This is a genomic window from Coprobacter tertius (genome assembly GCF_024330105.1).
GTDB classification, from domain to species: domain Bacteria; phylum Bacteroidota; class Bacteroidia; order Bacteroidales; family Coprobacteraceae; genus Coprobacter; species Coprobacter tertius.
The window spans coordinates 1-52,599 of record NZ_JANDHW010000016.1; the positions used below are offsets into that span (position 1 = coordinate 1).

The 52,599-nt window shown below is 39.1% G+C and carries 45 protein-coding genes and 1 pseudogene; 24 read left to right on the forward strand and 22 right to left on the reverse strand.

Features of this window, described 5'->3' with window-relative positions; all coding sequences use genetic code 11:
• Window positions 1-116: 116 nt before the first annotated feature.
• From NMU02_RS12410 to surE, 11 genes are all read right to left on the reverse strand, one after another.
• Window positions 117-752, reverse strand: coding sequence for a 4'-phosphopantetheinyl transferase family protein (locus NMU02_RS12410; protein WP_255028269.1), 636 nt, complete (start codon window positions 750-752; stop codon window positions 117-119).
• 6 nt (window positions 753-758) lie between these two features.
• Window positions 759-1,361: a gliding motility lipoprotein GldD gene (gene gldD, locus NMU02_RS12415; protein ID WP_255028270.1), complete on the reverse strand. Its 603-nt coding sequence runs from the start codon at window positions 1,359-1,361 to the stop codon at window positions 759-761.
• 28 nt (window positions 1,362-1,389) lie between these two features.
• Window positions 1,390-2,736: a gliding motility-associated protein GldE gene (gene gldE / locus NMU02_RS12420; protein ID WP_255028271.1), complete on the reverse strand. Its 1,347-nt coding sequence runs from the start codon at window positions 2,734-2,736 to the stop codon at window positions 1,390-1,392.
• A gap of 139 nt (window positions 2,737-2,875) precedes the next feature.
• Window positions 2,876-3,325 (reverse strand): single-stranded DNA-binding protein, encoded by a 450-nt coding sequence (locus tag NMU02_RS12425; RefSeq protein ID WP_255028272.1) that lies wholly within the window; start codon window positions 3,323-3,325, stop codon window positions 2,876-2,878.
• 96 nt (window positions 3,326-3,421) lie between these two features.
• Window positions 3,422-4,210, reverse strand: a complete 789-nt coding sequence (gene proC, locus NMU02_RS12430; protein ID WP_255028273.1) for a pyrroline-5-carboxylate reductase — start codon at window positions 4,208-4,210, stop codon at window positions 3,422-3,424.
• A 223-nt stretch (window positions 4,211-4,433) separates the two neighbouring features.
• Window positions 4,434-5,561 carry an aspartate aminotransferase family protein gene (locus NMU02_RS12435; RefSeq protein ID WP_255028274.1) on the reverse strand — a complete coding sequence of 376 codons (1,128 nt, stop codon included), beginning with the start codon at window positions 5,559-5,561 and terminating at the stop codon, window positions 4,434-4,436.
• 57 nt (window positions 5,562-5,618) lie between these two features.
• Window positions 5,619-6,587 (reverse strand): N-acetyl-gamma-glutamyl-phosphate reductase, encoded by a 969-nt coding sequence (gene argC / locus NMU02_RS12440; RefSeq protein ID WP_255028275.1) that lies wholly within the window; start codon window positions 6,585-6,587, stop codon window positions 5,619-5,621.
• Window positions 6,588-6,715: 128 nt separating this feature from the next.
• Complete coding sequence (locus NMU02_RS12445) at window positions 6,716-7,918, reverse strand: argininosuccinate synthase (protein WP_255028277.1); 1,203 nt, start codon at window positions 7,916-7,918, stop codon at window positions 6,716-6,718.
• 30 nt (window positions 7,919-7,948) lie between these two features.
• On the reverse strand, window positions 7,949-8,506 hold the full coding sequence (locus tag NMU02_RS12450; RefSeq protein WP_255028278.1) for a GNAT family N-acetyltransferase: 558 nt from the start codon (window positions 8,504-8,506) through the stop codon (window positions 7,949-7,951).
• Between the two features lie 66 nt (window positions 8,507-8,572).
• A complete protein-coding gene (locus NMU02_RS12455) occupies window positions 8,573-9,052 on the reverse strand; it encodes an arginine repressor (protein WP_255028280.1) in 480 nt (159 codons plus the stop codon).
• A 265-nt stretch (window positions 9,053-9,317) separates the two neighbouring features.
• Window positions 9,318-10,103 carry a 5'/3'-nucleotidase SurE gene (surE, locus tag NMU02_RS12460; protein ID WP_255028281.1) on the reverse strand — a complete coding sequence of 262 codons (786 nt, stop codon included), beginning with the start codon at window positions 10,101-10,103 and terminating at the stop codon, window positions 9,318-9,320.
• Between the two features lie 290 nt (window positions 10,104-10,393).
• On the opposite strand from surE, the gene NMU02_RS12465 reads away from it, so the two are divergent.
• From NMU02_RS12465 to NMU02_RS12515, 11 genes are all read left to right on the forward strand, one after another.
• Window positions 10,394-11,164 (forward strand): ParA family protein, encoded by a 771-nt coding sequence (locus tag NMU02_RS12465; RefSeq protein WP_255028282.1) that lies wholly within the window; start codon window positions 10,394-10,396, stop codon window positions 11,162-11,164.
• Between the two features lie 26 nt (window positions 11,165-11,190).
• Window positions 11,191-12,069, forward strand: coding sequence for a ParB/RepB/Spo0J family partition protein (locus NMU02_RS12470; RefSeq protein WP_255028283.1), 879 nt, complete (start codon window positions 11,191-11,193; stop codon window positions 12,067-12,069).
• Window positions 12,070-12,078: 9 nt separating this feature from the next.
• Window positions 12,079-12,846 (forward strand): DUF5683 domain-containing protein, encoded by a 768-nt coding sequence (locus NMU02_RS12475; protein WP_255028284.1) that lies wholly within the window; start codon window positions 12,079-12,081, stop codon window positions 12,844-12,846.
• A 10-nt stretch (window positions 12,847-12,856) separates the two neighbouring features.
• Window positions 12,857-14,761 carry a LysM peptidoglycan-binding domain-containing protein gene (locus NMU02_RS12480; protein WP_255028285.1) on the forward strand — a complete coding sequence of 635 codons (1,905 nt, stop codon included), beginning with the start codon at window positions 12,857-12,859 and terminating at the stop codon, window positions 14,759-14,761.
• A gap of 341 nt (window positions 14,762-15,102) precedes the next feature.
• Window positions 15,103-15,303 carry a winged helix-turn-helix domain-containing protein gene (locus NMU02_RS12485; RefSeq protein WP_255028314.1) on the forward strand — a complete coding sequence of 67 codons (201 nt, stop codon included), beginning with the start codon at window positions 15,103-15,105 and terminating at the stop codon, window positions 15,301-15,303.
• Window positions 15,304-15,487: 184 nt separating this feature from the next.
• Window positions 15,488-16,633, forward strand: coding sequence for a T9SS type A sorting domain-containing protein (locus NMU02_RS12490; protein ID WP_255028286.1), 1,146 nt, complete (start codon window positions 15,488-15,490; stop codon window positions 16,631-16,633).
• Window positions 16,634-16,651: 18 nt separating this feature from the next.
• Window positions 16,652-22,993 (forward strand): RHS repeat domain-containing protein, encoded by a 6,342-nt coding sequence (locus NMU02_RS12495; RefSeq protein ID WP_255028287.1) that lies wholly within the window; start codon window positions 16,652-16,654, stop codon window positions 22,991-22,993.
• A complete protein-coding gene (locus NMU02_RS12500; protein WP_255028288.1) occupies window positions 22,990-23,616 on the forward strand; it encodes a hypothetical protein in 627 nt (208 codons plus the stop codon). Before NMU02_RS12495 ends, NMU02_RS12500 begins: the two co-directional genes overlap by 4 nt.
• Window positions 23,617-23,928: 312 nt before the next feature.
• Window positions 23,929-24,615, forward strand: coding sequence for a hypothetical protein (locus NMU02_RS12505; RefSeq protein ID WP_255028289.1), 687 nt, complete (start codon window positions 23,929-23,931; stop codon window positions 24,613-24,615).
• Between the two features lie 113 nt (window positions 24,616-24,728).
• Entirely contained in the window at window positions 24,729-25,247 is a 519-nt protein-coding gene (locus NMU02_RS12510; RefSeq protein ID WP_255028290.1) for a hypothetical protein, read from the forward strand.
• Window positions 25,248-26,486: 1,239 nt separating this feature from the next.
• Complete coding sequence (locus NMU02_RS12515) at window positions 26,487-27,671, forward strand: OmpA family protein (RefSeq protein WP_255028291.1); 1,185 nt, start codon at window positions 26,487-26,489, stop codon at window positions 27,669-27,671.
• Window positions 27,672-27,840: 169 nt separating this feature from the next.
• Here NMU02_RS12515 and trpA read toward each other — a convergent pair whose 3' ends face one another.
• From trpA to NMU02_RS12555, 8 genes and pseudogenes are all read right to left on the reverse strand, one after another.
• On the reverse strand, window positions 27,841-28,617 hold the full coding sequence (trpA, locus tag NMU02_RS12520; protein WP_255028315.1) for a tryptophan synthase subunit alpha: 777 nt from the start codon (window positions 28,615-28,617) through the stop codon (window positions 27,841-27,843).
• A 33-nt stretch (window positions 28,618-28,650) separates the two neighbouring features.
• A pseudogene (locus tag NMU02_RS12525) lies at window positions 28,651-29,232 on the reverse strand (phosphoribosylanthranilate isomerase); the annotation flags it as partial.
• On the reverse strand, window positions 29,229-30,020 hold the full coding sequence (trpC, locus tag NMU02_RS12530) for an indole-3-glycerol phosphate synthase TrpC (protein WP_255028292.1): 792 nt from the start codon (window positions 30,018-30,020) through the stop codon (window positions 29,229-29,231). The pseudogene NMU02_RS12525 and the gene trpC, both read right to left, overlap by 4 nt.
• 27 nt (window positions 30,021-30,047) lie before the next feature.
• Window positions 30,048-31,043, reverse strand: coding sequence for an anthranilate phosphoribosyltransferase (gene trpD / locus NMU02_RS12535; protein ID WP_255028293.1), 996 nt, complete (start codon window positions 31,041-31,043; stop codon window positions 30,048-30,050).
• Between the two features lie 40 nt (window positions 31,044-31,083).
• A complete protein-coding gene (locus NMU02_RS12540) occupies window positions 31,084-31,653 on the reverse strand; it encodes an anthranilate synthase component II (RefSeq protein ID WP_255028294.1) in 570 nt (189 codons plus the stop codon).
• 27 nt (window positions 31,654-31,680) lie between these two features.
• Window positions 31,681-33,087: an anthranilate synthase component I family protein gene (locus tag NMU02_RS12545; protein WP_255028295.1), complete on the reverse strand. Its 1,407-nt coding sequence runs from the start codon at window positions 33,085-33,087 to the stop codon at window positions 31,681-31,683.
• A gap of 5 nt (window positions 33,088-33,092) precedes the next feature.
• On the reverse strand, window positions 33,093-34,286 hold the full coding sequence (trpB, locus tag NMU02_RS12550; RefSeq protein ID WP_255028296.1) for a tryptophan synthase subunit beta: 1,194 nt from the start codon (window positions 34,284-34,286) through the stop codon (window positions 33,093-33,095).
• A gap of 355 nt (window positions 34,287-34,641) precedes the next feature.
• On the reverse strand, window positions 34,642-35,121 hold the full coding sequence (locus NMU02_RS12555; RefSeq protein ID WP_255028297.1) for an SPOR domain-containing protein: 480 nt from the start codon (window positions 35,119-35,121) through the stop codon (window positions 34,642-34,644).
• 255 nt (window positions 35,122-35,376) lie between these two features.
• Here NMU02_RS12555 and NMU02_RS12560 point away from each other — a divergent pair, with 255 nt between their 5' ends.
• The 12 genes from NMU02_RS12560 (at window position 35,377) to ettA (ending at window position 48,420) form a co-directional block, all read left to right on the forward strand.
• Complete coding sequence (locus NMU02_RS12560) at window positions 35,377-35,880, forward strand: YbhB/YbcL family Raf kinase inhibitor-like protein (protein ID WP_255028298.1); 504 nt, start codon at window positions 35,377-35,379, stop codon at window positions 35,878-35,880.
• Between the two features lie 138 nt (window positions 35,881-36,018).
• A complete protein-coding gene (locus NMU02_RS12565) occupies window positions 36,019-36,231 on the forward strand; it encodes a multicopper oxidase domain-containing protein (RefSeq protein WP_255028300.1) in 213 nt (70 codons plus the stop codon).
• Between the two features lie 349 nt (window positions 36,232-36,580).
• Window positions 36,581-36,820 (forward strand): cupredoxin domain-containing protein, encoded by a 240-nt coding sequence (locus NMU02_RS12570; protein WP_255028301.1) that lies wholly within the window; start codon window positions 36,581-36,583, stop codon window positions 36,818-36,820.
• Between the two features lie 329 nt (window positions 36,821-37,149).
• Window positions 37,150-39,558, forward strand: a complete 2,409-nt coding sequence (locus NMU02_RS12575) for a TonB-dependent receptor (protein WP_255028302.1) — start codon at window positions 37,150-37,152, stop codon at window positions 39,556-39,558.
• 11 nt (window positions 39,559-39,569) lie between these two features.
• The gene (locus NMU02_RS12580; RefSeq protein ID WP_290427148.1) at window positions 39,570-40,793 is read left to right on the forward strand and encodes a DUF4374 domain-containing protein; all 1,224 of its coding nucleotides are present in this window, start codon (window positions 39,570-39,572) and stop codon (window positions 40,791-40,793) included.
• A gap of 10 nt (window positions 40,794-40,803) precedes the next feature.
• Window positions 40,804-41,937 (forward strand): PepSY-associated TM helix domain-containing protein, encoded by a 1,134-nt coding sequence (locus NMU02_RS12585; protein WP_255028303.1) that lies wholly within the window; start codon window positions 40,804-40,806, stop codon window positions 41,935-41,937.
• A gap of 1,240 nt (window positions 41,938-43,177) precedes the next feature.
• On the forward strand, window positions 43,178-43,606 hold the full coding sequence (gene ruvX, locus NMU02_RS12590; RefSeq protein WP_255028304.1) for a Holliday junction resolvase RuvX: 429 nt from the start codon (window positions 43,178-43,180) through the stop codon (window positions 43,604-43,606).
• Complete coding sequence (gene def, locus NMU02_RS12595; protein ID WP_255028305.1) at window positions 43,603-44,157, forward strand: peptide deformylase; 555 nt, start codon at window positions 43,603-43,605, stop codon at window positions 44,155-44,157. The genes ruvX and def overlap by 4 nt, the downstream gene beginning before the upstream one ends.
• Before the next feature lie 45 nt (window positions 44,158-44,202).
• A complete protein-coding gene (locus NMU02_RS12600) occupies window positions 44,203-45,750 on the forward strand; it encodes an acyl-CoA carboxylase subunit beta (RefSeq protein WP_255028306.1) in 1,548 nt (515 codons plus the stop codon).
• Window positions 45,751-45,783: 33 nt separating this feature from the next.
• A complete protein-coding gene (locus NMU02_RS12605) occupies window positions 45,784-46,110 on the forward strand; it encodes an acyl-CoA carboxylase biotin carboxyl carrier protein subunit (protein ID WP_255028307.1) in 327 nt (108 codons plus the stop codon).
• Between the two features lie 224 nt (window positions 46,111-46,334).
• On the forward strand, window positions 46,335-46,565 hold the full coding sequence (locus NMU02_RS12610; protein WP_255028308.1) for a hypothetical protein: 231 nt from the start codon (window positions 46,335-46,337) through the stop codon (window positions 46,563-46,565).
• 166 nt (window positions 46,566-46,731) lie between these two features.
• Window positions 46,732-48,420, forward strand: a complete 1,689-nt coding sequence (gene ettA, locus NMU02_RS12615) for an energy-dependent translational throttle protein EttA (RefSeq protein WP_255028309.1) — start codon at window positions 46,732-46,734, stop codon at window positions 48,418-48,420.
• 102 nt (window positions 48,421-48,522) lie between these two features.
• On the opposite strand, the gene NMU02_RS12620 is transcribed toward ettA, so the two are convergent.
• From NMU02_RS12620 to rsfS, 3 genes are all read right to left on the reverse strand, one after another.
• Window positions 48,523-49,341, reverse strand: a complete 819-nt coding sequence (locus tag NMU02_RS12620; RefSeq protein ID WP_255028310.1) for a phosphatidate cytidylyltransferase — start codon at window positions 49,339-49,341, stop codon at window positions 48,523-48,525.
• A 166-nt stretch (window positions 49,342-49,507) separates the two neighbouring features.
• The gene (gene ftsH / locus NMU02_RS12625; protein WP_255028311.1) at window positions 49,508-51,556 is read right to left on the reverse strand and encodes an ATP-dependent zinc metalloprotease FtsH; all 2,049 of its coding nucleotides are present in this window, start codon (window positions 51,554-51,556) and stop codon (window positions 49,508-49,510) included.
• Between the two features lie 36 nt (window positions 51,557-51,592).
• Window positions 51,593-51,952, reverse strand: coding sequence for a ribosome silencing factor (gene rsfS, locus NMU02_RS12630; RefSeq protein WP_255028312.1), 360 nt, complete (start codon window positions 51,950-51,952; stop codon window positions 51,593-51,595).
• A gap of 219 nt (window positions 51,953-52,171) precedes the next feature.
• Here rsfS and NMU02_RS12635 point away from each other — a divergent pair, with 219 nt between their 5' ends.
• On the forward strand, window positions 52,172-52,537 hold the full coding sequence (locus NMU02_RS12635) for a DUF3127 domain-containing protein (RefSeq protein ID WP_255028313.1): 366 nt from the start codon (window positions 52,172-52,174) through the stop codon (window positions 52,535-52,537).
• Window positions 52,538-52,599: the final 62 nt, after the last annotated feature.

The window sequence follows — 52,599 nt, forward strand, 5'->3', positions numbered from 1 at the left end:
GCAAAAAATCCTGATTATGCCTTTTAATAGTCTCGGGGAGAATTAGTACACTTTTACGATAAGTATGCAACAGATTTATAAAAATGAATATATGAAGAAATAGAATAAAAGTATTCTTATAAAGGATAACAGAGGGTAAAAACAAATTCGGGATAAATCGTATAAAAGATCTTGAAACGTTTGTAAAGTTTCGGATGTTTTATTTCAGCATCGAAAATACCTTTGGTTTCGGGAATAAAAAAAGATAAGCAGATGTTATCTTTAAAGTCGACATCTGTTACATCGGATGCTTTAAATATAGCTTCTTTAGCAGACCAAAGTAATGTACTATGTATAAGTTCATTCTCAGGTTGTATAGAATGTATTTCGTCTGTGTTTAAAACACGGGATTGAATGTTTTTTATTCTGGGCTGTATTGTTTCTACATCAACCCCTATTTTTTCTTTGGTGTGCATGGCAACTGCGATGCAATGACGGGTATGTGATATGGAAATTTCGCAAGTTTCATTCTCGAGGTAAGGTCTTCCTGTTCCGCTGTATTTTATATTTATGTCGTAACCGAAAATCCGTTTTAATAATAAATTTACAGTTAATTTTTCTATTTTTCTTTTTTCATTTGAAAAGTCCTTTATTAAGGTGGTATAGACCGGTCTATTTCCTAATAAGGACAACAGTGTATCGGTATTTTCTTCGGGTTTCCAAAGTTCTACATGGATTTCGGGACCTATATTCCCGGAAAAAAGAAGGGACATTTCTGTTTAGTTTTTATTTATAGACTCGATCAGGTGTACTACATCCTGGGTAATATAATCGACAACCGGCGCAACGGAATCGTTTTTTACTTGATTGTCGAAATAAAGCGCCCCTCTAAGCATATAATTCGAACTGTCAGTAACTACAAACTGAAGTGGGGTAGCGCTATTCCCGGTTAAATGGTATAAGGTCGCAAATAATTTGGAGTCGGGGGCTTCATACTCTTTTGCTTCTATTGCATCAGCTCTGACAGTATGGCGATAAACCAATTCTTTATTTTCTTGAAGTATTTTTATCAATTCTTTTTTGTTCCGGACCTTTTCGAAACTGCAGTAAAGTGTGGCTTTGTAAGCCGGATATAAAATATTGAACCAGTTACTGTTTTTATGTATAGAGTCTTGTATTATTTGTGTATAAACCGAAGTTTCGAAGCTCACCGGTAGGTCGATGTCTGCGATCTGATATTCGGGTGCTGGTATTTCTATTCGGTAATAAGCATCCGGTTTCGGTGTATAATCGGGTTTACAACTTATAAATGAAATCAATAATAAGATTGTCCCGTATATCCACAATAATATATGAAAATGATATTTCTGTTTATATTTCATTGCTGTAAATTTCGTGACGTATCTATATTTATGATGACTGTTTCTGATCACTCTCTTCAGAATGATCGATCTTTATTTTTACCTTTACGATTCGATGTTTATCCATTTCGAGGATGACAAATGTATATTTACCGTAAACGATTTTTTCTTTTGCGCATGGGAAATCTTGCTTTATTTCGAGGATTAATCCGGCTATTGTTTCTGCTTCTTCCGATATCTTGTCGAAATCATTTTCGTCGACACCTGTGATTTTGAAGAAATCGTTTAATTGGGTTTTTCCTTCGAATATATAAGTGTCGTTGTCTATTTTTACATAATGACGTTCTTCTTCGTCATATTCATCGCTGATTTCCCCTACGATTTCTTCAAGGATGTCTTCCATTGTAACGATACCGGAGGTTCCCCCGAATTCGTCGACGACGATTGCCATGTGTATCTTTTTAGTCCTGAACTCTTCCAGTAGATCATCTATCATTTTTGTCTCTGGTACGAAATAGGGCGTTCGCATCAGATTTTGCCAGCGAAAGCTTTTATCTCGATTAATATAAGGTAATAGGTCTTTTATATAAATGATTCCTTTTATATTATCTTCGTTACCATCATATACAGGTAGTCGAGAGTAGCCATTTTCGATAATAAGATTTATGAGAGTGGTAAAATCGGTGCGTATATCGATGTCGGTCATGTCAATACGAGAAGTCATGATCTCTTCGACTTTTTTCCCTCCGAATTTAATAATACCTTCCAGCATCGCTTTTTCTTCATGAGCATCGACCTTGGTCATTTCAAGCGCTTGAGAAAGTTCGTTCATCGAGATATTCAGATTCTTTTTTGCGACATGTTTATTTATCAGTTTTGTCGATTTTACCATAAAGTTCCCCAGCGGATAAAATACTTTTTCCAGAAATACCAAAGTGGAAACCGCATTTCGGGCCAGTTTAAGTGAATTATGAGTTGCGTATATTTTGGGCATTATTTCTCCAAAAAGTAGCAAAAGAAATGTTAGAATGACTGTTTGTATTAAGAAACCGATAATGGGTGCTTCTGTAAAATCGACGATGGAATTGATAAAGAAAGTGCATAGCATAACAACGGCAACGTTTACCAGATTATTAGCAATAAGTATCGTCGCAAGCAGATATTCCGATTTCTTGAGTTGTTTTTTTATTACAGTGTCTTTGGGGTGTCCATTTTCTTCTATTTCTGATAAATCTTGAGGAGAAAGCGAGAAAAATGCAATTTCAGAAGCCGAAACGAAACCTGAAAAGCCTAAACATATTAGGGCCAATATAAGTGCAACGATTGCGCTTGTTGTTACAGGCAAAAATTCGATAGTTGAGAAAAGTAACGGTAAAGGATAACTGTCAGGGTCCAAAATATATATATTAGTTAAACAATAAGGTATTACATCGGTAAGATGAAGATACCTGTTCTCTGTAAAATACTCAGTTTTTGTCTGTAAGAAAAACTATGCTATACAGAGCAAATTGCGAATGCAAAATTATAATATAAAATTAAAACGGCAAATCATCAGATGAATTATTTCCACCGAAAGGATTATTCTCAGGCTGAGTTTGTTGCGGTTGCATCTGATGTGTAGGATTTACCGTCGGAGTTGCCGTCATATCGCTTTTACGCCCAAGAAGTTCCATATTATCAGCATAAATTTCGGTTGTATATCTGCGTACGCCACTTTTATCATCCCATGAACGAGTTCTTATTTTTCCTTCGATATAAAGAGGAGATCCTTTGCGTACGTATTTTTCTGCAATTTCTGCTAATCCACGCCATAGTACGATATTGTGCCATTCTGTACGGTCGGGTATCTGAGCACCCGATGCGGTTGTATAACCTCTTTCGGTTGTGGCTAATGTAAAAGAGGCTACACATACATTATTATCGAGATAACGTATATCGGGGTCTTTTCCGACATTTCCGATAAGGATCACTTTGTTAACTGACATGGTAATTTTTATTGGTTATTTTTCAAATTTACGAGATTTTTCTGAAGCCCGTATATTATTGATAATAATTAACAGGCGATATTTTGTGTTTATTTGTTATTTTGCAGCTTTCAATCCTTTTATAACAGCTGTGGTAAATCCGGCTTCTTCCATTTCATTTAATCCTTTTATAGTGATACCGCCCGGTGTTGTGACTTTATCGATTTCGGCTTCGGGGTGTGTTTTGTTTTGCAATAATAAACCGGCAGCCCCTTTTACAGTTTGAGCCACAATTTCTCGAGCTTGTTCTGCATAAAGTCCCAACTCTATGCCTCCTTCCATCGCTGCTCGAATATAGCGTAATGCAAATGCGGTACCGCAGGAACAAAGGGCGGTTGCTGCCGTCATAAGTCTTTCTTCGATAAGTACCGATTTCCCTAGTTCATTGAAAATGTCAATTATAAGTTTATCTTGTTCTTCAGTAGTATTGAATGCTGCAATAGCCGTCATACTTTCTCTAATGGAGATAGCCGTATTCGGGATAACACGGTACAAAGACGGAGTTGTATTTTTATCTTTAAAAAGGTCTGTAAGGTGTGAAAAAGGAACTCCAGCTACGATAGAAACGATAATTTGTTTACGGATATCTATTACTGGCTTCAATTCTCCGGCAATATGGTCGATCAGCCATGGTTTCACAGCTATCATAATAATATCGGCATCTTTTATGGCTTGTCGATTATCGGTTGTCGTATGTATTGCCGGATTGAATTCTTTCATTATATCTAATGACTTGGAAGTTGCGGCGGTTACAGTAATATTTTCTGCCTTTATCATATTGCCGTAAGTTAAGCCTCGTGCAATAGCGCCACCCATATTACCGGCTCCTATTATCGTTATTTTCATATTATTTTGTTTTATCGGTTTCAGTTGCAATCGAATTTGAAAATTTGTGTTTCTTCATCGGATTTTATTTACTACTGATACCGTTATAATTTGTTTTAATTTAAATGTTCCATCAATTATTTTCTCAAAGATAAGATTTTTTTAAGTGTCACAAAGAGATAGAATTATAAAAAATACGGCAAAAAGAGAATCCTTTTGCCGTATTCACGATTATGAAAAAGAACTATCCGTTTAGTACCTTTTTAAGTTTGCCGATAAATATGTCGGCTTGTTCTTTGCTTAGGCATAACGGTGGAAGAAGTCTTATCACGTTTGTTCCCGATACACCAGTAAAAACTTTTTCTTCGAATAATAATTTTTGTCGTAGTTCTTTTACAGGACAATCGAATTCGAGACCTATCATAAGCCCGAGTCCGCGTACTTCTTTAATAGCCGGTATTTTTTTCAATTCTTTTATCAGATATTCACCGACTTTTGCCGCATTATCTACTAACTTTTCGCTTTCCATGATTTCGAGAACAGCAATAGCTGCAGAACAACCCAAGTGGTTTCCTCCAAAAGTCGTTCCAAGCATTCCGTAAACGGGAGAAAATATGGGGCTTATTAATACCCCGCCTATGGGAAAACCGTTACCCATTCCTTTTGCGATCGTGATGATGTCGGGGCGTATACCGCTGTATTGGTGAGCAAAGAATTTCCCGCTACGACCATATCCCGATTGTATCTCATCGAGAATAAGAATTACACCGTTTTGTGTGCATAATCCTCGTAATTGTCGCATAAAATCTACATCGGGAACTTGTATTCCTCCAATTCCCTGTATACCTTCGATGATTACTGCACATACATCTCCTCGTGATATTTCTTTTTGTACGGCGGTTATATCATTCAGCGATAGATAACTGACTTCAAACGTGCTATTGATAGGAGCTATAATCTTAGGATTATCGGTTACGTTTACAGCAGCCGACGTGCGTCCGTGAAACGATTTTTTAAAAGCAATCACTTTTTTCTTTCCGGTGTGGAAAGAGGCCAGTTTCAGTGCATTTTCGTTTGCTTCGGCTCCCGAATTGATAAGAAATAACGAGTAGTCTTCATACCCCGATTGTTTACCCAGCATTTCTGCCAATTGAGTTTGCAAAGAGTTTATGACCGAATTAGAGTAAAAGATTAATTTGGCAGCCTGTTCGGTAATTTTTTGTGTATAATAGGGGTGTGTATGTCCCACCGAGATAACGGCGTGCCCTCCGTATAAATCGAGGTATTCGTTTCCTTTGGTATCGTAAGTATAACATCCTTTTCCTTTTACGATTTCGATATCGAAAAGAGGATAAACATCGAATAGTTTCATTTTAAATGATATGCTTAAAGTTATATTCGGCTGATCGAAGCCGGATGAATTTTAAAATCAGAATGCCGAAGGTTTTAGTTTTAAACCTACCGTTTCTTCGAGCCCGAATAGCAGATTCATATTATGTACGGCTTGCCCCGAAGCACCTTTCAACAGGTTGTCGATTATTGAAACAATCAGTAATTTGTCATCGTGTTTTTCGAGATAAAGCAGGCATTTATTTGTATTCACTACTTGCTTCAGATCGGGATTTTTATCGACAACGAATGTAAAAGAATGATCGTCGTAATAATCGTTGTAAATGCGTTTTATTTCGTCCAGATCTGTATTGCAAGTTAGATATAATGTAGCGAAAATACCTCTTGAGAAATTGCCGCGCACAGGGATGAAATCGATATCGCTTTTAAAGCTGTTTTGTAATTGTGACAAACTTTGGCGTATTTCTTCCAAATGTTGATGGGTAAACGGTTTGTATATAGAAATATTATCGTTACGCCAACTAAAATGCGAGGTAGCACCCGGCTTTTGCCCTGCTCCAGTAGATCCGGTGATGGCATTTACATGTATCGTATTGTTGAGCATCAGATTTTTTGCCAAAGGTAGCAATGCCAATTGTATTGCTGTGGCAAAACACCCAGGATTGGCTATGCGTTTGCATCGTATAATGCGTTTACGGTTCAACTCGGGAAGACCGTAAACGAACTCATGTTCGGGTGATTCGATTCTGTAATCGGTAGATAGGTCGATAATTTTCAAGTCTTCGGGAATCGTATGCGATTCGACAAATTTCTTCGTATCGCCATGTGCTGTACAAAAGAAAAGTACATCGATTTGGTCGAAGGGTAGTTCGTCAGTAAAAGTTAGATCGGTTTCTCCATATAACCCAGTATGTATGTCGGTAATTTTATTACCGGCATTACTGTTACTGTTAACGAAAACGATTTCTACATCGGGATGATTTATCAGTAATCTGATGAGTTCCCCGGCCGTATATCCGGCTCCTCCGACAATTCCAGCTCGTATCATTCTGATAATAATATTTAAGTTTGAAATTTACAGACTATTGTCTGTTCGTACAAAGATAAGATTAAAAATGCGGGCGACAAATTACGGTTTTCGTCGCCCGCAAATTCATCTTCTTCGTTTCACGAATTTTATTTTTTATTTTTGTTTTGTACCGAATGATAAATTTTCATCTGGTTCCCCAATATTTTAGTAAATCCTTTTACGTCGTCTGCCGACCAGGCTTTATTTACTTCGCCATATTCTCCGAAATCTGATTTCATAAGGTCGAAATCACTTTCGATGCCGACAAGTATGTAGTGATAAGGTTTGAGGTCGATTATTACACGCCCTGTAACATTTCGTTGCGAACTTTGAAGGAATGCCTCCATGTCGCGCATAACCGGTTCGAGATATTGCGCTTCGTGCATAAACATACCATACCAGGTACCTATCTGGTCTTTCCAGTATTGCTGCCATTTGGTAAGCGTATGTTTCTCGAGCATTTTATGCGCGTTAATAATAATCATGGGAGCAGCAGCTTCGAATCCTACACGGCCTTTGATTCCGATAATCGTATCGCCGATGTGCATGTCGCGTCCAATAGCGAATTTCGATGCGATTTCTTCGATTTTCTGTATTGCGGCTACTTTATCATCGTATTTTTTGCCGTTGATTGCAGCGATTTCTCCTGCTTCGAAATCGATGGTAAGGGTTTCTTCTTCTTTAGCCGTCATCTGAGAAGGATAGGCCGATTCGGGCAAAGTTTCGTTACTTTTCAGTGTTTCCTTTCCTCCGATACTGGTACCCCATAATCCTTTATTGATGGAATATTCCATTTTTTTGAAATCGGCTTCATATCCGTGTTTTTTCAGATAATCGATTTCGTATTCTCGGGTGAGTGTCATGTCCCGGGTTGGCGTAAGTATTTTTATTTCGGGGGCCAGTATCTGGAACGTAAGATCGAAACGTACTTGATCGTTTCCGGCTCCTGTACTTCCATGGGCTATATAATCGGCGCCTATTTCTTTGGCGTAGTTGATGGTAGCGATAGCTTGAAAGATACGTTCTGAGCTTACCGAAATGGGATAAGTTCCGTTACGCAATACGTTTCCGAATATCATGTATTTGATACTTTTGTTATAATATTCCTGAGTAATATCGAGGGTTACGTGTTTTTTTGCCCCTAACTTGTATGCTTTTTCTTCGATTGCTTTTAGTTCTCTATCATTAAAACCACCGGTATTGGCGATTGCCGTATATAGTTCGTATCCACAATCTTCGGTAAGATATTTGGCACAGAAAGAGGTATCGAGACCTCCGCTGAAGGCTAAAACTACTTTTTCTTTTTTCATAATCACATTCTCTTTTATCCGGTTAATAATTTATTTTTTTTCAGATTCGTCTTTTGCATGGGGGTCGAAAAGCATCCCGGTGCAAAGACACATACGACGATTAGTACGTTGCAGTATATCGTAGTTAACACAACTCTGACATCCTTTCCAGAAGGCTTCATCGTCGGTCAGTTCCGAGAAAGTTACAGGTCTGTATCCCAATTCCGAGTTGATTTTCATTACAGCGAGTCCAGTAGTTAAGCCGAATATTTTAGCATCGGGAAAGCGTTCTCGTGATAATTCGAAAGCACGTCGTTTTATGCGTTTTGCCAGACCATGTCCTCGATAAGATTCTACTACGATAAGTCCGGAGTTTGCAACGAATTTTTTATTACTCCAACTTTCGATATAACAGAATCCTGCAAATTTGTCACCGTCTAAAGCGATGATAGCTTTGCCTTCGAGCATTTTCTGTTTTACGTATTCGGGCGAACGCTTGGCGATACCCGTGCCCCTTACTTTAGCTGCTTTCTCGATTGTATCGAGAATTGTATCTACGTAAGGCAAGTGCTTTTCGCTTGCTACAATTACTTCAATTGTATCTTCCATTTTCTTTGTTTAATAACTATAATATAATCCGGTATCGGCCGGTTGTGAATATCTGTAAATCGTTTTTTATTGTATGTTGGGGATGATATCGGTTAGTGAGGCGAGAATGTCTTCTTGCCGGATCCCCTCCCGTAAGATGAGCAATATGGTATCGTCTCCAGCGATTGTTCCCAGTATTTCTTTTGTTGCACGGCTGTCGATGTCGTAAGCGATACCGCTGGCATAGCCGGGTCGTGTTTTTATAACGGCGATTTGTCCTGAAAATTCTATCGATATAAATCCCGAAGGCGATACTTTTATTTCGTTATTGACTTTCGATTGCATAATCTTGCCGATACTTCCAGTGCCGGGAAGAACGTACATATACCCTTTATCTGTACTCGGAACTTTTGCAATCTGTAATTGTTTAAGGTCTCTTGATAAAGTTGCCTGAGTAAGATCGAATCCCCTTTCGGTAAGGATGTTCAAAAGATCATCCTGATTTCCGATACGATTATTTATGATAATTTCTTTTATCGCTTGCAATCTTTCGGTCTTATTTTTCATATATTTCGTAATTTGGGTTTCTTACAAACTTTATTTGTGCATAAATATGCTTTTATGATGCAAATTTAAAGATTAAAATTGAATATATGCAGTATATATGCAGAAATGATAATTAAATCTTCTCTTTTTAACATTGATTATACTTTACATAGGTATGTATATGCAAAAAATATCCAAAAAATCCGGATCTATCTTTGATAAGGCAAATCCGGATTTATAATAAGTAGTATAATGTCATTTGACTCGATCGAGTTGTATATAAGTATTATTCGGAAAATAAGTTGCGAGTCGTATCGATGTATTTTATGGCCGATTGATCGTAAGTCGTAGGTACTACAGAGATATAATTGTGAGCTAACGCCCATTCGTCGGTTTCTTCGTTATCGGGTTCGAGATTTATAAATTGTCCGGTAAGCCAGAAATAATCTTTTCCATATGGGTCTGTTCTACGATCGTATTCTTCGGTCCAATAGCCATGTGCCTGACGACAGACTTTTACACCGTTAATTTTGTCGGATGCCGGGATATTGATATTTAAGCATACCGATTGGGGTAATCCTTGTTCAAGGAGTTTTCGACAGGTAAAAGTAACGATATCGCTGCATGCTGAAAAGTTTGCATCGGGGTTGTGAGAACAGAGTGAAAATCCTGCCGAAGGAATGCCTACGATTGCACCTTCTATCGCCGCCCCCATTGTTCCTGAATATACTACGCTAACTCCTGCATTTGATCCGTGGTTTATTCCAGATACCAATAAATCGGGGCGTCTGTCGCATAGAAAGTTAAGTGCGAGTTTTATACAATCTACTGGGGTTCCATTTGTTTTGAAAGAGGTAAAATCCTCTTTCTTTTCTACGGGTATAAGTCGTAGAGGATATCCCGATGATATAGCGCTCGATTGTCCTGATCGAGGAGAATCGGGGGCAACTACCAGGATTTCTCCCAGACTGTCGATCATTTTTATTAATTCATTTATTCCTTTTGCGTCGATGCCGTCGTCGTTGGTGACTAAAATAAGAGGTTTGGAAAAATTGGATTTACTTGTTGTCATTTTTATGTCGAATACGTTTGTCAAAAGCAAAAATACAAAAAAAAGAGATTGCCGGACATGAAATTTTTCAGGTTGCTTATTCCGAGTGCTAAATTTCTTGAAATAAGGTCGGGTTCTTCTGTAAAAATATTATATTTGCAACAAAAGTATGTGCTCTTTAATAGGTTGGCATGCAGGGGAGGTTATCAACAATTTGAATGACTTTTCAACAATTAACCGATTTTGTCGGGGTTTGATAACGTGAGGACGATAAAAAGATGTTTCTTTGTTTCTGATTAATACAGAAATTTATGGGTAAAGTAATCGCTATCGCAAATCAGAAAGGGGGAGTGGGGAAAACCACGACTTCAATCAATCTGGCCGCTTCGCTGGCCGCTCTTGATAAAAAGGTGCTCGTAGTAGATGCCGATCCTCAGGCTAACGCATCTTCGGGATTAGGAGTCGATTTAAAAAATGTAACGACTTCAATTTACGAATGCCTTATCAATGGAGAGTCTTTGCGTAAAGCAACTGCGGAGACTTGTGTCCCGGGACTCGATATCGTTTGTTCTCGAATCGATTTGGTGGGTGCTGAGCTCGAACTTTTGAATATAGAGAACCGAGAGCGTGTTTTGGCTGTACTTCTCGATGAGGTGAAAGGAGAATATGATTATATCCTGATTGATTGTTCTCCTTCTTTAGGTCTGATAACGGTAAATTCACTTACTGCAGCCGATTCGGTTATTATTCCGGTTCAGGCAGAATATTTTGCTCTCGAAGGCATCAGCAAATTACTGAATACAATAAAGATTATAAAATCGAAACTGAATCCAGCTCTCGAAATCGAAGGTTTTCTGTTGACGATGTATGATTCTCGCTTGCGTTTAGCTAACCAGATATATGAGGAGTTGAAAGTACATTTTAGGGATATGGTATTTACTACGGTGATACAACGGAATATTCGCCTGAGCGAGGCTCCCAGCCATGGAATACCGGCATTACTTTATGATAAGGATTCGAAAGGAAGTCTTAATCATTTACAGCTTGCACAGGAATTGATAAACAGGACAAAAAGGAAATAAGATACAGGCCCATAGATTAAAAAAATATGGCTACATTTAAAAGAAATGCTTTAGGTCGGGGACTCGATGCCCTTATAACGATGGATGATGTTAAAACATCTGGCTCGTCGTCTATAAATGAGATTGAACTTTCGAAAATAAAGCCTAATCCCGATCAGCCCAGGCGGGAGTTTGATTCCGATGGCTTAGCCGAACTTGCGACATCTATTCGGGAACTGGGAATAATTCAGCCTATTTCTTTACGTCAGGTTGACGACGGTACATATCAGATTATAGCTGGAGAACGCCGATATCGAGCTTCGCTTATGGCAGGTCTTACATCTGTTCCTGCTTATGTGCGTACTGCAGAAGATGAGACGATGATGGAAATGGCACTCATCGAAAATATCCAGCGGGAAGATCTGAATTCGATAGAGATCGCTCTTACCTTTCAGAAATTGATCGAACAATACGAGCTTACTCAGGAAAGATTGAGTGAACGTATCGGGAAAAAGCGGGCAACAATTGCCAATTATCTGCGTTTGTTGAAGCTTCCGGCAGAAATACAAATGGGGCTTAAAAACAAACACATCGATATGGGGCATGCGAGGGCTTTGCTCTCTATCGATGATCCGGCTATGCAACTCCGAATTTATGAATTGATTCAGGAAAACGGTTATTCGGTACGTAAGGTCGAGGAACTGGTAAAAGAGTATTCGTCTGGAGAGGGTAATCTTAAGGTAATATCGAAAACTAAACCTGCAGTACGGGAGGAATATGATTTACTGAAAAAGCATTTATCGTCTTTCTTTAAGACACCGGTACAATTTACTTGTAATCAGTCCGGAAAGGGAAAGATTAGTATACCTTTTAAAAATGAAGAAGAACTGGAACGTCTCATGGCAATTTTCGACCAACTGAAATAAGAAAAGACATTGGGTACGATTCGGAACATAAAATATTGTAATTCCTTGTTTACGGGTGTTTGTGCCGTTGTTACTATGGTTTGTTTATTATTTTCAACAAATCTTTCGGCTCAGCAACCCGTTGTTGAAGATACTCTCGAGGTCGGCCCACCGGTTACGATTGTTGCCGATAGTATCATAAATGAAGGGATTAACGAAGTAAAGCAAAACAAGAAAGAGATGATGGAGGCTCCTCCTTCAGGTATGCCTCTTCCGGTGATTCCCGACTCGTTATTATTTACACCCGATCCGATGAAAGCCGTTTGGTACTCGGCTTTGTTTCCGGGGCTGGGGCAGATATATAACCGTCGCTATTGGAAGCTGCCGATTGTAATCGGCGGTTATATGGGGCTGATATATGCAACATCCTGGAATAATCGTTATTATACCGATTATTCTATGGCGTACAGGGATATTATGGATAATGACCCGACGACGAACAGCTATATTAATTTTTTGCCCTATAATAACCGGAATGATGAGTTTGTTAACGCAAATCTCGATTGGTTGAAAGGTTCTCTAAAACGGAAAAAGGACTTTTACAGGCGTAATCGTGATTTGTGTATTATTTCTATGGTAGGATTATATCTGGTCTGTATGATCGATGCATATGTCGATGCCCAGCTCTACCAATTCGATATCAGCCCCGATGTGAGCATGCAGTTGCTTCCGGCTGTGATTACTCCGGCACCGTATTCCCGGGCATCATTGGGTTTACAGTGCGCCATAACCTTTTAAACTTGAAATTATGCGCGTATTTTTTTTATTTGTCATTCTGTTTATAGCCAGTATAACGGTAAAAGCTGATATATTGCCTGTAAAGCCATCTGCAAAAGATACTATCTCCGATAAAGATATCATACTTCCCGAAAGTCTCGAAAACGATGTGGATAGTCTTTTTTCTAATTGGTATCTTAAAAAATATGCTATTATCGATGAGAATTGTATCAGTACCAGTGTCAATATCGACTATCCCGACTCGGTTTATATTCAGCGGTTGGCCAATATGCCTACTATTATCGAGATGCCTTTTAATCAGATCGTAAAAACTTATATTAATTTTTATACTCAAAAACGGCGTAAGCTCGTAGAAGTTATGATGGGTTTGGGAAATTATTATTTCCCGATTTTCGAACAGGAACTCGAACGACAGGGACTACCGCTCGAATTGAAATATCTACCGATTATAGAATCGGCTTTACGGCCCGAGGCCACTTCCCGTGCCGGAGCTGCAGGGCTGTGGCAATTTATGATCGGAACTGCTAAAGTTTTAGGGATGGAGGTAAACAGTCTGGTCGATGAGCGTCGTGATCCGTTAAAGTCGTCTGAAATGGCCGCTCGTTATCTGAAGGAATTATATAATATATATCATGATTGGGGGTTGGCGATTGCTGCTTATAACTGTGGTCCCGGAAATGTGAATAAAGCGATTCGTCGTTCGGGAGGTAAAGACTATTGGGAGATTTATAATTATCTGCCCCGTGAAACGAGAGGATACCTTCCCGCCTTTATTGCGGCTAATTATGTGATGCGTTATTATAGTGATCATAATATATGTCCGGTATTGTCTGATATGCCCCTTACGACCGATACGATACATATAAACGAACAGGTTCATTTGCAGCAAATTGCCGATGTGTTGCAGATACCTGTCGATCAATTGCGGTCTCTTAATCCGCAATATCGCCGCGATATAGTACCGGGAAATGCTAAAACACGTACACTTATTCTTCCTTCGCAGCAAGTTTATGCTTTTATCGAACAAAAGGATTCGATTTTGCAGTATCGCCCCGATTTGTATGCGCGTCGTACGACTGTAGATCCTTCGGGATATAATTCAGTATCGGGTTATACATATCACAAAGTACGAAGAGGAGAATCATTGTCTACAATAGCGCATAAATACGGGGTATCGGTGAAACAATTGCGTAAATGGAATAATTTACGTAGTAATACGATAAACACAGGCAAACGTTTACGGGTAAGTGCCCCGGTTTTGGCTTCCCGGGAAACAAAACCGGTTGTAAAAACGAAACCGATTGCAAAAAATGAAGTTGCAACTGTGGTCGATTCATCTAAAACAGTTGTTGTGAATGCAGCGGAAGCAAGGGATGAAAAGGTGTTGTCAGATAATAATCCTGTTACCCGTCAGAAAACGGTTTCAACGCTTTATCATCGGATTAAACCGGGTGAAAGTCTTTCAGTGATTGCTGATAAATATGGAGTGTCGGTGAGTCGGTTGAAATCTTGGAACGGTTTGAAAAGTAATAATATTAGAGCGGGAAAAAGTTTGAAAATACAAAAAACGAAATATATTGATGTCCCGGTAAAAGAGGAGAATGAATCTCAGCAGCTGATGGCCGATGCGAAGAAGGAGGGTAATAAAGTTGAAACTATTGAAAATAGCAGTGCGGAAGCAAAAAACGAAAAACTTGAAAAAGAAGAGGTTTTAGCTCGCAAAAATACCGGTAAGACTGAAACTTCGGTTACAGGTGCTGAAAAATATTTATACCATAAAGTTACGAGAGGAGAAAGCTTGTGGACAATCTCACGACGTTTCCCGGGAGTTACTTCGGAGCTTATTATAAAATTGAATAATCTGGAAGATGCTTCTCTTAAAGTAGGACAAGTATTGAAAATACCTGTAGTATAAGTTTAAATATAAAATATTTTATCAAAGACCTTTACATAATATTGTGAAGGTCTTTTTGTTTATTCTTCATTGAGTAAGTAATTTCACTTTTTATAGTGTTAAAAAAATTGGTGTACAAAAGACATTAAAAATGAATAATATACAGAACAATATTATATTTCGAGCGTTTATATCGATGTCTTTTTATATATTCAGGTATGAAAAGTAAAGACTTCCGGAATTATCAATATTGTTAAATAATGTAATTTTCGCATGGGTATAGTAGATAAAATCATACTTTTGTACTTGAATCATAACTAAAAAAGATTTTTGATGTAAAATCTTAATTAAATTTTTGAATGATGGATAGAGAAGAAATCGGCTTGAATGCCGGATTAGTGTGGAATGCACTGAACGGTGGCGAAAAATTGACACTGAAAGGACTTAAGAAAGTTACCAAGCTCAAAGATAAAGAGCTTTACGCTGCATTGGGATGGTTATCTCGTGAAGATAAGATCTCTATTGAAGAGACTGAAGGCGATTTGTTGATCGGCCTTATCTGAGAAGTTCGGAAATAATATCTGACCATACAAAGAAGAGGTATAATCATATGATTATACCTCTTCTTTTTTTGTAATTATAAAATATAGAAATAAATATTTGGTGAAAAAAGATATAATAATTATAATTGCAGTCGTTTTGTGACCTTATTTTTTAGTGCGTTATTAATATAAACGTGAAATATCTATGAATTTTCGTAATATCTTAGTTTTTCTTTTTTTATTATCCAGTTCAATTTTATCGGGGCAATTATGCCTGACTCGCCAGTATAATCAACCCAGAGTAGGCGATGTACTTAAGTGGACCCGTACTACTTATCAACCGGCCGATTCAACGGGAAAGGACTGTGTGTGGGATTTTTCGAAAGTGAAGGCCGGGGGGCCGGTAGAAAGTGTCTCGTATGGTTTCGACGTTCGGGACGGTAGCATTGTAAAGGAAGCTTTTTCGACCCGGTTTTATTATCATGATGAGGGTGATACGGTGTTTCTGAAAGGTTATGAAAACGAGTCGTCGATCGTGCGTCATGTTTTTCCACGTCCATTGTTCTGTTATCCGTTCGCATACGGCGATAGTGTTTCAGGGTACCTCTATACACGCGGAAAATATTGCGATCGTTTGTCTTTGGAACAGTTAGGTACAGGTCATACGGTGGTAGATGGTGAAGGAATATTGATCTTACCTGGAAAAGATACGTTGCGCCATGTGCTGCAGATAACGACTACCGAGCGTTATGTACAGGATGCTACTCCAATAACAGCGTCCTATTATTTGCCGGATTCGTTACGAATACCGCACGTGAAAGACAGCATCGCTTATCGGTTGGTCAATGATAGTTCGGTCATCGAACTTAGGGTAACGTCGTGGTATGCTCGAGGTTACCGTTATCCGTTGTTTGAGTCTTATGAAAATTTGATCTTAACCCCTGATACGTCTTACGTGATGAATCGTTTTTCGTTGTATTGCAGCCTCGACAGCATGGAAAGTTATGTGGGTTACGATCCGGAGAACGAGTGGTTGTTGGCGGAAGGGGAAGACGAAAATCCGAGGGAAGAAACAAAGCCCGAAATTTCGTGGAAAGAACGTTTAGAATTGAAAATTTATCCAAATCCGGTACGAGACGAACTCCGTGTAGAATATATTTTACCAGAAGCGGTTTCGGTAAATCTATCGGTTCAAGATATGACGGGACGTATTTTATATTCGGGAGGAACGCACCGGGAGGAAGGGGATTACCGTAAAACGATTCCGGTATCGGGCTTCCCGAGGGGTCAGTTGTTATTGGTTATGAGAATAGAGAATGAGATCGTTACCCGGATAATAATAAAAGAGTAGTATATCGAAATGTATCCTATGAAAATGAGAAAGATTGCTGTTTTTGCATTTATGCTTGCGGAATTGTATGCCTATGGGCAAGAAGAAAATATAAGGTTGAACCTTCCCGATAAGATGCTGCCGAGTCCTGACGCGGCAAGTATAGCGAAATATCAAAATTATCCGGTAGATCATTGTACCGGCGTTCCCGATATTTCTATTCCGTTATATGAAATAGTATGTGGCGATTTGCGATTGCCTATTACGCTCAGTTATCATGCTTCCGGTTTACGGGTGCACGATATATCGGGATTGGTAGGATTAGGATGGAGTTTAAATGCCGAGCCTCAGATTACCCGTTCGGTGAATGTGATGCCCGATGAGAAAGGATATCTAATCAACGGAAACCTTTTCAGTAACGAGCCCGGTCTGGATTGTGCGTATTATAAGGATTTGGCTAATGGCAATAAAGAAGAGGAACCGGACGATTTTTATTATCGGCTGGCCGATAAAAGCGGAAGTTTTATTATAAAAAGAGAGTTGGGTGCGAGCGCCGTACCTATGACCATTCCGTACGACCCGGTAAAAATAGATCTCTCGGGATTTACGAATGAACATTATAATATGACGATACAAGATGAAAATGGAGTCTTGTATGAGTTCGGAGACAGTCCTTTACAGCGTTATGTGGCGGAGTTCAGGGAGATAACCGATATGAAAGGCGGCATGGCTACGACTTGCTGGAAGGCCAGCCGAATGATTAGCCCGCATACGTCGGATACGGTTTATTTTCATTATCAGGAAGGTCAAAATACGCACCAGCGTTCTTTATACGATATGATAACGGTCGAAGACAGTATCGATCAGAGTACGGCATTCGGGGTTTTAGAATGTGCAACAGCCCATTATCCCTATGTTAAATACATGACAAGCGGATATGTAGCCGGTTATAATCTTCAAAAGGATGGAAGCTTACAGAGAAGCTGTGAAAACTCGTCGGCTTTCGATGTCGGTTACGAGTCGAATGTAACAGCGCATTATCCCGAAGAAATACGATTTAGGGGAGGGCGGGTCGTTTTTTCTCTTGAAAAAAGTGGAACCTCCCGGCCTACCTTACAATATATTACGGTGTACGATAATAATGGGAATCAAATACGTCGCATAAGATTGAATCATACGACTTTCCTACCCGGAGGCAATGATCGGGACTACAAGCGCCGTCTCGATAGTGTGGAGTTTCTCGATGCCCGGGGTAATGTAATAGAGACTTATTCGTTCGATTACTGGGGCAATACCTTACCTTACGATTTAAGTACTAAGGATGTCGATTTCTGGGGATATTATAATGGTGAGGGTTTAACGTCTTCACAGAATGCCGTGAAGCGAACCGCGATAAACTGTCAAGTGGAAGCACCCACTTTAGAAGATATTCAGGGAGTAATCGGAGATGCGGAAAGAGGCAGTAATGAAACCGCGATGAAATGCGGGGTATTGACAAAAATTACCTACCCGAGCGGCGGGTATACCTCTATTCATTATGAGGCCAACCGTTATCAAGATAAAACCGCATCAGGGGCTGATACGGTTCGTCTATGCGGAGGTTTGCGTGTAGAGCGTATCGTAAATGTGGGGTCGGATAATTTGGGGCATGCCAACCGGATTTATGTACGTCGTTATACATACGGAGTAAACGGCTGCGGTACGGGTTACGTGAAAAGTAAAATGGGGTTGAATGAATATATGAGCGAATGCCGTCATACTTATACGAATATGGATAACGGGCAACGGGTCTTTTTTACCCGGTTGCGGAGTTATATGTCTAATCCGGTAAACGATATTTTGTTTTCGGGAGGTTCCCCTATCATTTACGAACAGGTGCGGGAAGACGCGTATGATGATGCCGATACGGCCTCGATGGTTCGTAAGATATTCACCTACCGGCATCGGGATCCGCTCGAGGATCAAAGCGGCGATTTGTACATTCCGGAAACGAATATCCGTATCAATCCACGCAATCATTGGCGTGACGGCTTGTTGTTGAAAGAAGAAGAATATAAAACCGTTGTAAGCCGGAACGGAAATAATAGAGTCACGGTAGATTTTCGGTTAGAAAGGGAAATCGAACACACTTATGCTGAATATCATTCGGGTTTGGCCAGGGCGCGCCGTATATTCAATAAAGTATCTCCTTTTGGTCCGTCGAGCGATAAATTTAAATACTTTGTGAATGATTTTAGTCTGAAATTGTATAATATTGAGACCGGGATCATGCTTGAAACCAAAAAGGTAACTACTATACATGACGGGACGAAGAAAAATGTGACTACCGAAGTATATGATTATACGCATGCCGATCTTATTACACCTACTAAAGTGACCACGACATACGGTGACGGAACGAAAATCGTAGATACCCGTACATATCTGACGTCGAATAGTTTGTTAGTCCCTAAGGTCGTCAGGGAAAAACTTTATGAAGGCAACCGCTTGAATATTTTGCTGAAGCGATTGTCTACCATTACCAGCCGTAGCGGTTGGTCTCGTACTTGGGAGGAGGAAAACCATACTTACGCAATGTTCTCCGATGGAGAAGCGCGGGAACAAAGTATCAGTCTGAAATCGAGGGATAAAGGATTCGATAAACTAAACATGGTGGAATATAATATCGATGGCCGTCCTCAATATATGACGTTGAACGATCATCAGAAGGTATTTTATTTATGGGGATATCGTTCGCAATATGTGGTAGCCGAGATACAGGGTGTTACGGCTGAAGAGGTGAAAGCTAAAATAACACAGGCACAGATAGATGCGCTGGCTGGCAAGGATACCCTATTGCCACAGGATATAACGATGCTAAATAATTTGAGAAACTCATTGCCTCAATCTCGTATCGTAAGCCGTATTTATAAACCGTTGGTGGGTGTAAAAGAAGAAACGGCTCCCGACCAGACAAAATATGGTTACGAATATGACGCTTATTACCGTTTGTTGGCAAAATATCAGGTAAATCCTGTCGGAGGAGCGAAAGAAATACGGGAACATTACCGGTATTATATTCAGCCGGGAGGAAGTTATGTTGTTCGTTCGACTCCTTTCCAGATCGTAACATCTCCCTCGCAGGTAAACAGTAATAACAGTTTCGAAGAATACACGTACTTTGATCCTCTGGGACGTCCCGAAGAAACGGTACAACGTAAAATGGGAGGTAATGGAGAAGACTTGATTACTTATACTACCCTCGATTATCGTGATCGGCCTTTACGTTCGTGGCTTACTTATGCCGGAAACCAGACAACGGGAGCGTTTGTAGCGGTAAATTTAGTCGAATCGGCTGCCCGATCGTTCTATAACGATACGGCCCCTTATCGGGAAACGGTTTATGAAAATAGCAGTGATGGTCGTCCCGTAGAGGAAACGGGAGAAGGACAAGATTGGCGAAGCGGATCCTCGGGAAAGAAAGTGCGTTATGATTATTATCTGAATGACGCCTCGGGGGATATGTCCTGTTACGACATGGCGTTGAAACGCGGCGGGGTGAATGTCGATATGACGAAAAAATATCCGGCAGGCAGTTTGTTTGTCACGAAGATAACCGACGAAGACGGACACGTTGTTTATGAGTTTCATAATGGACTGGGACAGAAGATACTCGAGAGGAAAATGAATGGCAGTGAGGCCAGTGATACCTATTTCACTTATGAAAGACAGAATCGCCCCGAAGCGGTTTTACCTCCCGAGTCATCAGTTAAATATGCCGGAACGCAATTTGATTGTAGCATGGAGAAAGACATTCATTTATTCTCAGAACTCCCCGATTCTTTCCCTTATGGCTATCCGACCATGGTGCGAACACCGGGCTCAGAAACAAGTCTGCTGTATTATGATAAATATTACCGTGTGATACAGGAACTTTTGCCCGATAACCGGTGTCTGTTTAAATTGTATGACGATCAGGACCGATTGGTCGTCGAAGGGGAGTGTGACGATATCGTAAATGATTATGGACGGGATAAATCCGTCGAAACGAAGTATAATCCGTCGGATAACTGGGAAGGGACAGGATATTCGACCACCTTTAGCGGGACGAATATAAAACTGCATAACGTCTATTATTACGATACCTATGATTATTTAGAACTTCCATCGATAACGGGAGTGCCCAACAGCTCCCTACTGTCTTACGAAAGTAAATCGGGGTACGGAGATCGTTATGCGACGAGTAACGGTCAGGGGGCGAAAGGACGATTGACGGGAGAAATCACGTATCGATTGGAAGTGTCTGCGAATCAATATTCCCGTATCACTTCTCATTATTACGATTACCGGGGTAATGAAGTACAACGCCGCGAGATTTCCCCCCTGAGCCGTCAGTCCGATTATTATGCATATGACTATCTGGGGCAGGTGACCCGTCACTACAGTTATCATTCCGGTTCGGGTATCACTTATATCGAGACCGAGGAGAATACGTACAATAGCCAGAAGCGTTTATCGAAGAGTAACTGTTTATGGGAAAATCAACGCACCAATACGAGCGGACAGGTAAGTATTTTTTATGATTACGACCGTTTGGGCCGGGTCAGCCGCAAACGTATCTCGGAGAACGGCACGCCGGTAGACACGATCGGTTACGATTATACGATCCGGGGTTGGGTACAAGGGATTAGGGGCCGTTATTTCAAAGAAAGGTTGGTTTACCAGGATGTGAACGACGCCTCGAGTTGCTTTAACGGGAATATCCGTCAGCAGATATTCCAAATCCTGAAACCGGGTTATGAGCAGGAACACTTTTATTATGAATACGACGGATTGAACCGGTTGTATAATGCTTGGAGTTCGTTCTATGGACCGAATAAAGACGGCCAGTTTGGCGAGCAGTATGAATTTGACCGGAACAGCAACATTACTCATTTGTATCGTTACTGGCCGCAACCGTCAGGAGGAGGAACGCAGCAAATCGATAACCTGTCGTTGAGTTATAATGCTCAGACGGGCTTGTTGTCGGGAATCAGCGAATCTATCGCTGATCAGACTCGTAACGGCCTTATCGAATATAAGCAGAATGGGAAAACGAGCCACGGTATCGGTTACGACAATAGCGGTCGGGAGATCTGGAACGAGGGAATGCAGGTAAGTTCGGTAAGTTATAATGTATTGAGTCTTCCCCGCCAGGTTCAGACGCGTCGGGGGGATATTACCGAATACGAATACAATGGCCGTGGCGAAAAGACGGGGGTAACCTACCGTACGGTAAAGACGAATATGACAGTCCCTTACGGGAGTGCGGTAACTCCTGCGGCCGGGACGACGACATCTACTTATATGTTCTACGAGGGTAATAAAGTCTATATGGGAGGAGGAGTCAACCTTCGTTTTGTCTATCATGATGATTATTATTACGATGCCGAATCGGGCAAAAATTACTATTATTCGAAAAACCATTTGGGAAGTATCTGCGTTGTAACGGATAAAGAGGGAAACCTCCAACAGGCGAACCGGTATTATCCTTCCGGGCTGCCGATGAGTAACAGCGTGAACCCTGAATTTCAGACGAAGAAACTGAGCGGCAAGGAGTTCGATCAGATGCATAACATGAATTTGTACGATCATGGCGCTCGAATGTATAACCCGGTATTGTTACGATGGACCACTCCGGACCCGTTGGCTTATAAATATCTCGGAATAAGTCCGTATATTTACTGCGCCGGAAATCCGGTCTGTCTTGTAGACTTAGATGGAAAAGAAGTTTGGGGTGGTTTCGACTTTTTTAGAGGGGTAGGTGATGCGATCGGGCGCAATATGAGCATGGGTAGCTGGAAGGGTAATCCCTCGACCGTTGCAAATGCAAGTGCTTATAACGGCGGCCAGTTAGTAGGAGATGTATTGAGCGCAATTGGAGGTGTAGGCGAAATGTTTATTGGAGGTGCAACTGCTATTGCCGGGGGAGCAATAACAGTGGGTTCTGCCGGAACAGCAAGTGTGGTAGGTGGTGGTGCTGCTGTTGCTGGGGCCGCTGTCGCAACACACGGTGCGACTATGATTAATAATGCTGTAAAAAGTGTAGTAAAAGGGGAAGGTAGAATAGATGCAGCGAATGGTTCTGGAACATCTTCGAAATATGAAAATGTTACTAAGTCTTCAAGAGGAAAGAGTAGCACAACAAATATAAAGACAGATGTTACAAAAAAAGAATTTGGGAAAAATCTAGAAAATTCCGGGTATAAAAAAACGCTAAGTAAAGATGGTAAAGCTGATATTTATACAAAAGGAGATAAAAAATATTCTGTAAGAGATTATAATTCAAGCGACCATAATGGTCCTACAGCTGATTATGCAGAGAAAAATAAAGTGAAAAAAGAAATACGTTTAGAAAAATGAAAGTAGATTTTATAGTTGATAAAGAAAGATTTGAAAAAGAGAGAATAAAAAAGAATAAGATATTCCAAGCGGATTTACTCTTACCTGACAACATGTTTAAGAGAGGATTTGATGATTTTTTATTTTTTGAATCGATATTTTTATATCATGAAGATTTTTTTGAAGGAATGATAGAGTTTATAAAAAAATTAGGGAATAATTCTTTTACATTCTATACTGTTTCTCCAAATCCCGAAAGTTATTTTTATTATTATTTTAAGAAATATAGTGTAGCTGTTATTCCTATAACAGCTACATCTGATGAATATCAGGAGTTTATACATAGAGATCCGGGTGATAGTCCTGCCGATTCCATGTTTTCGAATGGGGAAACGGTGGTATTGTTTTCTGAAACTCCTGAATGGGGTATAGTTGCATCGAAAGACTGGGAAATCGGAATAGTGGGTTTTAAAACGAAGAAAGTAAGGGAATTTTTTATAGAGTCTTTTAAAGAAGATGTCGGCTCGGATAAAATGTTTGATACATTAGACTCCTATATACAACAGTTCGACAGTATGTTTCACATGACAGAAGAAGCGAAAAAACGGTGGTATAACTTACGGAAAAATTATTTAGGATACTAATAGTGTAAATAAATAATTTTGTATTGATACGATGGATAACACTAAATACGTATCTTTTTAACAATAACTATTTCTCTTTATCCATATTGTTTGAGAAATTCGATAAATGGGCGAATGGCATATCAACATCTTTTAATATCTTAAGTTTGGGGTAAGTATGGGTGCTGTAGCTTTCTCAGTAGCGTGTACTCCTGGAGTAGCCATAGGATTAGCTATAATAGGAGGATTATGGAGTGCGTCTCAATTAATATGGGGTAATGAAATAAATAAATTTATTGATAGTAATTTTGGTTACAAATAAAAATTTGATTTATGAAAAGAGAATTTGATATAAATATTTATTCCCGAGATATCTTTCTTATAATACAATTTATTATATATATAATAATATTTATTGTATCATATATTTGTTTTTTATATGTAACAGGCGGGAAATTAATAGCTGTTATCTTTACTTTTTCATTTTTACTTTTAGGGTATTTTAAATTTCCTCGTCTCTATGGTAAAGCTATTATTAAAATTACATCAGAAAAGCGAAATTATAAAATAGAGTATATGCAACCGTATCGATTTGGAAAGATGAAACCGATATTAGAATTTCATTTAAGAGATGTAGATTCATATAAATACGAATCGGGTTATGCATTTGATTTTTTTAAAATAAAATTCAAATCAGGCAAAGTTTTAAAACTTAATCAATGGTCTTTCGATAAAGATGATGATTTTAAGAAATTTATAAATAGTTTTAAATCAGATATAAAAAGTTATAATCAACTAAAAGGAACAACTGAGCCTATAGAACGGCAAAAGTCTCTTTTAGAAAACCGTACATATTTAATTGTAATGGCAATTATGTTTTCTTTAATTATCATCGGGATAATAGTAGGATTAATACTAAAAGGAACGAGTAATAAAGGCGGTTTGATTATGGTTGGAGTCATCTTAGGTCCGATGATCTGGTCAATATCACAAATCATAAATGGATTACGGCAGAAATGAATTTGTGACAGATATATAAACAAAGAGATAGCTTAAAAAAGTATCAAGATAATTAAGGGAAAGATTTTTGATTATCAGGCGTTTATTATTTATTTGTTGTAAAGGTGATTATTATGAAAAAGACGTTGTTGTTGAATTTTTTTGTTTTATGTTTTGCCTCATTAGTTGGTGCACAAGAAAAATCTGGAGGTTTAACGAATGAATTAAACCGGATGATAAATGATGGAATTAAGTATAAATTATTGGAATATGAAAGTTGGGGATATAACACGTCATTGAGAAATTATTATCTTTTAGAAGATGGATTATTACAAAATTTTGAGTTATCGGAATTTAACAAATCTCGAAATGTAACGATTTTGGAAAGACGTAAATTCCTCCAGAAAATAGAAGAAGGGACAGCTTTTCGATTAGTAGGAACAGAATTGAAAGGTGATACATTAAGTTTTCGATTAGTGATTGGTGGTGTAAGTAAAAAGAGGAGATGGAGATATTTACATTTTGAAACTAATGGTGTTTTAAAATTATGTTATAAATATTCCTGTGAAGAAAAGAAATGGAATCTCGTAAGGGGCAATAATACCCACTTTGAGATTGATATTGAAGAATTGAAACGCTATATAGATCGATAAATAATCGATGGAAATATAAACGAGTTATTACGATCGGTTGGTATATTATATCAGCTTTAAATTGTAAGGGGTAAACATTTTTTTTACAGAGGCAATGTAGGTATAGAAATATATTTTATAATTTATAAAGTTGCTGTTATAATAAATTATTCAGGAACAGAGCGTTATTTTCAGAATTATAATGATAGAGAAAATAAAATTGATGGTAATGAAAGAAAAATAAAAGATGGAATTTTATGGTTCGTAACGGATAGTTTTCAGAGTCGCCGTATAGAAGAAACTACCAATATATATCCATTTACATATATGGACAGATTAAATAATAATAAGCAGGATAGAACATTGATCGAAGATATGAATATTCAGGAATAATATAAACCTAAAAGTTATTGTATTGATTTTAGTAATTCTTTTTATTACATCTTATACGGAAGGGAAGAATAAACAGGATGAGAGGACAAATATTGAAAAAATCGATTCGATATTTACAAAACATTTGAGTTCGATAGAAAATTATATAATAGCAGATACTGGAAAATATTGTATTAGTAATAGTGAAGATAATGAATTTTTGTTTCTTGTTGGCTTTCTTACTGGTAGGGAATATGAATTTCAAACCCCAAGTTTTACCATGTTGATAATGCTGGATAGATCGGAATTAGAAGAGATAAAAAAGTGGTATAAGGATAGCAGGAAACGGCTTAATTATGAAAAAATTTAAGAAGTAGGCTTTTATAATTAAAATATAATAGTAGTATACCCGATATGAAGTAGTATTGTATGATCATATTTCATTCGATAACAACAGGCAAAAGTGGGTATGGGAGTATGCTGAATTTTATTTGTTTTACTTTGCATTTATCTATTTGCAGATAAAAAGAAATGGATGGGAATATACGGTAACAATGGATATATGAAAATACAGAGGAAAGAATGATAATGGTATATAAATGGCGGCTTAATATTTATATATTTTTGAATCAGAAATTTTAAATGACGGTAAAAGCAAAAAATAAATTCTTTACTATATATGAAAATAGTGGGTAATTAAATACATAAACTATTATAATAATATTTTTCACATATAGAGTAATTTAAGAGCACGTAATAAATATTATATAAAGAAAAATAATTATATTTGCAACTTGTTGATATTTCTAAGGGGATAAAACCGATAGGAGAATTTGCTGATTGCTTAATATTTGAATGATTATTACTTAATTAATATTTTTAATTATAATGATTAGAAAGACTCTACTGCTTGTATTGCTGGCAGTTCTGCCGCTTAGTTTGTTTGCTCAAGATCAGGCCGAGCAAAAATCGGTAATCGGTAACGATAAATATTCTGTTTATACCAACCGTTTCGGGGATAACTGGTTTATGAGTGTGGGGGCAGGTCCACAGGTATATTTTGGAGAAGATGATTCCGAAGGACCTTTCGAGAAGCGTATATCTTCCTCTATCGATATCGGGTTCGGTAAATGGTTTACTCCGGGTCTGGCACTGCGACTGCAATTTAGCGGAATACAAGCACGAGGATGGGGGTATGAAGGGAAAGAAGCATATTTGTATGGTAACCCGAACAGTAAAGGACTTTATCGCCAGAAATGGAATATAGGATATATTCATGGTGATGTAATGTTTAATCTCACCAATCTTTTTTGCGGATATAGAGAGAATCGTGTATATAGTATCATCCCCGTTATCGGTTTTGGTTGGCTGCATACCACCGATTGGGCCGAAAGACAATATTTCGGTTTCAATTTCGGGTTACTTAACCGCTTTCATGTATCAAAAGCTTGGGACATTAATCTCGAAGCCCGGGCTATGATTACTACGGCGTCGTTTAGCGGAACCCGGGCGGGAAAGACCGGTGGTGACGCTATGTATGCTTTAAACATAGGGGCTACTTACTATTTTAAAACAAGAGGTTTTACCAATCGACCGATTGTAAAAGAAGGTGTTTCGTATGAGGAAATGAAACGTGTACAGGATAAATTGAAAGAACAAGAAAGCCTGAATACTAATTTGCAAAGCGAATTGGCCGAAGAAAAAAGTAAACCTCCAGTGGTTAAAGAAGTTGTAAAGGTGGTGAATAGGCAAGAAGTTACGGTTCCCCGTATTATTTTCTTTACGATCAATAAATCTACTCTCACTTCGAGAGAGAAAGTAAATATTCGGTACATAGCCGACGAAATAAAATTGAATACATATAAGACTTATACGATTAAAGGCTATGCTGATAATGCGACCGGTTCAGAAGAATATAACCGAAGATTGAGTCAACAAAGGGCCAAAACAGTATATAATGTATTGGTAAATGACTACGGAGTAAATGAAAGCCAGTTGAAAATCGAGGCTAAAGGCGGAGTGAATAAAATGTACGAAAGTAATGCGCTTACTCGTATTGTCATTGTTGAATAAAGTGTTGATTATATAATAAATGCAGACGATATTGCTTTACCGATATCGTCTGTCATTTTTAGAGAAATATCATTAAATAGAATTCAATAGTTATAAATGTTATTTGATATATAACGCTTGGAGAATTTATAATCTTACGGGCATTATATGTTTGTTTCACAAAGATTATTTATTTCCTGCCGATGAGGCGTAACAGTTCAGATACCGCTTCTTTGGGTGTTTCTTTTTGCCCCAAAAGCTCTACGAATTTACTTCCGATAATAGCTCCCGACGCATTATGGCATGCGGCATCAAAAGTTTCTTTGTTGGAAATCCCGAACCCGATTAATCTCTGATTGCGTAGTTGCATGTTTTCAATACGTTTAAAATAAGCTTGTTTTGCTTCGTTGAACGATTTTTGTGCTCCGGTTATGGCTGCAGAAGAAACCATATAGATAAATCCGTCGGTATGTTCATCGATAAAACGAATACGTTCATCACTTGTTTCGGGAGTAATAAGCATGATAATACGCAAATCGTATTTATCGGCGATCGGTTTATAATTTTCGAGGTAATCTTTAAAAGGAAGGTCGGGAATGATCATCCCGTTGATTCCTCTTGCTGCACAATCCCGACAGAAATTTTCAAATCCGTATTGCATGATCGGGTTAAGATATCCCATCAGAATGATTGGTATCGTAATTTCGGACCGGATGTTTTCGAGTTGCTCGAATAGTTTATGCAGAGTCATGCCGTTACGTAAGGCATCTGTAGCAGCTGCTTGTATGACAGGCCCGTCGGCCATCGGGTCGGAAAAAGGAATTCCTATTTCTACCATATCTACGCCCTGATGCTGTAATTCTCGCAATATATGACGGGTATCTTCGAGGTGAGGATAGCCCGCAGTAAAATAAACAGAAAGAATATTGCGGTCCTTTAAATTGAAAAGAGAGTTAATGAGGTTCATATCTTTATTATTTTTTAGGTGCTGTAAAAATATTCGAAGTTTATCGATCGTTTTCAATCCCGGTTTTTCTTCAAACCGACTATTTAGGTCGATCCCTGCAAATTTCGGATGGGAAAATGCCCTGATTTTATGTTCGTCTCCGGGGCCGATACCTCCGCTTAGCAAAAAAGGAGTATTTCCTGTATAGCTTTCGAGTATCGCCCAATCGAAAGACTGTCCGGTTCCACCGTAAGCGGGAGAGGCGGTATCGAATAAAAAAAAGTCGCAATGCCCTTCGTAAAGTGCTGTAATTTCGAGGTCACGAGAATTTTTTATCGGAAAAGCTTTAATAACTTTCAATCCCGCAGATCTGATATTATCGCATAACCTTATCTCCTCTTTACCGTGTAATTGAATGAATTGAAGGTTATATTTTCGGGCGGTTTCGAGAATGACCGAAAATGTTTCATTGACGAAAACACCTACTCGTTTTGTATGACGGGGTAAATATTCGGGAAAATGTTTAACAAAACGAGGAGAGCGATCGTAAAAAATTAGTCCTATCAGGTCGACTCCCAGTTTTTCGACTTCCCGAATATTTTCACCTCTCTGCATGCCGCAAACTTTCAATATCATACTGCCATTTGAGTTAGTTGTCCGATAAAATTTGCAAGAGCCGATTGCGGATCTTCATGTTTCATAAAATTTTCTCCCATCAGGAATCCTTCGAAACCGGCCTGTCGAAGGCTAAAAACTACATTGGGATCGGATATCCCGCTTTCAGAGATACATAATGCCGATGAAGGTAAATGTTTTATCATTTCAAAAGAATGATCAATTTTTGTCTCGAATGTCGTGAGATCACGATTATTGACACCAATCATATCGGCTTCGCAATCTGCGTAATCGAGTTCGGCGATATCATGTAGTTCGAGTAGTACTTCGAGTCCTAACTGATGAGCCAAAGTTGCAAATCGCTTGCATTCTTTTCGGGAGATGGCCGAGGCAATAAGCAATATTGCGTCAGCTCCTATAGCTTTAGCTTGATAAATCTGATACTCGTCGATAATAAAATCTTTACGTAATAAGGGTATTTTTACTTGTTGGCGTGCTTGAACGAGATCGCCCGGCATACCACCGAAAAATACTTCGTCGGTAAGGATCGAAGAAGCGGCGGCTCCGGCTTTTTCATATCCGGTAACAACATCGATCACATTTGCGTGTGGGTGTATCCATCCTTTCGATGGAGAACGCCGCTTAAATTCTGCAATAATTCCCGATGCCGATTCTCTAATCGATCGACTCATCGAGAAGGTTTTACGTTGAATTTGCTCCGATTCGAGAAGTAATTCGGTGCCGAACGCTTCCTGTTGGCGGATAATCTCTTTTTTCTTTTCCGAAATAATCGTATCTAAAATATTCATAGCTCTTGTATATAAGAATTTTATTTTTTAACTGTTGAGCGAACAGAACTTACGGAATGTATTCAGGGCTTTTCCACTTTCGAGCGATTCTCTCGCAATATCGATACATTCTTCTATCGTTTTATGATTATCGATTACCTGAATTGCAAACGCTGCGTTGGCTATTACACAATCTTTACGGGCTTTCGAAGCCTCATTATTCAATACTTTATCGAAAATACCGGCTGCTTCGGCTACTGTATCTCCTCCTTCAAGATCATTTTCCGATGCTTTTTCAAATCCGAGACTTTCGGGGGTATAGATTTTTTCATTATCGGGAGTAGCGACTTTAAATTCGGCTGTCAGGGAAATCTCGTCGTAACCGTCGAGACTGTGCACTACTGCAAATCGGGTTTCGCTTTCTTGCAAAGTATAGCTGTAAAGGCGCAGCAAAGGCAGATTGTAAACCCCTAGTAGCTGATAACGAGGGATTGCCGGATTTACCAATGGGCCGAGCATATTGAAAAATGTACGTACCCCCAATGCTTTACGGATAGGAGCGACCGCTTTCATTGCCGGATTGAACAGAGGCGCATGCAGGTAGGCAATGCCACAGGTGCCGATACTGTGTCGCAAGCGGTCGATATCGGCTGTGAATTTTATTCCGTGCTGTTCCATTACATTACTGGCACCGCTAACCGAGGTAGCTCCGTAGTTCCCATGTTTTACGACGGTATATCCGGCTCCGGCAACGACGAAACAGGCTGCTGTAGAAATATTAAAAGTATTTTTACCGTCACCTCCGGTACCGACGATATCGATAGGATCGAATTCGGACAGATCTACCGGATTACGCATATCGAGTAAAGCGTCACGGAATCCGATAAGTTCTTCTACCGAAATACTTCTCATCAGGAATACGGTAATCAGTGAAGCGATTTGAGCATCGTTGTACTTCCCTTGCGTAATGTTTTGCAATATAATTCTTGCTTCTTCCCGACCCAAATATTGATGTTCGAATAATTTATAGAGTATATCTTTCATTTTCATATTTTTTTAATGAATGGAGAAATAACGGTCGAGGTCATGATTTCAACCAGTTATTGATAATATCCTTCCCTTGAGGAGTAAGTACCGATTCGGGATGAAATTGTATTCCTCTAACATCATATGATTTATGACGTAAAGCCATGATCTGGCCTTCGGCACTTTCAGCAGTTATTTCGAGGCAATCGGGAAAGTTATTCCGAGATACTACCCATGAATGATATCTACCTACCTGAATTTCCCGAGGTAAGCCTGCAAACAGATTATTATCTCTTGAAATATGTATCGTAGATTGTACCCCATGATATACTTCAGTCAGATTCTCGAGAGTGGCTCCGAAGACTTCGCCGATAGCTTGATGCCCCAGACAAACTCCCAATATACTTTTTGAAGACGCGTAACGTTCGATAAGCGGCAGCAATAATCCTGCTTCATTAGGAATACCAGGACCCGGTGAAAGAATGATTTTTTCGAAACGATCTATGTCTTCTAACGTGATACGGTCGTTGCGGTGAACTTCCACATCGGTTTCTCCAAGTTCTTTTACCAGATGAAATAAGTTATATGTAAAAGAATCGTAATTATCGAATATGAGTATTTTTTTCATTGTTGAATCGTTTAGAAAAATGGTGAATTAATTTTTGAGAGAGACCGCCATATCGATCGCTTTTTTTAAGGCTCCCAGTTTGTTGTTTACTTCCTGTAATTCGTATTCTTCTTTACTGTGGGCGACGATCCCTCCGCCTGCCTGAAACCAAAGTTCGTTATTGCGGCTGACGAAGGTACGAATCGTAATTGCTTGGTTGAGGTCACCGTTAAATCCTATAAAACCGATACATCCTCCGTATGCACCTCGGTTATGTGGTTCTATTTCGGAAATCAGTTGCATTGCTCTTACTTTGGGAGCCCCCGATAAAGTACCGGCCGGAAAAGTGTCGATAAAAGTTTTTATGGCATCGTTTCCTTCGTTGAGTTGTCCGCTCACTCTCGAGACCAGATGTATTACATGACTGTAATATTGGGGTTCTTTGTAAAAGACGACATTTACATCGTGGCAGTTGCGGCTGAGATCGTTGCGGGCCAAATCGACCAGCATTACATGCTCTGCATTTTCTTTCGGGTCGGCCAGCAGTGCCTCGGTAAGGTCTTTATCTTTCAGCGCGTCTCCCGTTCGTTTTGTTGTTCCTGCAATCGGGTCGATAGTTGCGGTTTTGTTTTCAATTTTGCAATGGGTTTCAGGAGAAGATCCGAAAATACGGTAACCTCCGAAATCGAAATAGAAGAGATAAGGAGACGGATTGATAGAACGCAAAGCGCGGTAAACTTTAAAATCGTCTCCCGCAAAGGGCTGAATAAAACGACGGGATATGACAATTTGGAATACGTCGCCCCGAAGACAGTGGGAGATTCCTTTGCGAACGTTCGACTTATGCTCTTCATCCGTCACCGTACTGTGTACAGGCCCGGTGAGAGAAAAATCATAGGATGCGAAGTTCCGGTTTCCGATGACCGACTCGAGATAATCCAGCCGGCTGTTTTCATTTTCTCCGAGCATTTCTACCAAAGTAAGTTCGTTTTTAAAATGATTGAAAACGATGATGTATTTGTACAAAATATAAAGTAAATCGGGAGCGTCGTTGCGCTCGTCATGACTTTCTTTTACCGGAATATGTTCGAAATATTTTACCGCATTGAAGGTCGTATAACCGTATAGGCCGCACACAGAACTGTCTTTTCCCATAACTTTAAAACGAGACATAAAACGGCCGATCGCTTTTTCTACCGTGTTTTTGTCATCTATTTTCTCTTCATTACGAGTATTATCGGGGTAAACAGTCGTACATATACCGCTGTTTACACCAATACTTGCCAGCGGGCAAAGCGCTATAAATGAGAGGCTGTTCTCTCCGGCGTGGTAATCGGAACTTTCCATAAGAGCCGATTGCGGGTATATATCGCGTACCTTCAGGTAAATGCTTACCGGCGTATGCAAATCGCCGAGAACTTGTTTGCTGTTTGTCGTATAAGTATATGTTTTCATTGTTCTTATTCAGTATCGGTTTGTAATTTCTGTATATAAGTTTCCATATCTTTATCGCCTCTTCCCGATACGGTAAGTACGACGATATCGTCGTACTTGAATTTTAATTTTGGCAGTGTTCCCAAAGCATGAGCCGATTCAAGAGCGGGAATAATGCCTTCGATTCGGGTTAGTTCGAGAGCTGCTGCCAGTGCTTCGTCATCGTCGATAGCCAAAACGGTGGCCCGGTGTTTTTGTGCCAGATTTGCATGTAACGGGCCGATTCCGGGATAATCGAGGCCGGCGGATATCGAGTAAGGCTCTTCGATTTGTCCGTCATCGCTTTGCATCACCAATGTTTTGCTTCCATGAATGATTCCCAGTTTGCCAAGTTGAATGGTAGCGGCCGAGAGACCAGTCGTGATACCTTTTCCTCCGGCTTCAGCCAGTACTATTTTAACTTTATCATTATCGAGATAATGATAAATTGTTCCGGCAGCGTTGCTACCACCTCCTACGCAAGCGATAAGGTAATCGGGGTAATCCCGGCCTTCTTTCTCGATAAGTTGTTTTTTTATTTCTTGGCTGATGACCGATTGTAATCTCGCAACCATATCGGGATAAGGGTGTGGCCCTACGGTAGATCCTATAATGTAATAAGTGTCTGAAGGGTGACAGCACCAGTCGCGAATCGCTTCATTAGTAGCATCTTTCAGTGTCATATTTCCTGAAGTAACCGGACGTACCGTCGCACCGAGCATCTGCATTTTCTGTACGTTGATGTGTTGGCGTTCTACGTCGGTTTTCCCCATATATACGATACATTCCATATTCATAAGGGCACAAACTGTAGCGGTGGCGACACCATGTTGTCCGGCTCCGGTTTCGGCGATTATCCGTTTTTTACCTAACCGTTTAGCAAGAAGTATCTGTCCTATGGTATTGTTTATCTTGTGAGCACCGGTATGGTTCAGGTCTTCTCGTTTGAGGTAGATGCGACAACCGTATTTTTCAGAGAGTCGGCCGGCCAGATAAAGGGGGGAAGGGCGACCTACATAATCATGTAGTAGTTGATCGTATTCCTTTCGGAACGATTCGCTTTTAATGATTTTCAAATAATTATTTTTCAGGTTTTCAACGCATGCATATAATATTTCGGGGATATAAGCTCCTCCGAAATCTCCGTAAAAACCCGATTTGTCTACTTGATAGTTATTCATATTTTTGTTTTTTAATTTCATCACAATAAAAAAGGCCTGTCGTGTTCGACAGGCCTTTTTCAGTTTCATTATACTGTTTTTAGTTATATACATATAGGCTGCTTCTCACGACTTTGTAAGTTGTAAGTAGCGCCACCAATAAGTATTTACTAAAATTGTTCTCATTTTATTTGCTTTATGCGTACAAATGTATGTATTGATAGAATAAAAACAAACAATTACACGAAAAAAAATGTGAAATCTTTTAAAATCCTTTTTCCCTATATAATAATGTGTATTTCGATAAAATTAATGAATAAAAAAGTCTGTCTCCTGAAAAAAGAGCAGACTTTTTTATATTACCGATATAAGAAAATTATTCGTTAATGAGTAACCAGGCGTCGTCGAATTTGTTATATCGAGCCTTTACGCTTTCCCGTAGATTGGTCGCCGAAGGTCTGTCATCGAAACTGCCCACGATTACACGATACATGCCTTGAGCATTACGTACTACAAAAGCATTATATCCATCGGCTACAAGCTGTTGAGTAAGTCCGTTTGCATTAGTCTGTATTGTGAAACTACCTACAACGACATTGAACAATTTCAGTTTAGAAGCGTCCCCCGAATTAACGGTCGTAATTTTTTCGCTGCTTACCCGTACTGTATTGTCGGCAGCATTGTTGTTGGTTACCGGTTTGGTAACAACAGGTTCGGGAGCAGGAGTCGTTTCGGCTACCGTTTTTTCCTGAGCTTTTTCGTAAGCGGCTTTGTATGCGCTTTCTTTGGCTTTACAGGAACCCATGCCTACAGCAATGGCAATGGCCGAGATAATCAATAACCAATTCTTTTTCATACTTAAAATTTATTTGTTTGTTATTTAATACCTTCTTGCGTAGGCTGAAAAGCCTCACGATTGAGAGGCAAATGTACAAAATAAACAATATATTACCCTGTTTTTATCAGAGTTTTTTGAACCATTCGTTTCCGGTATTAAACAAAATTTTATAGACCGTACCCGTATTTTGTCTTAGGTAGCTTTTGTGAGGGATAAACTAAATGGGGCTGAGGTTGTTTTCAATGTGTGTATAAATAAGATAAAACGGGTATTATGGATGTGAAAAACGAACGGAATTTTACGCTTATCGCTCCCCATGTTAAAGGACAGGCACAGGTTTGGCAATTATTTGATGGGAATAAATGTGCAGGTATGAATGTATCTCCTATGTTGTCATGGAAAGACGCTCCTCCCGAAACTTGTAGTTTTGCGGTTACTATGTATGACCGGGATGCTCCCTCGGGTAGCGGTTGGTGGCATTGGATAGTTTACAATATTTCTTCGATGGTATCGGGGTTACCCGAAAATGCTGGGAATCCGCAGTTAAATCTTTTACCCGAAGGAGCATCGCAAGGGTTGAATGATTTTGGTCTTCACGGTTATAGCGGTCCGTGTCCTCCCAAAGGAGACGGTATACACGAATATATGATTACCGTATATGCTTTAAGTGTATCTCATATCGATTTACAAACCGATTCTACTCCTGCTTCTATCGGGTTTCAAATACATGCCAATACAATCGAAAAGGCTTCGGTCGTAATGTATTATAGCCGTTAAGATATAATTGGGGAGTCTGTTTCGGATAGATTATACGGCTGTACATATGAATAAGACTTTGTTATATATTTTGGTTGCTATCGTATCTGTGAGCCTTCAGGATCAGAAAGTCGTAGAATATGATTTTATGTAAAAGATATGTTGGTAAATTATACGGGTAAGATATGCAAAGCGCTTGCGGTAAACGGTCGTATACCTGCCCCAGTTCTTTATTTTACCAAAGGCGATACGGCACTTATACGAGTACATAATCTTCTCGATCGTATGACTTCGATCCATTGGCACGGATTGTTGTTTTCGGTCGAGCAAGACGGTGTACCTTATCTTACAACTGCAACTGTAATGCCCTGAATGACTCATATTTAAGTTCCCGATTATACAGAATGGTACTTTATTGGTATCATTCTTATGCCGGCTTACAAGAAGGCGTTTATGGTGCTTTTGTTATTCATAAGTGATAAAATGATACGACTTTACGGGAAATAGATGCGATACTCGATTATTATTGGGAAACGATATGACAGGGGTATTTAAAGACGAAATTATTGAATGAGTGGAAGTGCGTGGAGGCCATGGATGTAAGCTGTGTATATTATAATTTTTTTCTTACCAACGGTCGTAGAACCGACCCCTTGAAATCGTTTATAGCCGAAGATAAAATCAGATTGAAAATTATAAACGGTGCATTTTCTACCTATTTTTGCTGAGGTTTTCGGGAGGTAAAATTACGGTTATCGCTAATGACGGGAAAGAGGTGCACCCAGTATCGGTACATCGTATGATTATCGCAGTTTCCGAAACTTACGATGTTGTAGTTACATTGCCTGAAAATATGTCGTATGAATTTCAGGCAACGGCTGAGGACCGTAGCGGAACGACATCATTGTGGCTTGGAGAAGGGATGCCGATATCTTTGTCGCCTCTTCCGAAATTGAATTAATTTGCCGGTATGAAAATGAGCTGAATTACTAAAGATATTGGCGTTGTCTTAAAAGAAAAATATTATAGGTAACAAAATTTTTGGAAATTATTAATTGAATTTTTTGCTATTTTTTTGTTTGTCGAGTCGGCTATTACTACTTTTTTAACTGAAAAATAGTCGATTACGATTTTTGTTCATTTCTTGTTTATTATAAGCACATTTTATTATTTCTCGATTACGAATTTTTACCGAATTATATGTTTCCTGATGTTAAATACCTAAATATGGTTATTGTATAGGAATTTATGCCTCTCTATTTTTGTGTGCGGTTTTAAAAGGCATTATGAATGAAATATATATTCAGAAATCTAACAATATTTTCAATCTTTATTCTTGCTTCGGTATTTTCTTCGCATGCAACCGATTTTGTTTCTGTACGTTATGGGGTTATAACGGGGCGTATTGTCAATAAAGATAAAATAGCTGTATATCCTGCGGTTGTGAGAATTGAAGGTTTTTCTATCGGAGACGATGCCGATGAGAACGGTGTATTTTATATTTCGGGCGTCCCCGAAGGAGAACATATCATAATTATCTCTGGAATAGGGATAAAATTGAAAAAAGTAACGGTAAATGTGGTTGCCGGAAAAGAAAATCAGGTGGGAGATCTTGAGGTGGAAAGTTCCGATCATTCTTTGAGTGAAGTAACCGTACTTGGTAAATCGGAGGCACGCCGCCAACAGGAACAGGCATATGCTGTTTCTGTACTCGATCTGAAAAAAGATTATAGCGCTGCGATTCCTCTTAATAAACTATTGAATACGGTATCGAGTGTACGAATCAGAGAAGACGGAGGAATGGGGTCGAATTATAACTTCAGTCTGAACGGTTTTTCCGGGAATCAAGTAAAATTTTTTCTTGACGGAATTCCAATGGATAACTTCGGATCTTCGTTTAATTTAGCCAATTTTTCAGCTAATATGGCTGATCGTGTAGAGGTGTATAAAGGAGTATTACCTGTAAATTTGGGTAGTGATGCCTTAGGAGGTGCCGTAAACATTATTTCACGTAAAGACGCTAATTATATAGACGCAACCTATTCTTTTGGTTCATTCAATACGCATCGGGCAGCTGTGAATGGTGCATATACTGCTAATAACGGATTTACAGTACATGCTAATGTTTTTTATAATTATTCTGATAATGACTATGAGGTATATGTTCCGATAGTAGACTTGAATACAAATAAAAAAATGGAGGAACGTTGGGTGCGGCGTTTTCATGATGCCTATTGGTCGGTTGGTATGCGATTCGAAACAGGAGTGACCGGTAAATCATATGCCGATTATTTGTTGGCAGGTATAATATATTCTAAAAATGATAACGATGTACAGACGGGGGCTACTATGGACGCTGTTTATGGGGGAGTAAAAGCAAAGAGTTCTTCGATAATTCCATCTGTCAGGTATAAAAAAGACGACTTGTTCGTCGATGGTCTTTCACTTTCTATATATGGGACGTATAATGTTGTCGACGCTTATAATACTGATACTTTAAAAAGACGTTATAACTGGTTGGGAGAATCAATTCCTTCTACAACAGCAGGTGAAAGGTATTATACTGATGTAAAAATTAAGAATCGGGAATGGCAGGGAAACGGTAATTTGAATTATATTATCAACAGTCACCAGTCTTTGATGTTAAACTATATTATTACATCGATGGGACGGCGTTCTAACGATAAAGTCCATCAGGATGATCCGATGAATAATATTCCTCAGCGGCTTACTAAAAATATTACAGGCCTGGGTTGGCAAATCAGATATGAACGATGGAACGCGAATATATTTGGGAAAATGTATCGTCTTTACAGTTCGGCTTATAAAAGAGTAGATGAATATACCGAAAATGCTCGATGGATACAGGCTCAGGATAGGAAAACAAATTTTGGTTATGGAGCAGCGGTAACTTATTATATTTTAAATTCTTTACAGGCTAAACTATCATATGAACAGGCTTATAGGCTTCCGGAAGCGGTAGAAATGTTCGGGGACGGTTTGATACAACAGCGTAATCCCGACTTGAAACCGGAGAATAGCCGGAATCTTAATATAGGTTTGGAATTCAATAAGATTTTCAATGTACATACTATTTTTGCCGAAACAAATTTTATTTTTCGAAATACCAAAGATTTTATTCTTAAAGCGGTGAGTCTGACGAGTAATCCTACGACCGGATATGATAATTTGGGTAAAGTGCTTACGCGTGGGGTAGAAGGTACCTTGCGTTATTCATTTAAAGAGTTGTTTTATATCGGAGGAAGTATATCATATCAAGATATTATCGATAATAAAAAATATGAGGAAATAGATAATAGTTATGTTGGCGGAATAACGGAAAATGTTACTTACAAACAGCGTTTACCGAATATCCCTTATTTGTTTGCTAATGGGAACATTGGTTTTCTGTTTCGAAATATTGGTTGGAAAAATACGGCTTTGACAATTGATTATCGGCTGAATTATGTTCATGAGTATTTCCTTTCTTTTCCGGGATTGGGATCGAAATCTTCAAAAAATATTATTCCCGAACAGTTTTCGCATGATATTTCGGCCGGTTATAGTCTGGCAGGAGGTCGTTACAGTGTTGTTGTAGAATGTACTAATTTGAACGACCGCAAACTTTATGACAATTTTCGTCTGCAAAAACCGGGACGTGCTTTTAATGTAAAACTCAGATATTTTTTTAATAAGTAAATATAAATAATATGAACAAGTTATTTTCGATTATTATGGCTGGTTATTTGGCTGTAAGTTTGGTTTCTTGTGAGGATAAAGAAGGATCGGGTGGAAAAGAAATTGCAAATGCTCCTTATGTTCTCAGTCTGGGTATAACCTCTAATGGCAATACCGCTTATTATGTGGTAACGACCGATGATTTGATGAAAGGAACGATAAGTGCTGCTAATAATAACGGTCTCGAACAAAATGGTTATCGTGATTATGAACAGGGGGGCCAGACTATTTATAGTATCGGTGGTTTAGGTGTTACCAATGTTATAGGAATTGTCAGAGGACCTGATGGCTTCCTTCATGAAAAGGGTGATTTTGTATTTAATAATACTTTGAATGCTTTTACTTCTGTCGATGGAAACCAGATGGTAGGTATCGAAGTACCTGGAAATAAGCAGAGCGGTGATAAACTCACGTTCTATACAGTAGATAATAATTCGGTTGCGATAACCAAAACCGTAAATACGACTCCTGTTTTTCCGATGGATCAGAATGAGTGGCCATCCATTTCGGGAATGTGCTACAGCGATGGGAATATATATGTTACTTATTTTCCTATGAGTCCTGTTACTTACGAAACAGCTTATATGGATACAGCTTTTGTCGCGGTTTATTCCTATCCTGAAATGACATTCAAGACATTGATGAAAGACCGGCGCATCGGCCCTGCCGGATCATGGAATGCTTTTAACGGTATTTTTAAGGTGGAGTCGGGAGATATGTATGTGATGGGTAATTCTGCTATCGCTAACGGTTTTTCACAGAGTGGTACTACACATGCCGGTTTTATACGTATTCCCAAAGGTGAGACCATGTTCGATGGTTATCATTTCGATTTCGAAGCTGCGACAAACGGTCTTAAACCGGCACATATTAAATATGTAGGTAACGGAATCGTGTTTGCAGAGGTAAGTACTGTAAATCCGCAAACGGCTGCCGACCGTTGGCTCGACAGGGATTTGAAATGTTGTATTATCGATCTCAATAATAAAACAGTAACCGATGTCGAGGGTATACCTGTCCATAATGGAAATGGGGGACGTCGTTTTAGCGTTTTGGTAGACGGTGGCTATGTTTATTGTCCGGTTACGACGAGCGAGGGTACTTATATTTACCGTGTAGATCCTTCGACGGCTAAAGCAGAAAGAGGGGCAAAAATTGCCACAACCTTTGTAGCAGGATTCTTCCGTTTGAACTGATTAGAGGAAAATGCGGTTGACTTTTCGTAACATTTGTACAAAACTGCACTTGTGGCTGGGGTTGTTATCGGGGATTGTGGTTTTTATCGTCTGTTTCACGGGGGCGTTATATGTCTTCAAAGACGAGATTACTGCCACTCTCGAACCCTGGCGATTTGTCGTACCTCGGAAAGTTTCCGTATTGGCGCCCTCTCGCATTATTCCTGTAGCCAATAATGCGGTGGGAAATGATAGTCCTACAGCAATTACTTACGGTGAAGATTACGATGCAGTATCGGTTGATTATTTTTGTTCCGATAGGTCGATGAAAACCGTTTTCATCGATCCTTATGAAGGAACAGTCATAAAAAAGGTTGTACGGCAGACTGATGATTTCGATTTTTTTCGTTTCTTGCTCGATGGTCATCGCAGATTTTGGTTACCTTGGAATATCGGGAGACCGGTAGTAAATTATTGTGTACTGATATTTTTTGTAACGCTACTTACAGGTCTTGTATTATGGTGGCCTTGCAAATGGACACGGAAAACAGTTGTGTCTCGGTTTACAATGAAGCCTCCTTTCAAAGGGTTTCGGCTTAATTTCGATCTGCATAACGTTGTGGGATTTTATGCCTTGTTACCACTTGTTGTTTTATGTTTTACCGGGCTGATTTTCGGTTTGAGTTGGTTTAGCAGGGCTGTTTATTTCGTTTCATCAGGAGGTAAACCGTTACAAGAATATCGTTTGCCCCAATCGGATATGTTACAGATGAAGGAAGCGACAGAAAACAACCTCGATTCTCTTTATTATATTGTCAAGAAAAAGGATCCTTCTTCTGTAAATTTTTATTTTGCTCTTCCCTCTACTCCGGTTGGTATATATCGGGTTAGTGTCGTACATGAAAGAGGGTCATATTATCGTACCGATAATTTGTTTTTCGATCGTTATACCCTACAACCTTTGCAAGGAACAGGACCGTATGCCGGGAAATATACCGAAGTTTCGGCTGCCGATCGGTTTCGTCGTATGACACTCGACATTCATAACGGTCGTATTGGGGGTATTCCGGGGAAAATACTCATGTGCTTTGTAAGTTTTGTAGGAGCGTCACTGCCAATTACCGGATTTGTGATATGGGTGAAGAAACGACACAGAAAAAAATAAATGTTTGATAATTAGGCAGACGGTACCGATAACAGATTCCGTCTGCTTTTTATTGTTTAAATATTACAAATATTTTTTTGTTCGGATTGAGTTTTCTATATTCTAAGAGCGTCTTTATAAATAAAGTGTTATTTACTAAATTTGCTTTAGTATTTCTGGAAAGGAAAAGAAAACGTTTCACCTGTCGATTTTTGAATTTGTAAAATATAATTTCCTTTAGGAAGATAAGAAGTATCGATGTCCTTTTTTTATCAATAGCGACGGCATGTTTTTTTATCAGTTTTCCGTTTGTATCGATTATTGAAACGGAAGCGGTATATTTTTTACTATTGTCTTTTATGAATAATTTATTTTTTGCTTGCTTAGGAAATACCGATATAGAGTGATTTTGTTTTTTCAACTTTTTCTTGGGAAAGGTTTGCGGAGATATCAGGTCACTTATCACAGTCCCGAAATGATTCGAAGCGGTAATATTAAATCCGTCATTGGGAGAGGTAAAAAATAAATTATCACCATAATAATATCCCCAAGTTTGCACTTCTCTGGTCTTTTCGCCTCCGGTAAAAGCTGTTACGGTATATTTACCTTCATGAGGTGCCGAATAAAGAGTTTCTTTAATTTTAAATTCTACCGCATAACTTCCGGAAGAGGATTGCTGTATTTTTAAAATATCAATTACCGGTTTATCGGGCGAAAGATAAAGATTTACCGGTAGTTTTACTTTTGATTTGTTGTTTGTTTTGAAATTTATTTCACATACGACTTCTGCCTGAATTAATTCAGAATCGGGTAGTTTTACCCATTCCCAATATTTATTAGGTAATCTGATTTTTTTGAATGTAATATCTGCAAATTGAAACAGCTCGCAGGTTGTTGTTACAGAACTATAATAGAACTACCGACAAGAATACTTTTAATTAAATGGGTGCGTTTTTTGCTTCAGAAGGTAGAAGATAAATAAACCGATCGTATCGTTTATAAAAAAGAAAAGGTTGTCATCTCGACAACCAATCTTCATTAACCTTAAATCTAATACCATGAAAAACACAGTGCAAATATATAATGTTTATGTTATAAAACATAATTATGAAGCATGAAATTTTTATTTTTAGTATTATTTAACGATATGATCCCAATTTATCAGTAAGCATCAATTTAAAAGCTCTGTAAGAGGAGATTATGATAAAAAAGGATGTATAAAGGGTAAATATATCGTATTTTCGTTATCTTTGTCCAGATTATGGCAAGAATTTTATCGATAGACTTCGGTCGAAAACGTACCGGAATCGCAGTGACCGACTCCATGAAAATTATCGCCAGCGGATTAACTACGGTGGCTACGTCGGATTTGATTGATTTCCTTACAGACTATTTCGGTAAAGAACCGGTAGAAAAGGTCATCATCGGTTTACCCAAACAGATGAATAATACACCTTCTGAGAACATGCGTTTTGTCGAATCTTTTGTAGCCCGTTTTAAGAAGTGTTTTCCGCAAATGAAGATCGAATATTTCGATGAGCGTTTTACTTCAGCTTTGGCACACCAAGCGATGTTATCGGGCGGATTGAAGAAAAAAGACAGACAAAATAAGGAGTTGGTTGATGAGATAAGTGCTACGATTATATTACAAGATTATTTGGAAAGTAGAAAATATAAAAATTCGTTATGATATTACCTGTTTATCTTTATGGACAACCTGTTTTAAGAAAAATTTCGCGGGATATTACTCCCGATTATCCGGGTTTGTCAGAATTGATAAAAAATATGTTCGAGACGATGTACCAATCTGATGGAATCGGGCTGGCCGCACCGCAGATCGGTCTCGATATTCGTTTGTTAGTTATCGATTTGGATGTGCTTTCAGATACTTATCCCGAATATAAAGATTATCGTATTGCGATGATTAATGCGCGTATTCTCGAAAGAGAGGGTGAGACCGTGCGCCGCGAAGAAGGTTGCCTGAGTTTGCCGGGTATACATGAGTCGGTTCCTCGGCAGGAAAAAATAAAAATTACGTTTCTCGATGAAAATTTTAACGAACGAACCGAAGTTTTTGAAGGGTATGTAGCTCGTGTAATACAACACGAGTATGATCATCTCGAAGGAAAAATGTTTATCGATCATATTTCTCCTATTCGTAAACAGCTTATTAAATCGAAATTAAATGCTATTATCAAAGGGAAAGCTCGTTGTGATTATAGGGTGAAAACGGTAAAATGACAGATATCGAACTTTTTTAATTAACATACAACAATACAAGCTATTATGACTTCATTACAGAAAGACATCTTGGAACTGCGCGAGAAAAAAGCGCTGGTACAGATGGGTGGCGGAGAGGCTGCTATTGAGAAGCAAGAGGCTATGGGTAAGCTTACTGCCCGTAATCGTATCCTTGCACTGTTGGACGAAAATTCATTTCAGGAATATGATTTATTTGTAGAACATGAAGCCCGCGGGTTCGGGATGGAAAAGAAAGTACTTCCCGGAGACGGTGTTATTACCGGTACCGGAACTATCTTCGGTGCTCCAGTGTGTATTTATGCTCAGGACTTTACAGTAGCCGGCGGTTCGCTGGGATTGATGCATGCCCGTAAGATCACTAAGATTATGGACCATGCCCTGAAAATGAAAGTGCCCATTATCGGTATTAATGATTCTGGCGGTGCTCGTATACAAGAAGGGGTAGGTGCATTGGCCGGTTATGGAGAAATATTTTATCGAAATACGATCGCGTCGGGTGTAATTCCGCAAATCTCGGTAATCCTCGGTCCTTGTGCGGGTGGGGCAGTGTATTCCCCGGCATTGACCGATTTTGTATTTGTAGTTGAAAATATTTCAAAGATGTTTATTACTGGCCCGAATGTAATAAAAACAGTATTGGGAGAAGAAATATCTATGGAAGATCTTGGTGGTGCTCGTGTGCATGCTGAAATTACGGGTAATGCCCATTTCTATGCTCAAAGTGAGCAGGAATGCTTCGAACAGATAAAAAAATTGGTAACTTTTATTCCCTGGAACAACCGGGAACGCGCTCGTACTTTTGAACCGAAAGAACCGATGTTCGAAAAGACGGTAAATGATATTATCCCTTCCGATCCGAAACAGCCTTATGATGTTCGCGATATTATCCGTTCGGTGGTGGATGATTCTGATTTCTTTGAAATTCAGGAACTTTGGGCTGCCAATATTGTAATCGGTTTCGGGCGTATTCATGGTGAGACAATCGGTTTTGTCGCTAATCAGCCGATGGTAATGGCTGGAGTACTCGATTGTGATAGTTCTGATAAAGCAGCTCGCTTTATCCGTTATTGCGACTCGTTTAATATTCCTATCGTAACTTTCGAAGATATGCCTGGGTATTTACCGGGTGTAGATCAGGAACATGCCGGGGTGATACGCCACGGAGCTAAAGTATTATATGCGTATTCTGAAGCTACCGTGCCTAAAATTACTATTATTTTGCGTAAGGCTTACGGCGGAGGTTATATCGCAATGAACTCACGTCATTTGGGAGCTGACTTTGTTTTTGCGTGGCCAAGTGCCGAAATTGCCGTTATGGGGCCTGAAGGTGCGGCTAATATCATATTCCGCAAGGAAATTATGGAAGCTGAAGATCAGGATGCTATGAGACAAGCCAAGGTGAAAGAATATATCGAAAAATTCGCTAATCCTTATGTGGCTGCAGCAAAAGGATATATCGATGCTGTTATAGAACCGCGGGAAACCAGAGCTATTTTGAAACATGCTCTCGAAGTGGCTAAGAATAAAGAAGAATCGAGACCGACTAAAAAGCACGGGATTCCACCGTTCTGATCTGTTTTTTTAAGTTTATTAAACAAGAAAAAGATGGAACAAGATAAGAAAAAGCTGGTCGACTTTGCTGTTACGGCCCGTAAATATAAGACTACATTAACCCAGAAGTTTATCGATCGTCCGATATGGAAGAAACCGGTGGCAGGAGAAGTGCGTTCGACACTTCCCGGTACAGTTGTTTCATTAGCTGTAAAAGTCGGTGACAAGATAAATGCGGGAGATTTGTTGTTGGTACACGAAGCGATGAAAATGCAAAATCGCATATTGGCTCCTGTTTCGGGTGTTGTTTCTGAAATTCCTGTACAAGAAGGGGAACATCTGACAAAAGGAGCTTTGATCCTGAAGATTGAAGAAGAGTAATTTGTCTTTTTAGATATAAAATACTTCATTATTAAAAAAACTCGTTATCGGAAAGATAACGAGTTTTTTGTCTTTTGAAGTGTAATTTATACCGATTATTGTAATGGTATATAAAGATATGTCGAAGTGTTTTTATAATTTATAAATGTGTATAAAGGATTAATCCATAACGTGTTATTCTATGTTTTAATAGAAAACTTCTATTAATTAAAAACTATTTTATTATGGCACTGAACACTCCAGATGAAGGAAAACTGACTACCGCCATCGAGAAACAAACCTCGAAGGTTCCTTCCGGTTGCTATCTTACGGCTGCTTTATTGGCAATGGCCGCTTCGTTGACTCTGAAATGTTTTAAGAGGGGACGTTCCGCTCTGTTTGTCGGACAATGGGCAGCTCCCTTTTTGATCATGGGCTTGTATAATAAGATTGTGAAAACGAATGGTCATGATTGAGCGTTCTCGAAATGATTTTATTTGTGGAATCTCCGGAGTCTAAAACTCCGGAGATTTTTATTTTCTGACTATTCTTAATTATTTGTGAAGGGATAAGGGGAGTCTTTTTTTTATTCGGATAGCTTTTGTTATATTTGTACAAAATGACAAAATAGTTGAAAAATATATGGCAGACGATAAGAAAATTATTTTTTCTATGGTAGGGGTAAGTAAAACTTTTCCTCCCCATAAACAAGTATTGAAAAATATTTATCTCTCGTTTTTTTACGGAGCTAAGATCGGTATTATCGGTCTTAACGGATCAGGTAAATCTACGTTGTTAAAAATAATTGCCGGCATCGAAAAATCGTATCAGGGAGAGGTCGTTTTTTCTCCCGGATATTCGGTGGGATATCTCGAACAAGAACCTAAGCTCGATCCGGAGAAAACTGTAAAAGAGATCGTGCAGGAAGGAGTACAACCTATACTCGATATTTTGACTGAGTATGAGGAGGTAAATATGAAATTTGGTGATCCAGAAGTATTGGAAGATCCTGATAAAATGGAAGCATTGATGAATCGTCAGGCTGAACTTCAGGATAAAATCGATGCTTCGGATGCTTGGAATCTCGACAATAAGCTGGAACGTGCCATGGATGCATTGCGGTGTCCACCTGAAGATCAGCTTGTAAAATCACTTTCGGGGGGAGAGCGTCGTCGGGTTGCTTTATGCCGTTTGTTGTTGCAACAACCCGATGTTTTATTGCTTGATGAACCTACCAATCATCTCGATGCTGAGTCTATCGACTGGCTCGAACAGCATTTACAACAATATCCCGGTACAGTAATCGCAATTACTCACGATCGGTATTTTCTCGATCATGTAGCTGGTTGGATTCTTGAACTCGACAGAGGAGAGGGTATTCCTTGGCAGGGAAATTATACGTCATGGCTCGAACAGAAGACCAAGCGTATGGAGATGGAGGAAAAACAGGCTAGTAAACGACGTAAGACCCTCGAACGAGAACTTGAATGGGTGAGAATGGCTCCTAAAGCCCGTCAGGCAAAAGGAAAAGCTCGATTAAATTCTTATGATAAGTTATTGAATCAGGATCAGAAAGAACGGGAAGAAAAATTAGAAATATTTATCCCTAATGGTCCCAGATTAGGGAATAAGGTGATTGAAGCTAAGGGAGTTGCCAAGGCTTATGGGGATAAGCTATTATTTGATAATTTAAATTTTATGTTGCCTCCTAATGGTATTGTAGGGGTAATCGGCCCGAACGGGGCAGGAAAGACAACATTGTTCAGATTGATAATGGGGCAGGAAAAAGTGGATAAAGGTGAGTTTGATGTAGGCGAGACAGTAAAAATAGCATATGTAGATCAAACTCATAAAGATATAGATCCTCAAAAAAGTGTTTATCAGGTGGTTTCTGGTGGTCAGGAGCTGATACGTATGGGGGGAAAAGATATTAATGCCCGGGCTTATCTTTCTCGATTTAATTTTACGGGTGCCGATCAGGAAAAACTTTGTGGCGTGCTTTCCGGAGGAGAACGTAACAGGTTGCATCTGGCAATGGCCTTAAAGGAAGAAGGAAATGTTCTTTTGCTCGATGAGCCGACCAACGATATCGATGTAAATACTTTGCGGGCTTTGGAAGAGGGGCTTGAAAATTTTGCCGGTTGTGCTGTTGTGGTATCCCATGACAGATGGTTCCTCGATCGTATATGTACACATATTCTTGCTTTTGAGGGAGATTCCGAGGTATTTTATTTTGAAGGAGATTACTCTGAATATGAAGAAAATAAACGTAAACGTATGGGTGACGTTGAGCCGAGGCGGGTGCGTTACCGAAAATTAATAAATGATTGATGGATCTATTGATTGCGCGAAGGCCTTTAAAAGGTTTTCGCGCTTTTGTATATATTGCGAGCTTTCTTTTTTGAAGAAGCTTTTTGTTGGGATGATGAAAGTTTAAGCGATGAATATTAGATAAATTACAGCAGCAGGTGATGCGAGCAATACACTATCGAATCGGTCGAGCATTCCTCCGTGTCCTGGAAGGACATTTCCCGAGTCTTTTACATGTATAGTCCTTTTAAGTAAAGATTCGCATAAATCTCCGAATGTTGCGGAGATACAAACGGTAAGTCCGAAACCTAACCATTGAAGAGGAGAGAGAAAGGTAAAAAATAAAGAAAGTACATATGCACTCAATAGACAGAATCCCATTCCTCCGAAAAATCCTTCCCATGATTTTTTAGGAGAAATACGTTCAAACAAACGGTGTTTTCCAAAAGTGCATCCGATCAGATAAGCACCTGTGTCGTTCAGCCATATGAAAATAAAAAATGAGGCCAGCCCCCATGCGTTATAATCTCCGTGTTTAAAAGCGATAAGGCTGAGTAGTGAAAAGGGAAGTGCAATGTAGATTTGTCCCAATAAAGTGTTGGCCCAGTTACGAATAGGATCGGGGCGTTTTGCATATAGCTGTGCAATAAAAGTATATAAAAGATATAATAGATAAGGTGAAAAAAGTCGTCCGTGAGAAATATCTGATCCCGATGCAGCTATAAATACAGCGATAAAAAGATAAATACCTCCGGCCAGATCGGTGATATAGTTTACCGTAGTTTCTTCCTTTTCTTTTACAAGCCGGTAGAATTCGATGAGGGTAAAACCGGTAATTACAGCAAAAAGTACTGCAAAACTCAATGGCTTATATAATATAGCTCCTAATAAGATAATTACAAATAAAATTCCAGTAACGGCTCGGACGATAAAATTTCTCAAGGCAGTAGTTTTTTATGTGTTATATATAACTAAAGTCGATCGTGGGTACAAAGATATTAAAATTTTATTTTTTACGACTATAATGTTTCAGGTGTCGAAAGTAGATATGAAAAACGTGATATACTTTAACTTTAATCAGTATATCACGTTTTTATAAAATATCGGTTTATTTTGTTTCGTTTGTCTCTACTGTATTTTCAGAATTTTCAAGATTTGTTTCCGATTGAGTCTCTGAAGTAATAGCTGTTTCCGTTTTTGAACTATTTTCTTCGTTTTTCCCCTCCTTTTCGTTATCGTCTTGTAGAATTTCTTCCGACCGAGAGGCCCATTGTCGTTTTCCGAAAATACGTTCTACATCTTCAGTAAAAATTACCTCTTTTTCGATAAGAACTGAAGTGAGTTCGGCATGTCCTTCCGATTTTTCGGTCAGTATTCTTTTAGCCCGGTCGTATTGCTCTGCAATAATGCGACCTACTTCATCGTCGATAAGTTTAGCGGTATCTTCACTATAAGGTTTGGTAAAACCATAGTCTTGACCGGTAGAATCGTAGTAACTTAGATTCGGTAATTTATCGCTCATTCCAAAATATACGACCATTGCGTATGCTTGTTTGGTGACACGTTCCAAATCGTTGGCTGCTCCGGTAGAAATCCTTCCTAAGAATAATTCTTCTGCAGCGCGTCCGCCCAAGGTGGCACACATCTCGTCGAGTAATTGTTCTCGTGTGGTAATTTGCCTTTCTTCAGGCAAGTACCAGGCAGCTCCCAGAGCTTTACCTCGAGGTACAATAGTAATTTTCACCAACGGATTGGCATATTGAAGAAACCAACTTAAAGAGGCGTGACCGGCTTCGTGAATGGCGATTGACCGTTTTTCATCGGCTGTGGTAATTTTAGTCCGTTTTTCAAGCCCTCCGACGATACGGTCGACTGCATCCATGAAATCTTGTTTTTGTACATAATTTTTGCCTTTACGAGCGGCGATCAGTGCAGCTTCGTTGCATACGTTTGCAATATCGGCACCTGAAAAGCCCGGAGTTTGGCGGGCAAGTAAATCGATATCTACCGAGTCGTCGATCTTTACATTGCGTAAATGTACTCTGAAGATCGCCTTACGATCGTTCAGGTCAGGCAGTTCTACATAGATCTGACGGTCGAACCGCCCGGCACGTAATAATGCCTTATCGAGGATATCCGCACGATTGGTAGCGGCGAGTATGATAACACCGCTGTTCGAGCCGAACCCGTCCATTTCTGTCAAAAGTTGATTCAGTGTATTTTCCCGTTCATCATTAGAACCCATATTGGGATTTTTACCACGAGCACGTCCTACGGCATCTATTTCGTCGATAAATACGATACAAGGAGCTTTCTCTTTTGCCTGTCGGAATAAATCGCGTACTCGGGATGCTCCTACACCCACGAACATTTCTACGAAGTCTGATCCTGATAATGAAAAGAACGGAACATTTGCTTCGCCTGCAACAGCTTTGGCCAGCAATGTCTTACCGGTTCCCGGAGGGCCTACTAGTAAGGCTCCTTTAGGTATTTTTCCTCCCAGTTCAGTATATTTATTGGGGTTTTTCAAGAAAGAAACGATTTCTTCCACTTCTTGTTTGGCCTCAGATAACCCGGCTACATCTTTGAAAGATACTTGTACCGGTCCTTCTTTATCGAATAATTGGGCTTTGGCTTTGCCTACGTTAAAAACTCCGCCTCCGCTGCCTTGGTTAGACATACGCCGCATGATGATAAACCAAAATGCGATTAGCAACAATATCGGACCGAAAGACCATAACATATCTCCGAAATCGCTGCCTTTTTCGTATTTTACTTCAGCATGAAACCCATTTTCTTGTTTCCATTTTTCAATGGCTTTGTCCAGAACTTCGGGAGAAGCTATGTTGGTATAGATTTTAGGATTCTTGCCGATCTTATCAGAACTTGTCTTAAATATTTTTTGTGCGATACTATCGGTAATTATGGCTTCTACATTATCTTTATTGGTGTAAACCGTCATTTGAGTGATACCCCCTTCTTTGGCAATTTTCTCAAATTCAGTCCAGTTAACCTCTTTAGAAACCGAGCCGTCATTCATATAATACAAGCCGATAAGCAGTAACGCTATCAACGAGTACATCCAATAAAGGCTGAATTTCATAAATTTTGGTTTTTTAGGGCCTTGAGGGGAAATAGGATTAGAATTATTGTCCATATTTTGTTATTTGTCTTTTTTTAATATATGCAAAAATCATTCCGCATTAGGAATTACTGACAATTTGGCATCGTTCCATAATTGTTCCAGTTTATAATATTCTCGATGTTCAGGCAAAAATACGTGTACATATATGTTTCCGTAATCCAAAACGATCCATTGTGAGTTTTGGTAACCATCGTACGCAAACGGTTTTATTCCGGTGTTTTCCCGTACATATTCCCGTACGCTGTCGGCTATGGCTGTCACTTGCATGGTTGAACCGCCTTCACATATAATAAAGTATTGAGCTGATGCCGATTCTATACGACTTAAATCTGCTACGACTATATTTTTACCTTTTTTTTCCTGTATTCCTTCTGTTATTTTCTTTAATAGTAATTTACTGTTTTCCATTTAATCCTTTTAATTGTTTTGCAACATCTTCAATTTGCAAATATAGTTCGTTTTCAGTATAGTGTTTATCTATAAATGTGATTAATTTTTATATTTAATTAAAAGAGAACACGAATGTGGTCCGATTGTTTCCTGTTTTTTAGAAATCTTTTCTTCGAATATTGATTGCGGTCAATTTTCATTATCTTTGTCGTTCGACAATAATTTAAAATTCAAATAATGGAAATAAGAGGAAAGATTTTTCAAGTATTACCCTTACAGAGTGGTGTAAGTCAATCGAGCGGACGTGAATGGAAAAAACAGGAATATGTACTCGAAACCAATGACCAATATCCCCGCAAAGTTTGTTTTCAGCTTTTCGGCGATCGGGTCGATCAATTTCCGGTAAGTGTCGGTGATGATGTGGTAGTATCTATAGATATAGAAAGTCGAGAATATAACGGACGTTGGTACACAAATATCAGTGCTTGGAAAATCGATAAAGTGGGAGATATGCCTCCGATGCCTGATGTTTCGATTCCGACATCTCCGGTAGATTTTATGCCTTCCGGCTCCGATCAGTCGAATGATGATCTGCCTTTCTAATTTTTTTACTAATCCATATTCATTTGTTTATATATAGAATACCAGCTAATTAACAAGATATG

Bases quoted from the DNA above. Each gene is read 5' to 3' on its own strand.
- def (WP_255028305.1), top strand. From the start codon at position 43,603: ATGATATTACCTGTTTATCTTTATGGACAACCTGTTTTAAGAAAAATT.
- NMU02_RS12500 (WP_255028288.1), top strand. From the start codon at position 22,990: ATGAAAGTAGATTTTATAGTTGATAAAGAAAGATTTGAAAAAGAGAGA.
- NMU02_RS12580 (WP_290427148.1), top strand. From the start codon at position 39,570: ATGAACAAGTTATTTTCGATTATTATGGCTGGTTATTTGGCTGTAAGT.
- NMU02_RS12635 (WP_255028313.1), top strand. From the start codon at position 52,172: ATGGAAATAAGAGGAAAGATTTTTCAAGTATTACCCTTACAGAGTGGT.
- trpC (WP_255028292.1), bottom strand. From the start codon at position 30,020: ATGAATATTTTAGATACGATTATTTCGGAAAAGAAAAAAGAGATTATC.
- NMU02_RS12445 (WP_255028277.1), bottom strand. From the start codon at position 7,918: ATGAAAAAAGAAAAAGTAGTTTTAGCCTTCAGCGGAGGTCTCGATACC.
- NMU02_RS12560 (WP_255028298.1), top strand. From the start codon at position 35,377: ATGGATGTGAAAAACGAACGGAATTTTACGCTTATCGCTCCCCATGTT.
- NMU02_RS12610 (WP_255028308.1), top strand. From the start codon at position 46,335: ATGGCACTGAACACTCCAGATGAAGGAAAACTGACTACCGCCATCGAG.
- trpD (WP_255028293.1), bottom strand. From the start codon at position 31,043: ATGAAAGATATACTCTATAAATTATTCGAACATCAATATTTGGGTCGG.
- NMU02_RS12495 (WP_255028287.1), top strand. From the start codon at position 16,652: ATGAAAATGAGAAAGATTGCTGTTTTTGCATTTATGCTTGCGGAATTG.
- surE (WP_255028281.1), bottom strand. From the start codon at position 10,103: ATGACAACAAGTAAATCCAATTTTTCCAAACCTCTTATTTTAGTCACC.
- NMU02_RS12600 (WP_255028306.1), top strand. From the start codon at position 44,203: ATGACTTCATTACAGAAAGACATCTTGGAACTGCGCGAGAAAAAAGCG.
- gldD (WP_255028270.1), bottom strand. From the start codon at position 1,361: ATGAAATATAAACAGAAATATCATTTTCATATATTATTGTGGATATAC.
- NMU02_RS12455 (WP_255028280.1), bottom strand. From the start codon at position 9,052: ATGAAAAATAAGACCGAAAGATTGCAAGCGATAAAAGAAATTATCATA.
- NMU02_RS12485 (WP_255028314.1), top strand. From the start codon at position 15,103: ATGGATAGAGAAGAAATCGGCTTGAATGCCGGATTAGTGTGGAATGCA.
- NMU02_RS12545 (WP_255028295.1), bottom strand. From the start codon at position 33,087: ATGAAAACATATACTTATACGACAAACAGCAAACAAGTTCTCGGCGAT.
- ftsH (WP_255028311.1), bottom strand. From the start codon at position 51,556: ATGGACAATAATTCTAATCCTATTTCCCCTCAAGGCCCTAAAAAACCA.
- NMU02_RS12540 (WP_255028294.1), bottom strand. From the start codon at position 31,653: ATGAAAAAAATACTCATATTCGATAATTACGATTCTTTTACATATAAC.
- NMU02_RS12575 (WP_255028302.1), top strand. From the start codon at position 37,150: ATGAAATATATATTCAGAAATCTAACAATATTTTCAATCTTTATTCTT.
- NMU02_RS12555 (WP_255028297.1), bottom strand. From the start codon at position 35,121: ATGAAAAAGAATTGGTTATTGATTATCTCGGCCATTGCCATTGCTGTA.
- argC (WP_255028275.1), bottom strand. From the start codon at position 6,587: ATGATACGAGCTGGAATTGTCGGAGGAGCCGGATATACGGCCGGGGAA.
- NMU02_RS12490 (WP_255028286.1), top strand. From the start codon at position 15,488: ATGAATTTTCGTAATATCTTAGTTTTTCTTTTTTTATTATCCAGTTCA.
- NMU02_RS12425 (WP_255028272.1), bottom strand. From the start codon at position 3,325: ATGTCAGTTAACAAAGTGATCCTTATCGGAAATGTCGGAAAAGACCCC.
- NMU02_RS12470 (WP_255028283.1), top strand. From the start codon at position 11,191: ATGGCTACATTTAAAAGAAATGCTTTAGGTCGGGGACTCGATGCCCTT.
- trpB (WP_255028296.1), bottom strand. From the start codon at position 34,286: ATGAATAACTATCAAGTAGACAAATCGGGTTTTTACGGAGATTTCGGA.
- NMU02_RS12510 (WP_255028290.1), top strand. From the start codon at position 24,729: ATGAAAAAGACGTTGTTGTTGAATTTTTTTGTTTTATGTTTTGCCTCA.
- proC (WP_255028273.1), bottom strand. From the start codon at position 4,210: ATGAAAATAACGATAATAGGAGCCGGTAATATGGGTGGCGCTATTGCA.
- rsfS (WP_255028312.1), bottom strand. From the start codon at position 51,952: ATGGAAAACAGTAAATTACTATTAAAGAAAATAACAGAAGGAATACAG.
- trpA (WP_255028315.1), bottom strand. From the start codon at position 28,617: ATGAACCTCATTAACTCTCTTTTCAATTTAAAGGACCGCAATATTCTT.
- NMU02_RS12585 (WP_255028303.1), top strand. From the start codon at position 40,804: ATGCGGTTGACTTTTCGTAACATTTGTACAAAACTGCACTTGTGGCTG.
- NMU02_RS12480 (WP_255028285.1), top strand. From the start codon at position 12,857: ATGCGCGTATTTTTTTTATTTGTCATTCTGTTTATAGCCAGTATAACG.
- NMU02_RS12515 (WP_255028291.1), top strand. From the start codon at position 26,487: ATGATTAGAAAGACTCTACTGCTTGTATTGCTGGCAGTTCTGCCGCTT.
- ettA (WP_255028309.1), top strand. From the start codon at position 46,732: ATGGCAGACGATAAGAAAATTATTTTTTCTATGGTAGGGGTAAGTAAA.
- NMU02_RS12410 (WP_255028269.1), bottom strand. From the start codon at position 752: ATGTCCCTTCTTTTTTCCGGGAATATAGGTCCCGAAATCCATGTAGAA.
- ruvX (WP_255028304.1), top strand. From the start codon at position 43,178: ATGGCAAGAATTTTATCGATAGACTTCGGTCGAAAACGTACCGGAATC.
- NMU02_RS12450 (WP_255028278.1), bottom strand. From the start codon at position 8,506: ATGGAAGATACAATTGAAGTAATTGTAGCAAGCGAAAAGCACTTGCCT.
- NMU02_RS12565 (WP_255028300.1), top strand. From the start codon at position 36,019: ATGTTGGTAAATTATACGGGTAAGATATGCAAAGCGCTTGCGGTAAAC.
- NMU02_RS12605 (WP_255028307.1), top strand. From the start codon at position 45,784: ATGGAACAAGATAAGAAAAAGCTGGTCGACTTTGCTGTTACGGCCCGT.
- NMU02_RS12435 (WP_255028274.1), bottom strand. From the start codon at position 5,561: ATGAAACTATTCGATGTTTATCCTCTTTTCGATATCGAAATCGTAAAA.
- NMU02_RS12505 (WP_255028289.1), top strand. From the start codon at position 23,929: ATGAAAAGAGAATTTGATATAAATATTTATTCCCGAGATATCTTTCTT.
- NMU02_RS12465 (WP_255028282.1), top strand. From the start codon at position 10,394: ATGGGTAAAGTAATCGCTATCGCAAATCAGAAAGGGGGAGTGGGGAAA.